General features: G+C 58.1%; 46 protein-coding genes (1 of these 46 running past the window's edge). 22 read left to right on the top strand and 24 right to left on the bottom strand.

The window, feature by feature from the left end:
- The 6 genes from Q1Y74_RS00230 to Q1Y74_RS00205 all read right to left on the bottom strand — a co-directional run.
- A protein-coding gene (locus tag Q1Y74_RS00230; RefSeq protein ID WP_300811679.1) for a TonB-dependent receptor crosses the window boundary here: on the bottom strand, positions 1-2,891 show its 5' portion. 388 nt of this gene lie to the left of the window's left edge; 2,891 of the gene's 3,279 nt are visible here — the first part of the coding sequence; its start codon is at positions 2,889-2,891; its stop codon lies off the left edge, out of view.
- Between the two features lie 344 nt (positions 2,892-3,235).
- Entirely contained in the window at positions 3,236-4,432 is a 1,197-nt protein-coding gene (locus Q1Y74_RS00225) for an acetate kinase (RefSeq protein ID WP_300811678.1), read from the bottom strand.
- A 30-nt stretch (positions 4,433-4,462) separates the two neighbouring features.
- Positions 4,463-5,479: a phosphate acetyltransferase gene (pta, locus tag Q1Y74_RS00220; protein WP_300811677.1), complete on the bottom strand. Its 1,017-nt coding sequence runs from the start codon at positions 5,477-5,479 to the stop codon at positions 4,463-4,465.
- 414 nt (positions 5,480-5,893) lie between these two features.
- Positions 5,894-7,345, bottom strand: a complete 1,452-nt coding sequence (locus tag Q1Y74_RS00215; RefSeq protein ID WP_300811676.1) for a hypothetical protein — start codon at positions 7,343-7,345, stop codon at positions 5,894-5,896.
- A gap of 84 nt (positions 7,346-7,429) precedes the next feature.
- A complete protein-coding gene (locus Q1Y74_RS00210) occupies positions 7,430-8,224 on the bottom strand; it encodes a DUF4384 domain-containing protein (protein WP_300811675.1) in 795 nt (264 codons plus the stop codon).
- 265 nt (positions 8,225-8,489) lie between these two features.
- A complete protein-coding gene (locus Q1Y74_RS00205; RefSeq protein ID WP_300811674.1) occupies positions 8,490-9,173 on the bottom strand; it encodes a hypothetical protein in 684 nt (227 codons plus the stop codon).
- Between the two features lie 258 nt (positions 9,174-9,431).
- On the opposite strand from Q1Y74_RS00205, the gene Q1Y74_RS00200 reads away from it, so the two are divergent.
- The 4 genes from Q1Y74_RS00200 to Q1Y74_RS00185 all read left to right on the top strand — a co-directional run bounded on the left by Q1Y74_RS00200 (position 9,432) and on the right by Q1Y74_RS00185 (position 12,803).
- Complete coding sequence (locus Q1Y74_RS00200) at positions 9,432-9,800, top strand: CidA/LrgA family protein (RefSeq protein WP_300811673.1); 369 nt, start codon at positions 9,432-9,434, stop codon at positions 9,798-9,800.
- A complete protein-coding gene (locus tag Q1Y74_RS00195; protein ID WP_300811672.1) occupies positions 9,797-10,492 on the top strand; it encodes an LrgB family protein in 696 nt (231 codons plus the stop codon). Before Q1Y74_RS00200 ends, Q1Y74_RS00195 begins: the two co-directional genes overlap by 4 nt.
- A gap of 178 nt (positions 10,493-10,670) precedes the next feature.
- On the top strand, positions 10,671-11,588 hold the full coding sequence (locus Q1Y74_RS00190; protein WP_300811671.1) for a phosphatidylglycerol lysyltransferase domain-containing protein: 918 nt from the start codon (positions 10,671-10,673) through the stop codon (positions 11,586-11,588).
- Positions 11,589-11,780: 192 nt separating this feature from the next.
- Entirely contained in the window at positions 11,781-12,803 is a 1,023-nt protein-coding gene (locus Q1Y74_RS00185; protein ID WP_300811670.1) for a GNAT family N-acetyltransferase, read from the top strand.
- 13 nt (positions 12,804-12,816) lie between these two features.
- Here Q1Y74_RS00185 and cdaA read toward each other — a convergent pair whose 3' ends face one another.
- The 6 genes from cdaA to Q1Y74_RS00155 form a co-directional block, all read right to left on the bottom strand.
- Positions 12,817-13,584 carry a diadenylate cyclase CdaA gene (gene cdaA, locus Q1Y74_RS00180; protein ID WP_300811669.1) on the bottom strand — a complete coding sequence of 256 codons (768 nt, stop codon included), beginning with the start codon at positions 13,582-13,584 and terminating at the stop codon, positions 12,817-12,819.
- 188 nt (positions 13,585-13,772) lie between these two features.
- Complete coding sequence (gene folP, locus Q1Y74_RS00175) at positions 13,773-14,630, bottom strand: dihydropteroate synthase (RefSeq protein WP_300811668.1); 858 nt, start codon at positions 14,628-14,630, stop codon at positions 13,773-13,775.
- A gap of 222 nt (positions 14,631-14,852) precedes the next feature.
- Complete coding sequence (locus Q1Y74_RS00170; RefSeq protein ID WP_300811667.1) at positions 14,853-14,960, bottom strand: smalltalk protein; 108 nt, start codon at positions 14,958-14,960, stop codon at positions 14,853-14,855.
- Positions 14,961-15,030: 70 nt separating this feature from the next.
- On the bottom strand, positions 15,031-15,516 hold the full coding sequence (locus Q1Y74_RS00165; RefSeq protein WP_300811666.1) for an HU family DNA-binding protein: 486 nt from the start codon (positions 15,514-15,516) through the stop codon (positions 15,031-15,033).
- 604 nt (positions 15,517-16,120) lie between these two features.
- Entirely contained in the window at positions 16,121-17,008 is an 888-nt protein-coding gene (locus tag Q1Y74_RS00160; RefSeq protein ID WP_300811665.1) for a DUF4373 domain-containing protein, read from the bottom strand.
- Positions 17,009-17,144: 136 nt separating this feature from the next.
- Entirely contained in the window at positions 17,145-17,468 is a 324-nt protein-coding gene (locus Q1Y74_RS00155; RefSeq protein ID WP_300811664.1) for a hypothetical protein, read from the bottom strand.
- A gap of 485 nt (positions 17,469-17,953) precedes the next feature.
- Here Q1Y74_RS00155 and Q1Y74_RS00150 point away from each other — a divergent pair, with 485 nt between their 5' ends.
- Both Q1Y74_RS00150 and rd read left to right on the top strand, forming a co-directional pair.
- Positions 17,954-18,676 carry a helix-turn-helix domain-containing protein gene (locus Q1Y74_RS00150; RefSeq protein WP_300811663.1) on the top strand — a complete coding sequence of 241 codons (723 nt, stop codon included), beginning with the start codon at positions 17,954-17,956 and terminating at the stop codon, positions 18,674-18,676.
- A gap of 133 nt (positions 18,677-18,809) precedes the next feature.
- Positions 18,810-18,971 carry a rubredoxin gene (gene rd / locus Q1Y74_RS00145; protein WP_300811662.1) on the top strand — a complete coding sequence of 54 codons (162 nt, stop codon included), beginning with the start codon at positions 18,810-18,812 and terminating at the stop codon, positions 18,969-18,971.
- On the opposite strand, the gene Q1Y74_RS00140 is transcribed toward rd, so the two are convergent.
- Entirely contained in the window at positions 18,968-20,665 is a 1,698-nt protein-coding gene (locus Q1Y74_RS00140) for a Na/Pi cotransporter family protein (RefSeq protein WP_300811661.1), read from the bottom strand. The genes rd and Q1Y74_RS00140 overlap by 4 nt on opposite strands.
- 84 nt (positions 20,666-20,749) lie before the next feature.
- Between Q1Y74_RS00140 and Q1Y74_RS00135 the strand changes: the two genes are divergently transcribed.
- From Q1Y74_RS00135 to Q1Y74_RS00115, 5 genes are all read left to right on the top strand, one after another.
- Positions 20,750-22,423, top strand: a complete 1,674-nt coding sequence (locus Q1Y74_RS00135) for a nucleoside kinase (protein WP_300811660.1) — start codon at positions 20,750-20,752, stop codon at positions 22,421-22,423.
- Positions 22,424-22,725: 302 nt separating this feature from the next.
- Complete coding sequence (locus Q1Y74_RS00130) at positions 22,726-24,234, top strand: HAMP domain-containing sensor histidine kinase (RefSeq protein WP_300811659.1); 1,509 nt, start codon at positions 22,726-22,728, stop codon at positions 24,232-24,234.
- Positions 24,235-24,474: 240 nt separating this feature from the next.
- Positions 24,475-25,617, top strand: a complete 1,143-nt coding sequence (gene araJ, locus Q1Y74_RS00125; RefSeq protein ID WP_300811658.1) for an MFS transporter AraJ — start codon at positions 24,475-24,477, stop codon at positions 25,615-25,617.
- Positions 25,618-25,822: 205 nt separating this feature from the next.
- Positions 25,823-26,713, top strand: coding sequence for a hypothetical protein (locus tag Q1Y74_RS00120; protein ID WP_300811657.1), 891 nt, complete (start codon positions 25,823-25,825; stop codon positions 26,711-26,713).
- 292 nt (positions 26,714-27,005) lie between these two features.
- Positions 27,006-27,620: a hypothetical protein gene (locus tag Q1Y74_RS00115; RefSeq protein ID WP_300811656.1), complete on the top strand. Its 615-nt coding sequence runs from the start codon at positions 27,006-27,008 to the stop codon at positions 27,618-27,620.
- Positions 27,621-28,367: 747 nt separating this feature from the next.
- On the opposite strand, the gene Q1Y74_RS00110 is transcribed toward Q1Y74_RS00115, so the two are convergent.
- From Q1Y74_RS00110 to Q1Y74_RS00100, 3 genes are all read right to left on the bottom strand, one after another.
- Positions 28,368-29,537, bottom strand: coding sequence for a DUF418 domain-containing protein (locus tag Q1Y74_RS00110; protein ID WP_300811697.1), 1,170 nt, complete (start codon positions 29,535-29,537; stop codon positions 28,368-28,370).
- 117 nt (positions 29,538-29,654) lie between these two features.
- Positions 29,655-30,533: an outer membrane beta-barrel protein gene (locus tag Q1Y74_RS00105; protein ID WP_300811655.1), complete on the bottom strand. Its 879-nt coding sequence runs from the start codon at positions 30,531-30,533 to the stop codon at positions 29,655-29,657.
- 89 nt (positions 30,534-30,622) lie between these two features.
- The gene (locus Q1Y74_RS00100; protein ID WP_300811654.1) at positions 30,623-31,996 is read right to left on the bottom strand and encodes an aminopeptidase P family protein; all 1,374 of its coding nucleotides are present in this window, start codon (positions 31,994-31,996) and stop codon (positions 30,623-30,625) included.
- A 185-nt stretch (positions 31,997-32,181) separates the two neighbouring features.
- Between Q1Y74_RS00100 and rpoN the strand changes: the two genes are divergently transcribed.
- The 5 genes from rpoN (at position 32,182) to Q1Y74_RS00075 (ending at position 37,358) form a co-directional block, all read left to right on the top strand.
- Complete coding sequence (rpoN, locus tag Q1Y74_RS00095; RefSeq protein WP_300811653.1) at positions 32,182-33,669, top strand: RNA polymerase factor sigma-54; 1,488 nt, start codon at positions 32,182-32,184, stop codon at positions 33,667-33,669.
- A gap of 34 nt (positions 33,670-33,703) precedes the next feature.
- Complete coding sequence (locus tag Q1Y74_RS00090) at positions 33,704-34,369, top strand: hypothetical protein (protein WP_300811652.1); 666 nt, start codon at positions 33,704-33,706, stop codon at positions 34,367-34,369.
- A gap of 65 nt (positions 34,370-34,434) precedes the next feature.
- Positions 34,435-34,815, top strand: coding sequence for a glycine cleavage system protein GcvH (gene gcvH, locus Q1Y74_RS00085; RefSeq protein WP_300811651.1), 381 nt, complete (start codon positions 34,435-34,437; stop codon positions 34,813-34,815).
- A gap of 107 nt (positions 34,816-34,922) precedes the next feature.
- Positions 34,923-35,432: a 5-(carboxyamino)imidazole ribonucleotide mutase gene (gene purE / locus Q1Y74_RS00080; RefSeq protein ID WP_300811650.1), complete on the top strand. Its 510-nt coding sequence runs from the start codon at positions 34,923-34,925 to the stop codon at positions 35,430-35,432.
- 84 nt (positions 35,433-35,516) lie between these two features.
- Positions 35,517-37,358 carry a 4-hydroxy-3-methylbut-2-en-1-yl diphosphate synthase gene (locus Q1Y74_RS00075; RefSeq protein WP_300811649.1) on the top strand — a complete coding sequence of 614 codons (1,842 nt, stop codon included), beginning with the start codon at positions 35,517-35,519 and terminating at the stop codon, positions 37,356-37,358.
- 124 nt (positions 37,359-37,482) lie between these two features.
- Here Q1Y74_RS00075 and Q1Y74_RS00070 read toward each other — a convergent pair whose 3' ends face one another.
- Positions 37,483-38,979, bottom strand: a complete 1,497-nt coding sequence (locus tag Q1Y74_RS00070) for a DUF5723 family protein (RefSeq protein ID WP_300811648.1) — start codon at positions 38,977-38,979, stop codon at positions 37,483-37,485.
- A 627-nt stretch (positions 38,980-39,606) separates the two neighbouring features.
- Here Q1Y74_RS00070 and Q1Y74_RS00065 point away from each other — a divergent pair.
- The 5 genes from Q1Y74_RS00065 (at position 39,607) to Q1Y74_RS00045 (ending at position 45,833) form a co-directional block, all read left to right on the top strand.
- Positions 39,607-41,490, top strand: a complete 1,884-nt coding sequence (locus Q1Y74_RS00065; protein ID WP_300811647.1) for a fimbrillin family protein — start codon at positions 39,607-39,609, stop codon at positions 41,488-41,490.
- A 186-nt stretch (positions 41,491-41,676) separates the two neighbouring features.
- Positions 41,677-42,630 carry a methylenetetrahydrofolate reductase [NAD(P)H] gene (gene metF, locus Q1Y74_RS00060; protein WP_300811646.1) on the top strand — a complete coding sequence of 318 codons (954 nt, stop codon included), beginning with the start codon at positions 41,677-41,679 and terminating at the stop codon, positions 42,628-42,630.
- Between the two features lie 36 nt (positions 42,631-42,666).
- Positions 42,667-43,794, top strand: a complete 1,128-nt coding sequence (locus Q1Y74_RS00055; protein ID WP_300811645.1) for a DNA polymerase III subunit delta' — start codon at positions 42,667-42,669, stop codon at positions 43,792-43,794.
- A 79-nt stretch (positions 43,795-43,873) separates the two neighbouring features.
- Positions 43,874-45,361, top strand: a complete 1,488-nt coding sequence (ricT, locus tag Q1Y74_RS00050; RefSeq protein WP_300811644.1) for a regulatory iron-sulfur-containing complex subunit RicT — start codon at positions 43,874-43,876, stop codon at positions 45,359-45,361.
- Positions 45,339-45,833, top strand: coding sequence for a gliding motility lipoprotein GldH (locus Q1Y74_RS00045; RefSeq protein WP_300811643.1), 495 nt, complete (start codon positions 45,339-45,341; stop codon positions 45,831-45,833). Before ricT ends, Q1Y74_RS00045 begins: the two co-directional genes overlap by 23 nt.
- Here the strand turns inward: Q1Y74_RS00045 and rodA are convergent, their stop codons facing one another.
- The 6 genes from rodA to purH form a co-directional block, all read right to left on the bottom strand.
- On the bottom strand, positions 45,834-47,294 hold the full coding sequence (rodA, locus tag Q1Y74_RS00040) for a rod shape-determining protein RodA (RefSeq protein ID WP_300811642.1): 1,461 nt from the start codon (positions 47,292-47,294) through the stop codon (positions 45,834-45,836). It abuts the gene before it with no gap.
- A complete protein-coding gene (mrdA, locus tag Q1Y74_RS00035; RefSeq protein ID WP_300811641.1) occupies positions 47,275-49,143 on the bottom strand; it encodes a penicillin-binding protein 2 in 1,869 nt (622 codons plus the stop codon). Before mrdA ends, rodA begins: the two co-directional genes overlap by 20 nt.
- Positions 49,144-49,157: 14 nt before the next feature.
- A complete protein-coding gene (mreD, locus tag Q1Y74_RS00030) occupies positions 49,158-49,664 on the bottom strand; it encodes a rod shape-determining protein MreD (RefSeq protein WP_300811640.1) in 507 nt (168 codons plus the stop codon).
- A gap of 28 nt (positions 49,665-49,692) precedes the next feature.
- A complete protein-coding gene (gene mreC / locus Q1Y74_RS00025) occupies positions 49,693-50,535 on the bottom strand; it encodes a rod shape-determining protein MreC (protein ID WP_300811639.1) in 843 nt (280 codons plus the stop codon).
- Between the two features lie 82 nt (positions 50,536-50,617).
- Positions 50,618-51,640, bottom strand: a complete 1,023-nt coding sequence (locus tag Q1Y74_RS00020) for a rod shape-determining protein (RefSeq protein ID WP_300811638.1) — start codon at positions 51,638-51,640, stop codon at positions 50,618-50,620.
- Between the two features lie 140 nt (positions 51,641-51,780).
- Entirely contained in the window at positions 51,781-53,307 is a 1,527-nt protein-coding gene (gene purH, locus Q1Y74_RS00015; RefSeq protein WP_300811637.1) for a bifunctional phosphoribosylaminoimidazolecarboxamide formyltransferase/IMP cyclohydrolase, read from the bottom strand.
- A gap of 713 nt (positions 53,308-54,020) precedes the next feature.
- On the opposite strand from purH, the gene Q1Y74_RS00010 reads away from it, so the two are divergent.
- On the top strand, positions 54,021-56,705 hold the full coding sequence (locus Q1Y74_RS00010; protein WP_300811636.1) for an AAA family ATPase: 2,685 nt from the start codon (positions 54,021-54,023) through the stop codon (positions 56,703-56,705).
- 677 nt (positions 56,706-57,382) lie between these two features.
- Here the strand turns inward: Q1Y74_RS00010 and Q1Y74_RS00005 are convergent.
- On the bottom strand, positions 57,383-57,671 hold a 289-nt coding region (locus tag Q1Y74_RS00005), incomplete at its 5' end, for a M13-type metalloendopeptidase (protein WP_300811635.1).

Below are 57,671 nucleotides of genomic sequence, written 5' to 3'. Positions count from 1 at the left end.
CCCATGTCGACCTCGCTGTCCGTCGCAGGGCGGTAGAAGTCGAAGGTATGCAGCTGGCCGCCGCTGTAAGGTTGCTGGTAGAAGCCCCAGTACAGGTAGCTCTGCGGGTAGAAGTCGCGCTTGCCGATGCCCTGCAGGAAGACGGCCACGTCGATTCCGTTCCATTCGGCACTCAGGTTCAGGCCGAAGCGGAAGCGGGGTGACGAGTTGCCGATGACGCTCAGGTCGCCCGGGTCGTCGACCGTCACAGAGCCTTTGGTGATGCGGTGGTCGCCGTCCAGGTCTTTGTATTTGGGCCAGCCCTCCACAATCTCAAGGGCGCCCCAGGGGATGATTTCGGTCTCGTCCAGGGCAGCGATTTCGTCCTTGCTGCGGAAGAGGCCGTCGCTCTGCAAGCCCCAGATTTCGCCTATTTCCTGTCCTTCGTAATACTGCGTCAGGTTGCGGGTGGGATTGTCGAACTTGGTAATCCACGTGCGGCTGTCCGACAGGATGAAGCGGGCCGCCCAGTCCAGCGGTTTTCCGGCCAGGCGGAACTCGTCCTGATAGCCGATGCTCAGCTCCCAGCCGCGTGTCTTCAGGTTGGCGGCGTTCTCCTGCGGCTCTTCCTTGCCCAGCACGCCGGGCAGCTCGCGGCCCATGGTAAGCATGCCCTGGGTGTCGCGGCGGTAGAGGTCGAACGAAGCCGTCAGCCTGTTGTCCAGGAAGCCCAGGTCGATGCCGCCATTGACGGTGCGCACTTCCTCCCAGGTGTAGGCCGACGAAACCAGGTCGGGCGAGGTGACCGTCTGTTGCAGCTCGCCGTCGATGATGTAACTGCCCAGCTGCGAACTCATATAGGGGATGTAGCCGTATTCGCTCACCAGCTGATTGCCCAACGAGCCGTAGGAGGCGCGCAGCTTGAGCTGGGAGAAGACGTCGCGCAGCCCGTCGAAGAACGACTCGCTGTCCACCCTCCAGGCCACCGAGCCCGAGGGGAAGAAGCCGAAGCGCTTGTTACTGGGGAAACGCGACGTACCGTCGTAGCGGCCGTTCAGCTCGAAGATGTAGCGGTTGTCGTACGAATAGTTGGCACGGAAGAAGCAGCCACGGATGGCCCAGTCGCGATAGGTCTGGCCGACGTATTGGGTGCCGGAAGCCAGCCCGATGGAAGGCAGGGCGGTGGAGATGATGTCGTAGCGCTCGGAGTGGAAGTTGTCGGAGCGGCTGTACTCCTGGTTGAAGCCCAGGATGGCGGTCACCTGATGGCGGTCGCGGAACAGCTTGCTGAAGGTGCCATACACCTCGAACACCGTGTACAGGTCGTCAGTGCTTTCCTTCCAGGCACGGCTCTCGCCCTGCTCGCGGATGTCGTCCGGGCCGTAGCCTATCTGATAGGGCGTCTTGTACCAGTCGTACTCCTGGTGCCCCTTCATGAAGGTGAAGTTGGCGTTGATGACCAGCATGCGCTTCCAGAAGTTCAGCTCGCCCGAGAAAGTGCTCTGAAGGCGTCCGTAGGTATCCTTCTCCTGGCCGCCGTCCACCAGCTGCGCCAAAGCCGTACCCAGCTCGCCGCTGGCCCAGGAGCCGTCGGGGTTGCGGTCCATGTCGTGCGGTTCGAGGTCGAAGAACACGCCCATGTCATAATAGCTCGGCTTCTTGCGCTCGGTCACCACGTAAGAGGTGTTGTTCGACAGGGTCAGCCACTCCCACACGTCATAGCTCACCTTGCTGCGCATGCTGTAACGGCGGTACTTGTCGTTGTCCACAATGCCCGAGAAGATGCCGTTCTCGTCGTCGTAGCCGCCCGACAGATAGAAGCGCGTCTTCTCCGTACGGCCCGACACCGAGACCTGATGCGTCTGGGTGAAGGTGTTGCGGTTCAGGAAGTAGTCGGTCCAGTCGCGGTTGCCCATGTACTCCCACTGGGTCTCGTCCAGCGGGTTCAGGCGCACCGAGGGGGTGCCGTCGGGGTTGTCCGAACGCTGGCGCGCCCATTCGAGGCGCTCGTCGCTGGTGACGTGTCCCGAGCTCCAGGGAGTGTTGAGCACGGCAATGTTCTTCAGCTTCAGGTAAATGTAGGGGTCGGAAGTCTTCTCGGTCAGCGTCGAGGGCCGCTTCCAGGCGAAGTTGCCGTTGTAATCGACCTGTATGCGGTCGCTGCTGCCCTGCTTGGTGGTAATCAGGATGACACCGAAAGCGGCACGCGCGCCGTAGATGGCGGCCGAGGAGGCGTCCTTCAGGACCGAGAGGCTCTCGATGTCCTCGGGCAAGAGGCGGTTCATCTCCTCCACGTCGGCCGACACGCCGTCAATCAGAATCAGCGGGCTGCCGCCGTTGATGGAGGCCTCGCCACGGATGTTGATGTTGGCCGACTTGCCCGGCTCGCCGCTGGTGAAGTCGATGTTCAGGTTGGGAATCATGCCCTGCAGGCCCCGCGACAGGTCGGCTATGGGGCGCTTCTCCAGTTCCTTGGCGCCTATCTGGTCTACCGAACCGGACAGGTTCACCTTCTTCTGGATGCCGTAGCCCACGACGACGACCTCGTCCAGCGCGGCGGCGTCTTCTTCGAGCACCACCTTCAGACTCTTCTGCCCGGCCACGGACACCACCTTGGTGGCAAAGCCCACGAAGCTGACTTCCAGCGAAGCCTCGGACGAGACGGACAAGGAAAACTCGCCGTCAAGGTTGGTCACCGTGCCGTTGCCCGTGGCACGCTCGCGCACCGTGGCGCCCGGAAGGGGCTCGCCCGTGGCGTCGGCCACACGGCCGCTCACCAATATTTTTACACGGACCTGGTCCACCGCTGCCGACGGATGCCCGCCGCTTGCAGCCACTGCCGGCAGACAGCAGACAAACAGTCCCGCGGCGGCAAGGCATAACATACATCTCTCTAATAATTTCCGTTTCATAATCGTTGTTTTAATTCGGCGGCAAAATAAGGAACTGGCTGTTACGGCAGCATTACACACGCTTCACAAACCATTTGCAGACACACTGCATTTCGATTACACGGAAACCGGAGCCACGCCCCCGCTGCGGAGGACGACGGCGGAACGGCGCGGACCATGCAAGCACGGTGCGCGGACCATGCAGGCTCGGTGCGCGGACCATGCAGGCACGGCGCCCGCACCATGCAGGCACGGCCCGCACCGCTTCAGGCGGGGCGGAAGGCACCGCACCGACAAAAAAAGGCGAAGGACGCCCTGCACGTGCAGGAACGCCCTTCGCCCTCAATATCGTATCCGGCGGACGGTTACTGGTTCAGAATGTCCATGGTGTCCGAGGCAATCATCAGCTCCTCGTCGGTGGGGATGACTACGACCTTCACCGGGGAGTCGTCGGTGGAGATGACCTTCTCCTCGCCGCGCACCTTGTTCTTCTCGGGGTCGAGCTTCACGCCCATGAACTCCAGTCCGGCACAGGCACCCCAGCGGGCCGTGGCCTGGTTCTCGCCCACACCGCCGGTGAAGACGATGATGTCCACGCCACCCAGTGCGGCGGCGTATGCGCCGATGTATTTCTTGATGCGGTAGAAGTACATGTTCTCGGCCAGGCGCGCCTTGGGGTCGCCGGCTGCGACGGCGTTCTCCAGGTCGCGCATGTCGCTCGACTTGCCGAAGATGCCCATCACGCCGCTCTTCTTGTTGAGCAGGTTGGAGATGCCCTGTGCGTCGAGACCCTCCTTCTCCATGATGAAGCTGACGGCGCCGGCGTCGATGTCGCCGCTGCGTGTGCCCATCATGAGGCCCTCAAGCGGGGTGAGGCCCATGCTGGTGTCCACACACTTGCCGTCCTTGATGGCAGTGATGGAGCCGCCGTTGCCGATGTGGCAGGTGATGATGCGCTGTCCTTCGGGTTTCACGCCCAGGAACTCGCATACACGCTGCGAAACGTAGCGGTGGGAAGTTCCGTGGAAGCCGTAGCGGCGCACGCCGTACTTCTCGTACAGCTCGTAGGGGACGGCGTACATGTAGGCGTAGTCGGGCATGGTCTGGTGGAAGGCGGTGTCGAACACGCCAATCTGCGGCACGTTGGGCAGGATGGCTTCGATGGCATGCACGCCTTTCAGGTTGGCGGGGTTGTGCAGGGGTGCCAGGTCGTTGCAGGCCGTGAAGGCGTCGAGCACCTCCTTGGTGAGCAGTACCGACTTGCTGAACTTCTCGCCTCCGTGTACCATGCGGTGGCCTACGGCGTTGATTTCGTCGAGCGACTTGATGGCTCCGTACTCGGGGCTGGTCAGCGTGTTGAGGATGAACTCCACGCCTACGGTGTGTTCGGGGATGTTTTTCTCCAGAATCTTCTTTTCGCCGCTGGGCAAGGTCAGCTTGAGGAACGAACCAGGCAGGCCGATTTTCTCGATGCCGCCCTGAGCGATGACCGACTTGCTGTCCATGTCGAACAGCTTATACTTGATGGAAGAACTTCCGCAGTTCAATACTAAGATTTTCATGACTATTCAGATTTGGGGGTTATTCTTTGTTTATTTCTGTTCTTTGGCGGCGATGGCCTGGTTGGCGGTGATGGCAATCATGCGGTAGACGTCCTCAATGGAGCATCCGCGGGAGAGGTCGTTCACCGGGCGTGCGATACCCTGGAGAATGGGGCCTACGGCGTCGGCGTGTCCCAGACGCTGAACCAGCTTGTAGGAAATGTTGCCCACTTCGAGGCTGGGCACTACGAGCACGTTGGCATGTCCGGCGATGGACGAACCCGGAGCTTTGCTGGCGCCTACCTTGGGAACCAGTGCGGCGTCGGCCTGCAGTTCGCCGTCGATGGCGATGTCCGGTGCCATTTCCTTGGCAATCTTCAGGGCTTCAACCACCTTGTCCACCACTTCGTGCTTGGCGGAGCCTTTGGTTGAGAAGCTCAGCAGGGCCACCTTGGGGTCGAGTCCGGCCACGGCACTGGCGGTGCGGGCGGTGCAGACGGCAATCTGGGCCAGCTGGGCTGCATCGGGCACGGGAGTCACGGCCACGTCGCCCATCACCAGGATGCCGTTCTTGCCGTACTCGGGCGCATGGGTGAGCAGCAGCATGGCGCCTGAGACGCAGGTGATGCCCGGAGCGGTCTTGATAATCTGCAAAGCGGGACGCAGCACGTCGCCGGTGGTGTTGCGTGCGCCGGCCAGCTGTCCGTCGGCATCGCCGTTCTTGATAATCAGACAGCCCAGGTAGAGCGGGTCGAGCACCAGCTTGCGGGCCTCTTCGATAGTCATACCTTTCTTCTTGCGCAGCTCGCAGAGCAGTTGTGCGTATTCCTCCATCTTCGGATGGTTCTGGGGGTCGATAATCGTAGCTTTACCGATGTTACCCAAGCCCCATTCCTTGGCACAAGCCTCGATTTCGGCAGGATTTCCGAGAAGAATCAAATCGGCTACACCGTCTGTCAGGATTTGATTGGCAGCTTTCAGAGTACGCTCTTCCGTACCTTCGGGAAGAACGATGCGTTGGCGGTTCGCTTTGGCGCGCTCAACAATTTCATTGATTAAACTTTGCATGATATTTTAAGTTGTGTATATGGATTACGGCAGAATGTGTTTATTCACGCCGCAAAAGTACACAATTTTGCTATATCTACATTGCAATTCGTCCTCCTTTTTAAGGGGCTCCTCTTCAAATATTGTAATATTTAACATTGGGGAATGGGACAATGGGGGAATGCGGGAATGTGCAAATGGCCTTGCGGTGCGGAAACATGGGCCACAGATGGCACAGATGGAAACAGATGGGCACAGACTTTCATTTTTCTGTCTGCGTGAATCTGCGACAATCTGCGTTTCAACAACCATGACCATTCAAAAAAAAACAATCTGTGCAACCCGTGGCTGAACAAATCGTCGCCACAGATTACACAGATTGAACCACGCATGGATAATGCCGCCACGCCGTAAGGCCGTCAGCTCATTGGCACGTTACCGAATAATCTCCGGCGACACATTCTTGTACTGGTCCATGCAAGCGCCGATGGGGGCACCGATGTAGGTGGGGTCGCAGATGAGATACTTGCGGCCGTCGTCCAGCACCACATAGTCGCCCGCGATGTCCTCGGTGAAGCAGACTGCCGAGGCGATGTGGTTGGGATAATCGAGCAGGATGGCGTCCAGGCCCAGCAGTTCCTTGACCAGCGTGGAGTAGAGCATGGCGCGGTCCTCGCAGTCGCAGAAGGGGTAGTAGAAAGTCTCGTCGGGGAAGTTGGGCTTTTCGTAGCCGAACTGCTCGCCGTCGGTCTTGTAGTCGAAGGCCGTCTGCACGAAGTGGAGCAGCAGGTTGGCGGCGTCCTTCTGCGACTTGCCGGCCACGGCTGCGCGCAGGGCGGGATAGATGGACTCGGCCAGTTCCTCGCTCATGGGGGTCTTGTAGTGGGTGATGACGTCGCACTGCGGATAGTCGTGGTAGAAGTCAATCAGGTTTTTGTTCACCACGGCCTGCACCTTCAGCTGGCCGTTGGCAGAGACCAGTTCGCGCGTATAGTCCTGCATGTCAAACCCGGGCATGCCGCTGATGTCGAGGCTCACCAGGTTGCGGGCGTCGGCAAAGTTCTTGCGGTAGGTGTAGATGCCCATCGAGCCGTTGGGGGCAGGCTCGAAGACGTAGTAACGGTCGCCGTCCATCGTCAGGTAAGGAGTGGCATAGATGGTGGAGTTGGTGGCCACAAGCAGCTTCAGGCGGTCGTCAATCTTGGCCAGCCGTGCCTTGTAGCCCGACTTGTTCAGCAGGAACATCTGCAGGAAGGCCACTTCGTCGGGGCGTCCCTGTCCGTAAAGCTCAATGCCCAGCTGCTTGATGAAGAGCAGGTAGGCCCAGTCGCTCAGCCGCTTCTCCTGCTTGATGGTGAGGCAGTCCTTCAGCAACTGTTCGTAGTCCTTGTTGCAGACGTCCTTCCAGGCGTCGGCCACGTCAGACTCCTTGTTGCCCTCGAGCGAGAGCATGTCCACCGCATCCGAAGCGACCTCGAACGTGGTGCCGTAGAACAGGACGGGTATCCGTCTGACGGGCTTGCCGGTGGGCTTCACTTCGGGCACCTCAACCTTGACGGGCACAAAAGGCCTGGCTTCGGGCACCTTCACCTTGCCGGGCTTGACGGCCACGGGCGGCAGGGCCGGCTTGGTCTTGTCGAACTCTACGGGCTGGGGCGGTTCGGGCCGTACAGGAGCAGGGATGGGCGCAAAGGCATCGTACTTCTTCCATGCCTCGCGCAGGAAGGTCTCGAAGTCGGCATCGGCCTTGTTCTTGAACTCGTCAAATTCCTGCAACTGCTGTTTCTTGAACTCTTCAAACTCCTTCTCAATGTCTTGCGCATGCACGGGCGCTGCCAGGCCCACGGCCAAGGCACAAGCCCCTATCAGGTGTTTCGTGATTTTCATAATGGCCTCCTGTTCTCCGCCCACTGCCGGCACAAGGCGCCGCAGGGAACGGCTATCGGGTTGAATCGGATTGACAAAACAGATTTATTTGATAAGCACCATGTCGTAAAAGGCGCAACGCTTGTCGCTGGGGATGGAATAGACCCACTTCAGCACGTTCTGGTAGGTCACCTCCTCGGTATAGGGGATGTTCTCCTTGGTGGCTACCATCATCATGTTGATTTTCTCGCTTTCGGCGCCGCGCTTCTCCATGCGGTAGTCCACGGCGTTGCTGAAGGGGATGTTATACTCCTTTTCGGCGGCAAGCAGGTTGTTTCCCTCGTAGTCGTTGGGATAGAGCAGCGCCCCGCCCGTGCTGTCGAACCAGAAGAACTTCAGGTAGGAGTCCGTTCCGTGTACCTTCAGCTTGCAGGTGAAGACGTCGCCTTCCTTATATAAGGTGGAAATGCCCTTCACCTCGATGGCATACTCCTTGTCCACCACCTGTTCCTTCTGTACGAGGGCATCGATGGTGACCACCTTGTACAGGCTGCGCGAGTCCACGTCCCAGATTTCCTCCACTTTCTTGTTCGTGACATTCACCATGCCGCCGATGGCCAGCACGTTCATCTGCGAATAGGCCTCGGTGAACTCCGTCCCGCTCTCCTGGGATATTTGTCCGAATACGGACCAGACATTCTCCATGACTCCCGCCTTGCGCAGCGCCTCTTTCTTGGCCTCCATGAAGGCACGCTCCTCGGCCTCCTTCAGGGTCGTGTTGTCGTTCACCTGCCAACGTCCCTGCGCGCCCTTCACTTTCACCTCTTTCTGGGCGTACAGGGGAGAGGCGGCCAGACACGTCATCAAAAATATCCAGCCTATCAGTTTACTCCAATTCATCCGGTAAAAAATTTTAGTTCCGCAAGCGGCATTCCACAACAGGAAAAGGGGGAAACAGCAGTGCCGCAAGAGCGACATGCGCCCGCGTCACCTGTTCCCCGCAGCCTTGCCTGCCGCAAACGGGCTTGCGAAAAATTAAAAAAACAACAAATCTAAGTTTACAAACAAGTAAGAATAGGCCGAGAGGTGTGCCGCGACCCGGAATCCCGTTCCGCCTTTGTACGGACTGCCGTCCGTCACGGCACACACCCCGGCAGAGCCGTCATCAATAGCCCAGCTTGTCCAGTTCCTTGGCCAGCTCTTCAGACTTGGCGGCCAGTTCCTTGCGGATGGCACCGATGGCAGCTTCGTTGGCGGCCTGTGCGCTGTAGCCCAGTGTCACCATGACTTCCACGTTCTTGTTTTCCAGCGTTCTGTACACTTCCACCAGGGGAATGGTGCGGCCCAGCGTGGCAGAAATCACGCTCTTGCTGGATGCCACCACGCTGGAGAGGCTGGCAGCCTCTTCCTGGCCCATGTCGTCGTTGGCCACCTTGGCCTCAATCAGCTGCGAAACCTTGGTCTGAATCTGTCCGGCCAGGTCAATCTTGGCAGCGTTCGTAGCCTGCAGGGCAGCCGAAGACTGGTTGCCGCCCACGGCTCTGGAAGAAGCGATGTACCAGTAGGGATTACCGTCGGTAGTCAGCTCGGCCTGCTTTTCCCAGGCGTTCTCCAGCTGCTTGTCCAGCGGCAGCTTGCCCACGGGAGTTCTGAAACCTTCCTTGGCCAGTTTCTTGGCTTCCTTGCGGGCAGCCTTGATGGCTTTTTTCTGAATCTCCTTATCGAGGACCTTTTCCTGTTTCTTCAAATCCTTGTACTCATCACCCGTCGCTTTTTCTTGTGCACAGACGTTCGTGGCAAACAGCATGCAGAATGCTGCAAACATACTGACTAACAATTCCTTTTTCATATCTTTCCAATTTTAAAGGTTAGTATACCATAAATAGTTTTATATGTGTACGTGCCGCAAATGTATACAATTATTTCCAATATCCTCCCTGCGCACCTCTTTTTTTTTAGAAAACACGCCGATTGGTCCTTTTTCCCCAGCCGGCAAAGAGGAGCGGCGGGCTTTCATTTTTTGGCACGCACCGCAACAACCTATGTGGAGAATGACTAACTTTGCGGCCGTTTTTCAACAACCACTTCAACATTTAAATATAGCGTTATGATCCGTCAATGTGCCATCCTCTTCGGATGCCTGGCCTTGGGCGAGCTGATAGTCTGGCTGACCGGCATCAAGCTGCCGTCCAGCATCATCGGGATGCTGCTGCTCACCCTCTTCCTGAAACTGGGTTGGATAAAGCTGCAATGGGTGCAGGGCATGTCCGACTTTCTGGTTGCCAATCTGGGATTCTTCTTCGTGCCGCCCGGCGTGGCGCTGATGCTCTACTTCGACGTCATCGCCGCCGAGTTCTGGCCCATCGTGGTGGCCACGCTGGTCAGCACCGCCCTGGTGCTGGTCGCTACAGGCTGGGTACACCAGCTGCTGCACCGTTATTTCCATCGTCGTCCCCTAACCCGCAAAGAGAAATGAACTTCCTTGAGAACAACTTTTTCCTGCTGGCCGTCACCTTCGGCGTGTTCTTCCTGTCCAAGATGCTCCAGAAGAAGACCGGCATCATGCTGCTCAACCCCATTCTGATAACCATCGCCGTGCTCATCGTCTTCCTGAAGATGGCGCACATCGAATACTCCACCTACAACGAGGCGGGCCACCTCATCGAGTTCTGGCTGAAGCCCGCCGTCGTGGCCCTGGGCGTGCCCCTCTACCTGCAGCTGGAGACCATCAAGAAGCAGATTCTGCCCATCGTGCTCTCCCAGCTGGCCGGGTGCGTGGTGGGCGTGGTGTCCGTGGTGCTCATTGCCAAGCTGATGGGCGCCTCCAACGAGATTATCTACTCGCTGGCGCCCAAGTCCGTCACCACCCCCATCGCCATGGAGGTGGCCAAGTCGCTGGGCGGCATCCCCTCGCTGACGGCGGCCGTCGTGGTGTGCGTGGGCCTGCTGGGCGGCATCCTGGGCTTCCGCATGATGCGGCTGACGGGCGTGCAGAGCCCCATGGCGCAGGGCCTCTCGATGGGAGCCGCCGCACACGCCGTGGGCACCTCGGCCGCGATGGACGTCAGCCGCAAGTATGGCGCCTTCGCCAGCCTGGCCCTGACGCTGAACGGCATCTTCACCGCCCTGTTCACCCCGACGCTGCTGCGGCTGCTGGGGCTGCTGTGAATTCAGAGTTCTGATTTTCCTTACGGGCGGCGTAGATGGACCACAGATGACGCAGATTCGGACGGATGACCGCAGATTTTTTATTTCTTTCTGTGCGGATTTGCGTCATCTGTGGTCCATTGTCCCCCCTCCGCAGGGCAACTCAAAAACTTAAAAACTAACAAACTTAAAAACTCAAATGATCCCTTTCAAAGACATCACCCTCGAGGACAAAGCCCTCATCACCTCGTACACCCTCGGCAGTCCGCGCCGCAACTGCGACCTCTCCTTCTCCAACCTGTGCAGCTGGCGTTTCCTCTACAACACGCAGTTTGCCGTGATGGACGGCTTCCTGCTGCTGAAGTTCTGGGCCGCGGGCGAGCTGGTCTACATGATGCCCATCGGCCGGGGCGACCTGCGCCACGTGCTCGACGCCCTCATCGACGACGCCCACCGCGAGGGCCAGCCCTTCTGCCTGCTGGGCATCTGCGAGGGCATGTGCCAGGAGCTGGAGGAACTGATGCCCGGACGTTTCCAGTTCACCGCCGACCGCGACTACGCCGACTACCTGTACCTGCGCACCGAACTGGCCACGCTGGCGGGCAAGAAGCTGCAGCCCAAGCGCAACCACGTGAACAAGTTCAAGCGCACCTACCCCGACTACGAGTACGCCCCCATCACGCCCGACCGCATCGGCGAATGCCTGACGCTGGAGGCTGAGTGGTGCCGCGCCAACAACTGCGACCAGCACGAAGGCACCGGCAACGAACGGCGCGCCCTGGTTTACGCTCTGGAGCATTTCGACGAACTGGGACTGACGGGCGGCATCCTGCACGCCGGGGGACGCATCGTGGCCTTCACCTTCGGGATGCCCATCAACGGCGACACCTTCGGCGTACACGTGGAGAAGGCCGACACCCGCATCGAGGGCGCCTACGCCATGATTAACTACGAGTTTGCCAACCACGTCCCCCCGCAGTACGTCTACCTGAACCGCGAGGAAGACCTGGGCATCGAGGGCCTGCGCCGTGCCAAGCTCTCCTACCAGCCCGCCATCCTGCTGGAGAAGTTCACGGCCTGCCTGCGCGAGGAGCCGGTGGAGCCAATCAAGTGGTAAGTCGTTGATTTCCGATTTCAGATTGTCTTGCGGCATTGGAGAATGGCACACAGATGACGCAGATACGACAGATAACCGCAAATCATTATTTTTTCTCTGCATAAATCCGCGACAATCTGCGTTTCATAACCATAAAAACTCCGTGAAACTCCGTGTCCGCTGTGGTGAAAACCTGTAAACTAAATAACTAAAATGAAAGACCAAGTAAAAAAGCTCTGGCGCCTGTGCTTCAACGACAGCGAAGAATTTACGGAACTCTACTTCCGCCTGCGCTACACGGACGACATCAACGCAGCCATCTGGAGCGGCGACGAACTCATTGCCGCCCTGCAGATGATTCCCTATCCCCTGACCTTCTGCGGACAGACGGTCAGGACGGCCTACATCTCGGGCGCCTGCACCCACCCCGACTTCCGCAACCGCGGGGTGATGGGCGAACTGCTGGCCGAGAGTTTTGCCCGCATGCACCGCAACCGGGTATCCTTCGCCACCCTGATACCCGCCGAACCGTGGCTCTTCGGCTACTACGCCCGCACGGGCTTCGCGCCCGTCTTCGGCCTGTGCCGACAGACGTTTGTCCCCACCTCCTGCCCCGCCCTGCCCCCGGACACCTGCGTGGAGACCGCGGACGGCTTCAGCGAGGAAGCCTCCACCTATTTATATAGAAAGCAGCAGGAACGCCCCTGCTGCGTGCTCCACACGGCAGACGACCTGAAGGTGGTGGAAGCCGACCTGCAACTCTCCGGCGGAAAGGTCTTTGCACTGAAGGCCGACGGCAGGACGGCGGCGCTGGCCGTGGCCTACCCCGAGGCCGGCGAACGCTGGACCGTAGGCGAGGTGGTGGCCGACAGCCCGCAGGCGCAGGCCGACCTGCTCGACAGCCTCTGCCACACGGTGCAGGCCTCCGAACTGACCCTGCTGCTTCCTCCCTCCGAAGGAGACGGGAGCGAAGTACGCCCCCTGGGCATGGCCCGCATTGTCGACGTGCGCGACGTGCTCCACCTCTACGCCGCCGCCCACCCCGAAGCCGAGCTCAACCTGGAAGTGACCGACAACCAGCTGGCCGCCAACAACGGCTACTACTACCTGAACAACGGCAAGTGCATGGAGAGCGACCGGCGCCTGCCCGGCAGACACCTGTCGCTCTCCATCGGCGAACTGACGCAGCTGCTGCTTGAGCCCGCCCGCCCGTACATGAGCCTGATGCTGAACTGAGGCCCCTCGCCGGCTACCCTTCCTGCGTCAGCAGGCTTTCCAGCTCCTCGGCCGTGAGCCGCAGGTGGAACTGGCCCTTGTAGGCCACGGAAATGGCGCCCGTCTCTTCGGAGACGATGATGGCGTGCGCGTCGGACACCTGCGAGATGCCCATCGCCGCCCGGTGGCGCAGGCCCAGCTCCTTGGGGATGTCCAGGTTGTGGGACACGGGCAGGATGCAGCCCGCCGCCTCGATGCGCTTCTTGCTGATGACCATGGCCCCGTCGTGCAGGGGGCTGTTCTTGAAGAAGATGTTCTCTATGAGCCGCTGGTTGATGTTGGCGTCTATCACCTCGCCCGTGCGCACCACGTCGTCCAGCGGCATGTCGTGCTCCATCACAATCAGCGCCCCCACCTTCTGCTTGCCCATGCTGATGCACGCCATCACGATGGGCATGATATCCTCGTGCTGGAGGCCCTTCTTCTTGTCGCCGCCCGTGAAGAAGCGCACCAGCGCGCTGGCGTGCTGGTGCGAGCCCAGCGTGAGCAGGAAGCGGCGTATCTCCTCCTGGAACAGGATGATGAGCGCCAGCACGCCCACACTGACCAGCTTGTCGAAGATGGAGCCCAGCAGTTTCATCTCCAACACCTGCGAGACGATGACCCAAATCAGGATGAACACCAGGATGCCCGTGAACACGTTGATGGACCCCGACGCCTTCATCAGCTTGTACGTATAGTAGAGCAGGAAGGCCACCAACAGTATGTCTATAAAGTCTTTTAAACCAAATTCCAGAAACACGGCGATTTAAGTTTTTGAGTTTGTTAGTTTTTAAGTTTTTGAGTTGCCCTGCGGAGGGGGGGGGGGGGACGATGGACCACAGATGACACAGACCATACAGATTTACACAGATTATTTATTTTCTGCGTCCATCTGCGTTAATCCGCGTTCCATCAACCATTTATCATTAACCATTAACCATTAACCATTTACCATTTACCATTCATCTGCACCTCCCGCACAATCCTCACCGTCTCCACCGCCTCCTTCACGTCGTGTACGCGCAGGATGTCCGCCCCCTTCATCAGGCAGAGCGTGTCCAGCACGGTGGTGCCGTTGAGCGACTCCTGCGGCGTGATGCCCAGCAGGCGGAAAATCATCGACTTGCGCGACACGCCCGCCAGCAGGGGCAGCCCGAAGACACGGAACTCCTCCAGGTGGGCCAGCAGCCGGTAGTTGTGCTCCAGCGTCTTGCCGAACCCGAAGCCGGGGTCCAGGATGATGTCCTTCACACCCAGGTCGCGCAGCTGCTGCACCTTGCGCGCGAAGTAGAGGAACACCTCCCTGAGCAGGTTGTCGTAGCGGGGCTCCTGCTGCATGTTCTGCGGCGTGCCCTGCATGTGCATCATCACGTAGGGCACGTTTAGCTGCGCCACGGTGCGGAACATGTCCGCGTCCATCTCGCCCGTCGAGATGTCGTTGACGACGGCCACGCCGTACTCCTCGACGCACATCCGCGCCACGTCCGCCCGGAACGTGTCTACGGACAGCACCGCGTCGGGCACCGTGCGGCGCACCACCTCCAGCCCCCGGCGCAGGCGTTCCATTTCCTCCTGCACCGGCACGTCCGCCGCGCCGGGACGCGACGAGTAGGCGCCCACGTCTATCATCGCTCCGCCCTCGGCCACAATCTGCTCCGCGCGGCGCGCTATCGCCTCCTCGGTCTGCACGCGGCTCCCGGCGTAGAAGGAGTCCGGCGTCAGGTTCAGGATGCCCATCACCCGCGGCGTGGAGAGGTCCATCAGGCTTCCGCCCACATTGATGTATCTGTTTTTCAGCTCGTTCATAAACAGTCATTGTTCGTTTCAACCATTGCCTGCAAAAGTAGGAAAAAATTCTCAAGCATCGCTCACTCACCCGCCGAGTTTTTCTGATTTCAGGTTGCCGTGCGGCACGGGTACGGGGTTTGTGCAGGCCGCCGGCACATTCCCGCATGAGCACACGAATCCCACATTGGCCCATGAAAAAAAGGGGCCCGCTGCCGGTGCCCCTTTCCCCTGTGCCCGCCCCTATGCGAGGGGCGGCATGGCATTTCCTCCGATGATGCCCGCAATGGCCGAGGCCACTGCGATGATTACCTTCAGGATAATGTCCCAGGTCGATTTTCTGGTTGCCATCTTTGAACCTCCTTTCGTGTTTTCAGGTTGTGTAGTTGTGTTGTGTGTGTGCACGTGTCCGTGCGATGCGTCATCCTATCGGATTGTCATCCTCGTCCTCCGAGCCGCCTCCCGGGGTCTGTCCGCCGCCGGCCGAGGGCGTATTGCCGCCCTTCCAGGGCACGCAGCGCACGCCCGTCAGCAGCGAGCGGGTGGCCACGGTGCCGTCCTGGTTGCGCTTGGACGAAGGCGTGAAGTGTACGCGCAGGGCCGCCTGTGTGGGCGTCACCTCGTCGGCCGTGGCCGCGCCCTTGCCGCGCGAGCGCATGGCGAGGCGGAAGGAGCCCAGGCCGTCCAGCACCACGATTTCCGAAGCCTGCAGGTGGGTGGTCATCACCGTCACCAGGTTGTCGATGGTGTTCTTCACGTCGCCCGTGGTGAGCGAGGAGTAGGCCGCCACTTCGCGGGCCAGTTGGTCGGTGTCCACGTTGCCCGTATAGACGGCGCGCGGGTGGAACAGTCGCTGCCCTTCTTCAGTGGGCAGTACGGATTGGATGGTTTTGTAAATCAGTGCCATAATGCTTAAAGTTTTCAGATTGTTAATAATTCGTGTTCGTCGTTTGTGTCTTAAGCTTAATCACATGACAAAGATACGGCGGGAAAGGCATCCGGCCAAACGTTTTCAGCAAAAGCGTTCAACAGGTTGTTTTCAGGTTGAAAATTAGCGGGTGGTGGCCGGATGGACCACAGATGACACAGAGGGAACAGATTGGCACAGATTATTTTTTTCTGTGTGAATCTGTGTGAATCTGTGTTTGATGGATGGACCACAGATGACACAGACCATACAGATTGGCACAGATTATTTTTTTCTGCGTGAATCTGTGTGAATCTGTGTTTGATGGATGGACCACAGATGACACAGACCATACAGATTGGCACAGATTATTATTTTTCTGTGTAAATCTGTGTGAATCTGTGTTTGATGGATGGACCACAGATGACACAGAGGGAACAGATTGGCACAGATTATTTTTTTCTGCGTGAATCTGTGTGAATCTGTGTTTTTACGCTCCATCGCAGATTATTGTTTTTCTGCGTGAATCTGCGTTAATCCGCGTTTCATCCCCTACTAACCACTCACCGCTAACCGCTAACCACTAACCACTCACCACTCACCGCTAACATAGGCTCAGCAGATACCGCCCCGGCTGTCGGATTTTGCCGTGGCTGGTGCGCAACGGCTCGAAGCCCTTCCACACCGGATGGCCGATGACGCCGAAGTTGCTCTTCAGCACGATGGCATACTGCTCGGCGGGCGGCACGCGGTAGAGGCGCAGGTTGGCCAGCAGCCCGCTCAGGTTGCGTTTCAGCCCGTCGGCAGGGGGCCGCATGCCGGCCACGTCCGCCTCCGTCCAGTCGCTGATGCGGCGGGGCTTCCCGCCCGTCTCCGGAGCGCCGTGAGCCTCTCCTCCCTCCCCGGCCCGGCAGCTTTCCCCCTCCGCGGCCTCCGTGGCCGCGCCTTCAGCGCCCCCGTTGTCGGGGGAGCCTTCTGTGAGGGGGTATGCTGTGCTATGCTGTGCTGTGCTATGCTTTGTGTCCTCGGAGGGCAGTTTTCCGCCGTTTTCGGGCTTATCTGTTACAGTTTTGCCCTTTTCCGCTCCCTTTTGCAGGTCTTCGTCGGTGAGCAGCAGATAGCGGCTGTCCACCTCGCAGGCCGTCCGCCGCCGGGTGGCGAAGAGGAACTGGCGCTGGATGTCGGCCGAGGTCAGCACCCGATATTCGGCATACAGGCGGGGGTCGAAGAGGCCGTAGTCCACGGCCAGGGCAATGATGCGCTTCACGTCGTCGGCCTCCTTGTTGTAGAGCAGGTCGGCCAGGTCGTCGTAGAAGAGGTCGTCTGCCCGCAGGAAGTAGCCCTCGCCCGCATAGATGGCGCAATAGGTCTGGAGAAGTACGGCAACCGCAGCGTCGCCCTCACGTTTCATGATGCGGCGCACCAGGCGGTTCTGCATAAAATCGATGCTCATGGGGAAATAGTCGAGCCCCTGTTTCTTGATTCTGGACATAGCTGATGGAATAATGAGGTAAGGTGATAGAGTGATAGCGAAGCCGCGCGGCGCGACAGGTTTTCGGGGCGCGCACGAAGCGGGCCGCGGCCGCCGGAGCCGGCGGGGCACCGCAAGCGCCGCGGCCCGAGGGTGTTCAGCCGCCGGCCCGGAGGTCGGCCTCCTTCTCGCGGGCACGCTTGTGCAGGTAGCGCTCGCGCACCCGCCCCAGCGCCTGGAGGATGAGCCCCAGCCGCACCTGGCGGTCGGCCACCAGCGGGATGGACACCCGCCGCTCCGCCCCCGCCTTGGGGCGCACCTTCTTGCGCGCGCAGCGGTTGGTCTCGCGGCGGCAGTCCTTGCAATAGGCGTCAGGCCGCTGCGTGCGGCTGTTGACGTAGAAACTCTCGACGGGCAGCACCCGCCCGCAATGCCCGCAACGGTGCAGGCCGTCTTTCCTGAATGCGTCTGTTGTTTTCATAGGCATGAATAAGTTTTCCTGGGTTTGTGAGTCTTCCAATCGCAGGCCGGTTCCGCAACCCCGAATCCCCGCCAGGCAGCCCGGCCCCCGCCCGCCCGCGTCCATGCAGGCACCGCGGGCAGACCATGCAGGCACCGCAGGCAGACCATGCAAGCACCGTGCACGGACCATGCAGGCTTCGTCCGCAGGGGCCGGACGCTCCGGACGGGAACCGCCCGAGGGCAGGGAAAACCGCCTTCCGCCCCCTCCGGCCCGAAAAAAGCCGCCGAAGGTTTGCGATTTTAAAACAATACAGTTAATTTTGTCACCACAAATATATAAACGATTTTCATAAATAAAACATCAAATCGGAAATTTCTGTTTGGAAAACTTTTCAACCCGCTGCAAATGAGCAGGAAGCAGCCGCCCGAGGGCGATAAACAAAATTCCGCCCCGCTGCACGGGCCGAACCGTAGCCGGCAGAAAGCCGTCCAAAAACCATGCGTATGGATAAAAGAGACGAACAGCCATTCAACGTGGCAGACATTGTGAAGCGGGCCAAGCTGGCCCTGAACCTGAAGAAGGACAGCGACTTGGCCGGACACCTGGGCGTGTCGCGCTCTACGCTGAGCAACTGGATGGCGCGCAACAGCATCGACTTCGCCCTGCTGCTGGACCGCCTCCGCGAGGTGGACTACAACTGGCTGCTGACGGGCAAGGGCGTGCCCCGGCGCAGCCACAGCTACTGCGACAGCGAGCTGGCCTGCGGCGAGGTGGAACTGCTGCACAACCCCAAGACGCCCGAGGCCCTGGACGACCGCAGCGTGACCCTCTACGACGTCACCGCCGCCGCCAACCTGCGCACCATGCTCGAAGACCGCCCGCAGTATGCCCTGGGCAAGATTCTCATCCCCAACATCCCCCGCTGCGACGGCGCCATCTACGTCAGCGGCGACTCCATGTACCCCATCCTCAAGTCGGGCGACATCGTGGGCTTCAAGACCATCCACTCGTTCAGCAGCATCATCTACGGCGAGATGTACCTGGTCTCCTTCAACCGCGGGGGCGACGAATACCTCACCGTGAAGTACGTCAACCGCGCCGACGACCCCGACTGCCTGAAACTGACCAGCTACAACACCCACCACGAGCCCATGGACATCCCCGTGGCCTCCATCAGCTACATGGGCATCGTGAAGTTCTCCATCCGGAAGAACATGATGATGTAGCGGGGGCGGACGGACGCGCCCACGCGGCGGGGCGGGGCCCGGCAGAGGCCCCTTCCGGGCACAGGCTCCGGGCCGTCCGAACAAAAGGCGGGCGGCAGCTGTTTATATCTGAAACATTAAAAAGAGAATACAGATGGAAAAGTACATTTGCACCGTATGCGACTACGTATACAACCCCGAGACGGGTGACACCGAAAACGGAATCGAGCCGGGAACTCCTTTCGAGGAGCTGCCGGCCGACTGGTGCTGTCCGCTGTGCGGAGTAGGGAAAGAAGAATTTGAGAAGGCGTCTTAGGACGCCTTCTTTTCTTTCATGTCGCTGCTGGCTTCCACCACGTTCACCACGTAGTCGCCCAGCTTCTCGCACTCGGCGATGATGTCCATGTAGTAGACGCCCATCTGGTAGTCGTACTCCTTGTTGTTGACATCGAGTATATTTTGATTCTTCAACTGGTTGCGGTAGTTGTTTATCTCGTTCTCAATGTTGAACGACTTGTTCACGTCGTTGCTCTGGTGGACAGGATGCTCAATGACGACTATCATCTGTGCCAGGGCCTCTTCCGTCAGCTTCATCATGAAGTGGATGTGCTCGTACTGCTTCTCGGTGAAGTCCTGGTTGGTCTGCCGCTTGCGGTTGATGGTGCGGGCCAGGTTGTAGCAGCTGTCGCCGATGCTCTCTATCTCGGTCACTTCGCGCAGCATGGCCCGTATCTGCAACTTACTCTCGGAGCTCAGGCGTCCTTCGGAAACCTGGTTCAGGTAGTTGGCAATCTCCAGCTCCATGCTGTCGCTGATGTTCTCGTACTTCTCGATGCGGCTGAACAGCTTGGTGAAGTCGTCGTCCTTCTCGGTGTGCAGCAGGTCGCGCACCATGCCGAACATGCGGTGCGTGCGCTCGGCAAACAGATGGATTTCCTTGCTGGCCTGCAGGATGGAGAGTTCGGACGTGGAAAGCATGCCGCCCGTGATGTAGCGCAGGCGATATTCCTCGTCCTGTTCCTTCGAGGGGATGATGGCACAGACGGTGCGCTCAATGAACTTGACGAACCAAATCAGTATCAATACGTTGCAGATGTTGAACGCCGTGTGGAAGGCCGAGAGCTTGAAGGAGACGGCCACGGCCGGGTCGGTGCTGCCCATTACGTTCTCCACAAACCAGGAGACGGCTTCGGTGAAGGGCACAAACAGGAAGAGCACCCAGATGACGCCGAAGACGTTGAACGCCAGGTGGGCCAGGGCCGCCCTCCGCGCCTGCGTATTGCCGGTGAGGGCCGCCAGGTTGGCCGTGATGGTGGTTCCGATGTTCTCGCCCAGCACCAGCGCCGCGCCCAGCTCGAAGCTGATCCAGCCGTTGGCACACATAATCAGGGTGATGGCCATGGTGGCCGCCGAAGCCTGCACAATCATGGTGAGCACCGTGCCGATGAGCACGAACAGCAGGATGGAGCCGAAGCCCAAATCCGTATAGTTCTGGACGAAAGCCAGCATGTCGGGGTTCTGGCTGAGGTCGGGGGCGTTGTTCTTCAGGTAGGACAAGCCCATGAAGAGGAAGGAGAAACCGAAGATGAACTCACCCACGGACTTGCGGGTGCTCTTCTGCGAGAAGAGGAGCGGGATGCCGAAGGCCAGCAGGGGCAGGGCAAAGGCCGCGATGTCGACCTTGAAACCCAAGGCGGAAATAATCCATGCCGTGACAGTGGTACCGATGTTGGCGCCCATAATGACCCCAATGGATTGGGACAAGGTCAGAAGGCCCGCGTTTACAAAGCTCACCACCATTACGGTAGTTGCGGAAGAAGATTGCACCAATGCTGTAATCAGCACACCCGTCAGCACACCGGTCACCCGGTTGGTCGTCATTGCAGTCAAAATTTTCCGTAGTCTGTCTCCGGCAAATTTTTGAAGCCCCTCGCTCATAATCTTCATTCCGTACAGGAACAGAGCCAACGAGCCGAGCAGCTTTAAAAAATCATAAAAAGAATATTCCATCTTTAATTTATTAATGGGTTCCGTTGTTCCTTGTGTTATTTCACCCTATATTTAACGGTAGATTCCATTAAAACCGAAGGCGTTATGAAACACATGTTACAAATTTGTTGCAAAAATAATAATATTTATAAAGAATTCACCATTGGAAGCTCACTTTTGGAGATTTATAACGGATTAAATCTGGATTTCCCCTACCAGGTGGTGAGCGCCAAAGTGAACAACCGCTCCGAAGGACTGAACTTCCGGGTGTACAATAACAAGGACGTGGAGTTCCTGGACATACGCGACCCGTCCGGAATGCGGACTTACGTGCGCTCGCTCTGCTTCGTGCTCTACAAGGCCGTCAGCGAGCTCTTCCCCCAGGGCAAGCTCTTCGTGGAGCATCCCGTCTCGCGGGGCTACTTCTGCAACCTGCGCATCGGGCGCCCCATCGAGCTGGACGACGTGACGGCCATCAAGCGGCGGATGCAGGAAATCATCGCCGAAGACATCCCCTACCACCGCATCGAATGCCACACCACCGAGGCCGTGCGCATCTTCAGCGAGCGGGGCATGTACGACAAGGTGAAGCTGCTGGAGTCGTCGGGCTCGCTCTATACCTATTATTATACGCTGGGCGATACGGCAGACTACTACTACGGCAATCTGCTGCCCAGTACGGGCTTCATCAAGCTGTTCGACCTGGTGAAGTACTACGACGGACTGCTGCTGCGCATCCCCAACAAGGAGAACCCCGAAGTGCTGGAGGACGTGGTGAAGCAGGAGAAGATGCTGGACGTCTTCAAGGAGCACCTGCGCTGGAACCACATCATGGGCCTGAGCAACGTGGGCGACTTCAACCTGGCCTGCCAGAGCGGACACGCCACCGACCTCATCAACGTGGCCGAAGCCCTGCAGGAGAAGAAGATTGCCCAGATTGCCGACGAAATATTCCGCCGCTGCCAGGAGAGCGGCAAGGCGAAGCTGGTACTCATCTCCGGCCCCTCGTCGTCCGGAAAGACCACCTTCAGCAAGCGCCTCAGCGTGCAGCTGATGACCAACGGACTGCGCCCCTACCCCATCTCGCTGGACGACTACTTCGTCAACCGCGAGGACACGCCCCGCGACGCCAGCGGCAACTACGATTACGAGTCGCTCTACGCCCTCGACCTCGACCTGTTCAACCGCCAGCTGCAAGCCCTCCTCAAGGGTGAGGAGGTGGAGCTGCCCCGCTTCAACTTCACCACCGGCAGGCAGGAGTTCCGGGGCGACAAGCTGCGCATCGACGAGCACACCATCCTCATCCTGGAAGGCATACACGCCCTGAACCCCGAACTGACCAAGCAGATACCCGCCGAGAACAAGTACAAGATTTACGTCTCGGCCCTGACCACCATCTCGCTGGACGACCACAACTGGATTCCCACCACCGACAACCGCCTGCTGCGCCGCATCATCCGCGACTTCAACTACCGCGGCTATTCGGCCCAGGAGACCATCTCGCGCTGGCCCAGCGTGCGCGCGGGCGAGGACAAGTGGATTTTCCCCTACCAGGAGAACGCCGACGTCATGTTCAACTCGGCCCTGCTCTTCGAGTTCGCCGTCCTGCGCTGCCACGCCGAGCCCATCCTGAACAGCGTGCCCCGCAACTGTCCCGAATATGCCGAGGCCTACCGCCTGCTGAAGTTCCTCAAGTACTTCACCTCCGTGCAGGACAAGGAGATTCCGCCCACCTCGCTGCTGCGCGAATTCCTGGGCGGAAGCAGCTTCAAATACTGACGCCCGAACCGCCTCCGCCGCCAGAAGCGCTCCGCCGCATGCCCGGGCGGCATCCGAAGCCACGGAGCCGGAAGGTTGTACGAGAAAAAAGAGAGGCAAATCCTCGAAAAGTCTTTCTTTTCTCGTACAACCTACCGTAATTTATTCTACTTTTGTAAGCCATTAACGATTTTAATTAACTTCCGCAGGCTCCGCGCAGGAGCGGGAGGAAGCCGGACACAAACGCGCAGGAATGACCCGCCGTGCCGCTTCCGACCCCCGGCAGACGACGGCCCCGCGGAGACAAAACGGACAATAGACTTATGAGAAAAGCATTTACTATCATCTTGCTGGCCGCCCTGTGCTGCTGCGCCGTCGGGGCCACCGCGCAGGAGCGGGCAGACGAACTGATGAAGCAGGCGCAGGAAAGCCTGGCACAGAAGGAATACATCAAGGCACGCTACCTCTTCCTGCAGGCCTACAACGCTTTTGCCGCCAAAGACCAGTACGCGAAGGCCGTGGAGTGCGGCATCAATGCCAGCGGCCTCTACCACCGCGAGAACTACTACCAGGAAGCCTTCGAGGTGCTCAGAAGAATCGACTCGTTTGTGGGCACCGGCGAAAGCAAGAGCGGAAAGCCCATGCCCGCGCTGCGCTACCCCGTCACCAAGGAGCGCCTGCGCATGTACATCAAGCTGAAAAACCCCGCACGCGCCAAGGAACAGCTGGCCCGCCTCGAAGAGACCGCGCAGGCCGCACGCACCGACTCGCTGGCCAATGACCTGCTCTACACACAGGCCGACTACTACTACACCTTCGGGATGAACGCCCAGGGCGACGACGCCATCAACCGCCTGATAGGAAAGTACAAGGAGCAGAAGAACTACGCCAAGGTGGACGAGTGCTACAAGACCCTGATAGACATTGCCCGCAAGGCCAACAACGCCCCGCTCGTGGCACGCACCTACGACAAGTACATCCTCTGGTCAGACTCCGTGAAGGCGCTCACCGCCCAGGACGAGCTGAACGTGCTGAAACAGAAGTACGACGAAAGCCTGGCCACCATCCAGGAGAAGGACGACTCGCTGAGCGGCCGCCAGTACATCATCATCGGGCTCTGCGTCCTGGCCGCCATCCTGGCCGCCGCGCTCATCCTGGGCGCCATCGTCCTGATGCGCTTCATCCTGCTCACCCGCAAGCAGAAGAAGGCCATCGACATTGCCAACGAGCACAACGAGCTGAAGACGCAGTTCATCCGCAACATCTCCGCCCAGATGGAACCCACCCTGAACACCCTCGACCAGAAGCAGCCCGGCGTCAAGGCCCTGCACCTCTTCTCGGAACACATCCAGGAGCTGTCCGAGCTGGAAAGCACGCTGGCCGAGCCCTACGAAATGGAGGAGAAGAACATCAACACCTTCTGCGAAGGCGTCATGGAGCAAATCAAGGGACTGGTGAAACCCGAAGTGGCCCTCACCGTCAACGCGCCCAAGCTGAACGTCAAAATCTGCCCCGAGCAGCTGGAAGCCGTCCTGCTCCACCTGCTCCGCAACGCCGCCAAGTACACGCCCGCCGGAGGCAAAATCTGGCTGGACTTCAAGAAGCGCGGCGCCCACACCCACCAGTTCATCGTCAGCGACACGGGCTGCGGCATCCCCGAGGAGGCGCGCGAGAACATCTTCAAGCCCTTCACCGAGGTGAAAGACCTGACGCAGGGCGACGGACTGGGCCTGCCCATCTGCTCGCTCAAGGCCACCAAGATGAACGGCTCGCTGACGCTGGACGCCGGCTACACCAAAGGCGCGCGCTTCGTGCTGGAACTGCACGCCTGACGCACAAGAAAGAATACCGCGACACCTGCGGCGGCATCCTCCGGACGGGGCACAGACAGCCCCGTGCGGAGGATGCCTGCATGGTGAGCGGACCGTGCAGGCATGGCAGACGGACCATGCAGGCACGGCGCGCGGACCATGCAAGCACGGTCCGGACGCTGACAGCCGGCCTCTGAGGCACCCCCGCCGGCGGGGCGCAGGAGCCGGACCGGAAACCACCGCAAAACAACCGCATCACGTATGAAGAAGAGTCTTATCGCACTGGCATTCGGCACCCTGGCCCTGGGCATCGCCGAATTTACAATGATGGGCATCCTGCCCTATGTGGCCGCCGACCTGGGCATCAGCCTCGCCGCGGCAGGGCATTTCATCTCGGCCTACGCCCTGGGCGTCTGTTTCGGAGCACCCGTCCTGATACTGGCGCGGAAGTGTCCGCTCAAGAAGATACTGCTGGCACTGGTGGCGCTCATCATTGCCGGCAACCTCTGCGCCGCCGCGGCGCCCAGCTACTGGGTTCTGCTGGCCGGGCGCTTCATCTCGGGCCTGCCCCACGGGGCCTACTTCGGCGTGGCCTCCATCGTGGCCGGAAAGCTGGCCGACGAGGGGAAGGGGGCCGAGGCCGTCTCCATCATGATAGCGGGCATGACCGTTGCCAACCTCTTCGGCGTGCCGCTGGGCACGTCGCTCAGCCACCTGCTGTCGTGGCGCGTCACGTTCCTGCTGGTGGCGTGCTGGGGCGTCATCGTGCTCTACTACATCTGGCGGTGGATACCCGCCGTGCCCGGCCTGAAGGACACGGGCTTCAAGGGCCAGTTCCGCTTCCTCAAGAAGCCCGCCCCCTGGCTCATACTGGGCGCCACCGCCCTGGGCAACGGCGGCGTGTTCTGCTGGTACAGCTACATCAACCCGCTGCTTACCCAAGTGTCCGGCTTCAGCGACGAGAGCATCACCGCCCTCATGGTGCTGGCCGGCTTCGGCATGGTGGTGGGCAACCTGGTGAGCGGCCGCATGTCCGACCGCTACACGCCCGGGCGCGTGGGCACCGTGGTGCAGGGCCTCATCTGCCTGCTGCTGCTGGCCATCTTCTTCCTTTCGCCCCACCGCTGGTGCTCGGCCACGCTGATGGCGCTCTGCACGGCCGCCCTCTTCGCCGTGTCCAGCCCCGAGCAGGTGCTCATCATCCGCGTCTCGCCCGGCGGCGAGCTGCTGGGCGGCGCCTGCGTGCAGATAGCCTTCAACCTGGGCAACGCCATCGGCGCCTCCATCGGCGGCCTGGCCCTGACGGAAGGCCTGCGCTATCCGGCCCTGCTGGGCGCCCCCCTGGCCTTTGCCGGCTTCCTGCTCTTCCTGCTGTTCTACAAGCGGTACCAGGCGCGCTACTGAGGCGCGCCGCCCGCTCCGCCCCCCCGAAAACATTCTACCGGACAAGAGCAAATAGCGACCAGTCAGACATGATTGCAGCGGCATCAGTAGAACCGGAGGGAAACGCCCTCCCTCCGGGAAGAAAATAGTTTATAACTTTGCTACGCCAAAAAAGGCCCGCCGGCCGGCGGGAACCCGTAAACAACAACCCTAAAACTTATAGAACATGAAACAAATGTACGGAATCGGCGTAATGTTATATGCCTTAATGTTATGCCTCGGTTTATCAAGCTGCTCGTCCGACGATGAAGACGGCGCAGGCAGCATCAGCATGTCGCAGCTGGTAGGCAGCGAGTGGAAACGCTCCTATTCATGGATGGATATGGACAACGGAGCCTGGGAAGAAGGAGAAGGAATACTGACATTCACCTCCTCCAGCCAGGCCGAAGAAGAAGTGAAGTACCACGGAGAGGACTGGAAATACAATTACGACCTGGACTGCGAAGAATACAAGCCCTACTCCGGCACCAGCTTCAGTTTTTACACCTACCAGGTGAGCGACGGGCGAATCATCCTGAGGGATGAGGAATTCGGCAACACCATCACTGCCACGCTGTCAGGAAACAAGCTGATTGGCGGAGACGACTACCAATGGACACTGGTGAAGGCCGGCAGCGGCGACGAAGGCAGCGGCGACAGCGAGAACAGCTATTCATGGGCCAACATGCAGGGCGTGTGGATGGAAGAGCTTTACGACGCATACGCAGCCGAAATCGATGTCTACAAGTCGCAGAATGCCAACAGCGAGGTGTACCTGAACAATGCCTACAACGGTAACTTCAGGGTATTCGGCATCCAGTTCAACGCAAGCGGCAGCAGGAAGGAACTCGACGTACAGATGAAGGCCTTCCACAACGACAACGCGCTGGTGCTGGAAACCATCTACACGTCAGACGGCAAGACCCTCTACTGGACCGACGTCGAGGGCGGCAGTTACCGCGGCAGCTACCTCATCCGCGGCAACGAGATATACTACAACGGCAACGTGGTCTACAACATTCTCAATCCCAACATAATTACAGACCAAGCCAATAACGTCTACGTAAAAGTGAAATAAACGAAGGAAGCGTCCGTCCATATCGGCGGGAAACGAAGGCTCCCGCCGTATCAAACATCAACAGCTATCCTACCAATCAGTCATTAATGCCAATCAGGAGTTAAGAAGTTAAAGAAGTTACCACTCCGCTTCGCTCCGTTCAGGAGTTAAGCCAAATGCCTTACTAAATGCTATCCGAATACAAGGAGCGTATATCAAATCTTCGCGGAGCATTCGGCTTAACTTCTTAACTCCCAGTGAAGCGATAACTCCTTTAACTCCTGATTCGCATCATTAATAATCTACTATGAATATGAAAGCTTTACATTGCATCTTATTGGCTGTTATCTGCAGTTTCAGCCACATCAACATCCAGGCCCAAGATTTGGGAAGAATCCTCGGCTCGATAGGCGAAGGGTTGACCATCAATGCAGTCCTCAAGAATCCGAACCTCCAGTCGGCAGACATGAAAAACTTTTTCGCGTTTATCCAGGCCGGAAACAGCTGCTATAACGCAGGAAAATTCGGCGATGCTGTCTCGCATTATACAGAAGCAAAGAACATAGTCTACAGAACCAACGACAACATATTGAAAAAGGTGTACTACAACTATGGCATTAAAGACCAACTGCAAGAATTGTACAGCAATGCCTATACACAGTACAAGCTGCAAAATCCCGGACAACCCCAGGAAACTTTCACCACAGCCTCCCCTTCCTATGGAGGTACATACAGCAACTCCAACACCAACAGCAACTCGTCTGTGCAAACCAAAACGGTATGCAGGCTTTGTGGAGGCACAGGACTCAAAATAAAAGAGCATTACAGCGCCGGCCAGCACAAATGGTGTACCATCTGTAACAAGGAGGTGGGTACCGGGCACCAGCATGTGACATGCGACTTATGTCACGGAACCGGTTATTATTGATTTCAGGACAACACGACGGACAAACGGCACAATCACAGACCGTAACTAATCCAGGAACAAGGAGCCGTCTTTTTCTCTCAGGCACGGATTTGTACGGAAGGTCGAGGGGGCTCAAAATGAAGAAGTACTTGCATTCTGTCATTCTGAGCAAAGCGAAGAATTTCCAGAAACGGATGTTTGTGTATCCGGATCCTTCACAGCGTCCAGGATTACATTACATGATGATTTTATTTTTCGTTCTTCCGAGATGTGGAGTGATAAGTTTTCAACTCAAATCCTGAAATAAATTTCCCCGTTGGCAGTTAAACCGATATGCTGAGAATTGTGCCGGATTTACTTGCAGAGGTTAGCCGGGCCGCCTTCCCGGATGGTATATTTTCTTTACAGTTTTAGATAGCTGCCATTTCTGCCGCTTTTTCTCTCTGAAAGCCGGGTTTAAACCCTACGGGGCCTATGTTTGAAACATAAGGGTGGTATGTTTCAAACATAGCCCCCTTATGTTTGAAACATTCCCTATGCGACCTCAGCCGTCATAAAAAAACTCCTGGTGAAAGAGTAAAGCACGGGAGGTAATTTTACTTTACATACAGCTTTCTTCTATCCGATAAAATCGAATGAACCTGACATCACTCGAAATGTCGGATGAACCTTATTTTTTCATTTTGAGACAGCCTCAACCTTCCGTACAAATCCGTGCCTGAAAACGTTTGGCCGATGCGGCACATGCCCCAGACAGGAGCCTCCCCCTCACTTCAGCCACGTGGCCCGCTTCCACAGATACTCCATCGGGCCGTGGCTGTGGCGCTTCATCCACCAGCGGCAGAAGGCCAGCTGGACAGCGAAAATCAGCACACCCACCAACACGCTGGCCGTGATGCCCAAGTGGCTGTGAAGGCCGAAGCCCCAGTTGTAGAACAGCATGGAGCCGATGATGCTCTGCGTGATGTAGTTGGTCAGGCTCATGCGGCCGTAGGGGATGATGCGCGAAAACAGGCCGCACAGATTGGTGCGGTAATAGGCGTTCAGCACAGCCGAGACGAGCAGCAGCATGAAGGCGAACTTATAGAGCGAGGAGACCACCAGCAGCAGCGGCGTGCGTACCGAGGCGCTCGTCACGAACTCGGGCAGCATGTTGCCCAGCCCGTACAGGGGGAAGAAGGCCACCAGCGAGCCGCACAGCACCTTGTTCCAGAACTTCAGGTTCTCCCTCAGGAAAAGTCCCCGGCGGCCTACCAGATAGCCGAAGATGAAGAGGGCCGCCGTCTGGAACACCCGTCCGTTGTCCCACGCCCAGGCCAGGCTGGCCAGCTGCCCTTCCCACAGGTTCACCTTCAGCGTCTGCCAGAAGGTGCCGTGGCTCTGCACCTCGAAGGTGGCGGCCCACAAGTCGCCCGTGGGAAGCACGGGGGTGACAAACGAGGGGTCCAGCCAGGCACGGACAGCATAATAGACAGGCAGGGGCTGCACCAGCAGCACGCAGGCCAGCAAGAAGAGCGTCCTGTCCTTCAGGCGGCACACCAGCGGCAGGATGAAGCCCACCAACGAATAGAGCACCAGTACCTCGGCGGTGAAGAACGAGGCGTTCAGATTGCCAATGAGGAAGAGCAGCACCAGCCGCCAGCAGAAGCGCAGGCGGAAGTCGCGCCCGCGCAGGCGCTGGTTGTCATACTGGATGAAGTAGCTGAAGCCGAAGAGCAGGGCAAAGACGGCATAGGCCTTGCCGCCGAAGAGGAAGAAAAGGCCGTCCCATACGGCACGGTCGGTAAAGTTGAGCCACACGCTCTGCCCCGTCGTGTCGGGGAAGGAGTAGAAATTGAAATGCTCGATAGCGTGCAGCAGGATGATGCCCATCACCGCCAGTCCGCGCAGCACGTCGGCCACGTCCACGCGCGCATGTTTTCCAAGTTGTTGTTCCATCATTAGATATACGTCTGTCCGATACTTGTTTTCCGTGTGCAAAGGCAGCCTTTCCCGCGGTTCATCCCACGCCCGGAAGCGTTCCCGGGCAGGGCTCAGGCACGGCCTGCGCCCTCATCAGAAGTAATAGCCGATGGTGAGGTCCGCAAAGAGGTTGCGGCATCCGTCCATCATCCCGCCGTCGTTGACGGGCATCAGGCCCAGCTGTCCGTTGACGCCGATGTAGAAGTGCCGGATGATGCCTCCCACACCGTACTGTATGCCGGCATCGAATTTCTTGTAGAGAGTTTCGCCGTCAGCGTCCGCGCTGAAAAGGTCGCTCTTTTCCTTGCCGTTCACCTTGTACTTGCCGCCCATGCCGAAGCCCACGTACGGGCCTGCGCTGACCACCATCTTGTTGCCATTATTGCTCCAGATTTTGAGGTCAAGGGTAAGGGGAATGGTGAGGTAGAGCGGAGTGGTCTCGTAGGTGAACACCCGGCTGTAGTCCGGCCGTCCCGACTCGTCGATGCCGCCTTCCACTTCCCATTTGCCGGTCTTTTGCGTGATGAGGACAGCAGGCGTGAGGGAGAGATAATGGGAAAGGGCGAAGCTGACACCCGCTCCGGCCGTGAACCCCAAGGCGGGGTCTGTCGAATTGTTCTCGTCACTCTGCGGACGCGAGGCCCCGATGCCCACTCTGATGAAGGGCGTCACGACGCGTTCCTCCCGCTTCAGCTGCACGCTCACCTCGTCGGTGTCCTTGATGCTCACCGTACGGGGCTGCATGCCGAGGGAGCTCACCCGTATCTTCGTGACGTCATCGGGCAGGCCGGTCAGCACGAAACGTCCGTCCACATCGGTCAGCGTCTCTATGGTGGTACCCTTGACAGAAACGGAGGCGCCTACCACAGGCTGCCCGTCGGAGTGGTAAACGACAATTCCCTTCACATCTTTAGCCTGCGCCAGGGTACAGGCGCAGCACAGGGCCATTAAGGCCACAATCAAGTTTTTCATGTTCTATTACTTTTGTAAGTTCTTGCTATGAATCAATCATAAACCGGGCGGGACAGGAAGACAGCGGTCTCCGCCCCGCCGGCCGGGCCTCAGCGCAGGGCCTCCACCTCGTCGGGCGTCAGGGGTATCTTCTTGCCCAGACGGCGGACGCCGGTGTCGGTGATGAGGTAGTCTTCCTCGTTGCGGATGCCGCCGAAGTGGCGGTATTCCTCCACCTTGTCATAGTTGATGAAGTCGGCGAACTTCTGCTGTCCGCGCCACAGGTCGATGAGTTCGGGGATGAAGTAGATGCCCGGCTCCACGGTGTGCACGAAGCCCGGCTGCAGGGGGATGGCCAGGCGCTGGCTCTTGCGGCCGAACTGGGTGCTCTTGGGCTGGCCGTCGTAGCCTACCCACTGTTCGCCCAGGTTCTCCATGTCGTGCACGTCGAGGCCCATCATGTGGCCCAGTCCGTGCGGATAGAACAGGGCGTGGGCGCCTTCGCGCACGGCGTCCTCGGCGTTGCCCTTCATCAGGCCCAGCTCCTTCAGCCCTTCCACCATGACACGGGCCGAGAGGTCGTAGACGTCCATGTAGGGGATGCCGGGGCGCAGGGCCTTGACGCTCTCCAGGTGCATGGCGTTCTGCACTTCGTAGACGGCGCGCTGGCGGGGGGTGAAAGTCTTGTCGGCGGGAATGGTGGACGACATGTCGCCGCAATAGCCCGACGGCAGTTCGGCGCCGGCGTCGATGAGGAAGAGGTCGCCCGGCTTGATTTTGTTACCGTGGTAGTGGTTGTGGAGGGTCTGTCCGTTGATGGTGGCGATGGTGGCGAAGGAGAGTTCGCAATTGTGGCTTTCGGCCACGTGGTTCATTTCGGCCACGACCTCATACTCGTACATGCCCGGACGGATGAAGCGGGTGGCGGCGATGTGCATGTCGGCTGTCACGTCGCAGGCTTTCTCTATTTCGGCAATTTCTTCAGCAGTCTTGTAGTTGCGTTGCGCCACGACGGCACGGATAAAGGACACGGAGCCTTCCTGCCGGGCGGGAGGAATGCCCAGCCAGTCCATCAGCTTCAGCTTGTGCTCGGCGCGGTAGGGAGGCAGGTAGTGGATGGTCTGTCCGCTCAACACGGCCTTGTGCAGGTAGTTGACGATTTCCTCGGAGGGCTGCGTCTCGGCAATGCCCACCAGCGAGGCTTTCTCGTGCAGGGTGGGCTGGGTGCCCATCCAGACAATGTGGTCGATGGTCAGCTCGTCGCCGAAGATGATTTCCTTGTCCTCGTCAATGTCAATGATGGCAGAAAGTCCGGCGAAGGACAGGCCGAAGTAATAAAGAAAGGTGGAATCCTGGCGGTAACGGAAGGTGTTGTCTTCGTAATTCAGTCCCTGCTCGTCGTTACCCAAAAACAATAACACTCCTGAGCCTACTTTTTTCTTCAGCAAGGCCCTGCGCTGCACATAGGTTTCTTTAGCAAACATGGCGTTTCTTTATTTTAAGATTAACCGGATGCCGCACGTGCGGAACCCGAACGATTGATGTGCTACAAATATACGCACAAAAATGCAACCCGCCGCCTGCTTTCTTGTTAAATATCATCAGCGAAGGTTTCGCATTCCCGAACTATTCACTATTTTTGTGCCGTAATCAATCCAAGAAAAGAAATATGGCACAAGGCTCCCGACAGATACAGACCCAGGCGCAGCAACAGATTCAGACCCTGTCGCCGCAACAGATTCTGACCGTAAAGCTGCTGGAACTGCCTGCGGTGGAACTGGAAGACCGCGTACGGGCCGAACTGCTGGAGAATCCCGCGCTGGAGGAAGGCAAGGAGGAAAGCCCCAACGACGACTATGCCGACGTGCGCGAAGAGGAGCCCCAGTCGGAAGACGGAGGAGACACAAGCTATGACTCGCTGAGCGACTACCTCAACGAGGACGACATCCCCGACTACAAGCTGCAGGAGAACAACCGCAGCAAGGGAGAACAGGCCGAGGAAATCCCGTTCTCGGACTCCACCTCCTTCTACGAGACGCTGAAGGAACAGCTGGGCGAACGGGTGCTGGACGAGCACCGGCGCGAACTGGCCGAGTACCTGATAGGCTCGCTGGACGATGACGGTCTGCTGCGCAAGCCGCTGGACAGCATCAGCGACGAACTGGCCATCTACTCCGGCATAGAGGCTTCGCCCGAAGAGCTGGAAGAGGCCTTGAAAGTCATCCAGGATTTTGACCCCGCCGGGCTGGGCGCACGCGACCTGCGGGAATGCCTGCTCATCCAAATCAGGCGCAAGAAGGCGCAGGCCGACAAGAACAACCCCCTGCTGGACGTGGAGGAACGCATCCTGGACGAATGCTACGACGACTTTACCCGCAAGCACTGGGACAAGATAGAACAGAAACTGGAGCTGGACGAAAAGACCTGCCAGCTGGCCATCAAGGAAATCTGCAAGCTCAACCCCCGGCCGGGAGCCTCGCTGGGCGAAGCCATCGGCAAGAACATGCAGCAGATTGTGCCCGACTTCATCGTGGAGACCTACGACGACGGCACCATCAGCCTCACCCTGAACAACCGCAACGTGCCCGAACTGCGCATGAGCCGCGACTTCACCGAAATGCTGGAGGAGCACACCAAGAACCGCGCCAACCAGTCGAAGGAGTCGAAAGAGGCCATGATGTTCCTCAAGCAGAAGATAGACGCCGCACAGGGCTTCATAGACGCCGTGAAGCAGCGGCAGAACACGCTGACCGTCACCATGCAGGCCATCATAGACCTGCAACGGCCCTTCTTCCTCGAAGGAGACGAGTCGCTGCTGCGCCCCATGATTCTGAAGGACGTGGCCGAACGGACGGGGCTGGACATCTCTACCGTGTCGCGCGTGAGCAACAGCAAGTACGTGCAGACCAACTACGGCATCTATCCGCTGAAGTTCTTCTTCAACGACGGATACACCACCGAGGACGGCGAGGAGATGTCCGTGCGCGAGATACGCAAGTTCCTGAAGGAGTGCATCGACAACGAAGACAAGAAAAAACCCTATACGGACGACGAACTCACCGAGATGCTGAACGAAAAAGGCTACCCCATAGCACGGCGCACGGTGGCCAAGTACCGCCAGCAGATGAACATCCCCGTGGCCCGACTGAGAAAGTAGTATCGAGAGAACCGATTATAAACCGCAACTAAAAATGGTGACAGAACATATCATTGCCGACAAGAACCTCATCAGGACCGCCAGGGTGGTTTCGGCCATATTCACACCCTTCTCCATCCCCTTCCTGGCCTTTCTGATTCTGTTCATCTTCTCCTATCTGCGCATCATGCCGTTGCAGTACAAGCTCATCGTGCTGGGAGTGGTCTACTGCTTCACCATCCTGATGCCCACACTGACCATCTTCATCTTCCGCAAGATAAACGGCTTCAGCCCGCAGGACCTGACGGAACGGAAACACCGCTTCGTGCCCTTCATCCTGACCATCACCTCCTACGTGTTCTGCCTGCTCATGATGCACCGCCTGAACATACCCTGGTACATGACGGGCATCATCCTGGCCTCGCTCATCATGATGGTCATCTGCATCGTGGTGAACCTGCGCTGGAAACTCAGCGAACACATGGCCGGCTCGGGCGCCATCATAGGCGGATTGGTAGCCTTCAGTGCCCTCTTCGGATACAATCCACTGAACTGGCTCTGCCTCTTCATCATCATTGCCGGCGTGCTGGGCACGGCCCGCATCATCCTGCAGCACCACACACTGGGCGAGGTGATAGGCGGCTTCGTGGTGGGGCTGGTCTGTTCGCTGCTGGTGCTTCACCCCGTGAGCAACATTTTGTTCCGTATCTTCCTGTTTTAGGACGAAAGTGAAAAGAGAACATTATTATAAAAACGACAATATTAACCTGTTAAAACTAATCAATCATGAATTTTCCGACTAACGTAAAGTACACCAAAGAACATGAATGGATTCGCCTGGAAGGCGACGTGGCCTATGTAGGCATCACCGACTATGCTCAGGAACAGCTGGGCGACATCGTGTTTGTTGACATCCAGACCGAAGGCGAGACGCTGGACGCCGGCGAGGCATTCGGAACCATCGAAGTCGTAAAGACCATCTCCGACCTGTTCATGCCCGTGGGCGGCGAAGTGCTGGAGCAGAACCAGGCACTGGCCGACCAGCCCGAACTTGTCAACCAGGACCCTTACGGCGAAGGATGGCTCATCAAAATCAAGCCCGCCGTCGAAGCCAACTTCGACGAACTGCTGGACGCCGAAGCCTACCAGGCACTGGTGAACGAATAAAACAAGCAGTGGTTAGCGGTCAGTGATTAGTGGTCAGTATCTTTATGCGCAGCCCACTAATCACTAACCACTGACCGCTAACCGCTAATCACTAACCACTAACTATCATGACTCCAACTGTAAGCATCATCATGGGCAGCACGTCCGACCTCCCCGTCATGGAGAAGGCCGCCCAACTCCTCAACGACATGCACGTGCCATTTGAAATGAACGCCCTCTCGGCCCACCGCACCCCCGAGGCCGTGGAAGAGTTCGCCAAGAACGCCCGCAAACGCGGCATCAAGGTCATCATTGCCGCTGCCGGCATGGCTGCCGCCCTGCCCGGCGTCATTGCCGCCAACACCACCCTGCCCGTCATCGGCGTGCCCATCAAGGGTGCCGTGCTCGACGGCATGGACGCCCTCTACTCCATCATCCAGATGCCTCCCGGCATCCCCGTAGCCACAGTGGCCATAGACGGCGCCATGAACGCAGCCATCCTGGCCGTGCAGATTCTGGCCCTGGAAGACACCGCCCTGGCGCAAGCCTTCGCCACCTACAAGGAAGGCCTGAAGAAGAAAATCACCAAGGCCAACGAGGACCTGAAAGACGTGAGATACGAATACAAGACCAACTAAAAATGAAGAATGAAGAATTAGGAATGAAGAACCGGCACGCGCATCCCCCATTCTTAGTTCTTCATTCTTAATTCTTCATTCATCATGGATTTATTCAACTATTCCCGCAGGGAAACCACCGAAGTCAACATAGGAGCCACCCCCCTGGGCGGCAGCAACCCCATCCGCATACAGAGCATGACCAACACCGCCACACAGGACACCGACGCCTGCGTGGCACAGGCCAAACGCATCGTGGACGCGGGAGGCGAATACGTCCGCCTCACCACGCAGGGCGTCAAGGAGGCCGAGAACCTGAAGAACATCAATGCCGCCCTGCGCCGCGACGGCTACATGGTGCCGCTGGTGGCCGACGTGCACTTCAACCCGCGTGTGGCCGACGTGGCCGCGCTCTACGCCGAGAAGGTGCGCATCAACCCGGGCAACTACGTGGACGCCGCCCGCACCTTCAAGCACCTGGAATATACCGACGAGGAGTATGCACAGGAATTGCAGAAGATTCGTGCCCGCTTCGTGCCCTTCCTCCACATCTGCAAGGAGAACCACACGGCCATCCGCATCGGCGTGAACCACGGCTCGCTGTCAGACCGCATCATGTCGCGCTACGGCGACACGCCCGAAGGCATGGTGGAGTCGTGCATGGAGTTCCTGCGCATCTGCGTGGACGAAGGATTCAAGGACGTGGTCATCTCCATCAAGGCCTCCAACACGGTGGTGATGGTACGCACCGTCCGCCTGCTGGCCGCCGTCATGGAGAAGGAGGGCATGCACTTCCCGCTCCACCTGGGCGTCACCGAGGCGGGCGACGGCGAAGACGGACGCATCAAGTCGGCGCTGGGCATCGGAGCCCTGCTGGCCGACGGACTGGGCGACACCATCCGCGTCTCGCTGAGCGAAGCCCCCGAGGCCGAGATACCCGTGGCCCGCAAGCTGGCAGACTACATCGCCCTGCGCGAAGGCCATCCCTACATTCCCGGAGCCGCCGCCCCGCAGTTCGACTACCTGGCCCCCTCGCGCCGTCCGACCCGCGCCGTGCACAACATAGGCGGCAGCAACCTGCCCGTGGTACTCGCCGCACGCCTGGACGGCAGCACGGACTTCGACCCGCAGTTCACGCCCGACTATGTATATACGGGCCGACGCCTGCCCGACAACCGCCCCGCCGGCCTGCCGCTCATTGTGGATGCCGACGTGTGGGAAGGACAGAAGGACACCTGGCCGGTATTCAAGGGTGACCAGCTGCCGTTCATGGCTGGCTGCACGGCTTCGCTGAAGTTCCTGTTCATTACGTATATGGGACTGAACGAGGAGGCCATCGCCTGCCTGAAGTATCATCCCGAGGTGGTGCTCATCGCGCAGAGCAACCATCCCAACCGTCTGGGCGAGTTCCGCGCCCTGGCCCACCAGCTGACGAACGAAGGGCTGGAGAACCCCGTCATCTTCTTCCAGCACTATGCCGAACACGAGGCGGAGGACTTCCAGATAAAGTCTGCCGCAGACATGGGCGCCCTCATCTTCGAAGGCCTGTGCGACGGGCTCTTCCTCTTCAACCAGGGAGACATCGACGCCCGCACCCTCGACGCCACTGCCTTCAACATCCTGCAGGCCGGACGCCTGCGCACCAGCAAGACGGAATACATCTCCTGCCCCGGCTGCGGACGCACGCTCTACGACCTGGAGAGCACCATTGCCCGCATCAAAGCCGCCACCAGCCATCTGAAGGGCCTGAAAATTGGCATCATGGGCTGCATCGTGAACGGCCCCGGCGAGATGGCCGACGCCGACTACGGCTACGTGGGCGCCGGACGCGGACGCATCAGCCTCTACAAGCGGAAGGAATGCATCGAGAAGAACATCCCCGAAGCGGAAGCCGTGGAGAAGCTGATTGAACTCATCAAGGCCAACGGCGACTGGCAGGAGGCCTAATCCTCCCGCCGCGCCACGCGCGGAGCGGCCTGCCCGTACAGAAACACTCAGGCACGGACGAAGCGGAGACACTGTGTGTCCGTCCGCATCGCCCGTGCCTGACGTTTTATCCGACACAGCGGCCTCAATCAGCCTGGCAGGCCTTCACCTTCTTCTTGCCCAGCGGGATGGAAATGCCCAGATAGGCGTTGACGTTCTTGGTGTTCTCTCCGAGGAACATGTAGTCCGTGCCCACAAAGAGGGGACCCAGCTTCACGGCAAGGCCGAAGGTCTTTCCGGCGCCCTGGAGCACCGAGTAGCTGAGGGCCGCGTTCAGATAGCTCTTCGGACGGAAGTTGGCCGAGAAGGTCAGTTCGTTCAGCGTCTTCGGCTGTACGAAGCGGGCCGTATAGAGCGCGCCCACCGTCAGCCAGTCGCCCAGAACGGTATATTCGGCACCCAGAGCCAGCGTGGAAGTCAGCGCGGTAGTGCGTGCCTTGGCACCTCCCTCGTCCACCTTCATGTGGAGCAGGTCACTGTTCAAGACCTCGCTGCTGCCCACGATGTCGGCAAAGCGCTGTACCTCGGCCAGTCTTTCATCGTAAGACATCGACTGGTCGAAGTTGAAGGACAAATCGTCTGAAGTCTGCGCGGTGGCCACCGTAGTACTGCCCTTGCCCCAGCGGATGAAGCCCAGGTCGAGCAGAGAGGCCGAAACCGTCAGTCGCTCGAGCAGTTTGTAAGAGGCACCCAGGTCAATGGCGGCACCGTAACCGGCCACACCGGCCTTTCCGCCGTCGAAGTCTATCTCGTCAATATAGCCGTTTTCGTTTTCATTCAGTTCCAGTCCCTTGAACGAGCTTTCCAAGGAAGCAGCCACCTCGATGCGTCCCGAACCGTTGATGCTGTTGGCCAGCTGGGCGGCATATTCAGGGTTGTTGGCCACTTCGTTCCAGTTCAGGCTGCTCGGGTCGGGTATTCCGCTCAAGTTGGTGTTGACGGCCATCCGGCTCACCTCCAGCTTCATGTTTCCCACGCCCAGCAAGCCCTTGACACGGCCGCCCACCATCAGCCGGCTGTTGATGTTGCGGGCAAATCCCACACCGATTTCCACATAGGAGTTGATGTTCAGGCTCTCTTCGCCCACATTGCGGTTGTAGTTGCTCCAGTCTATTGTGTTTACATCCATACCGTTCATTTCGTTCAGCAATTCAAACATGCTTCTGGGGATGGAGGCGCCGATGTCGTTGCGCAGCCCCACGTTGAATGACCAGAAATTTTGACCCTTGTACCAGCCGGCCGAAAGGATGTCCGTACTGATGTTCACGTTCAGACGGTTGGAAGCGTCCAGGCGGTTGATGAAGTCCGAGCTCATGAAATAGTCGCTCTGGCTGCTGTTGTCTATGATGTCAATCACATCCTGAAGGCCGAACGAAGACGAGTTGACCGTGGCGTTGAACGAGCCGATGACGGGGAAATTGATGTAGCCGCGTTCAGGAGCCAGCGCCGGGTTCAGTTGCTGGCGGAAGTGGCTTCCGTCCAGAAAATAGGAAGTTCGAAGAAACTGGGCATGGCCCGAAACGGAAATCAAAAGGAACGATGCGACAGCCCACAGTCCTTTCAAGAAATTAGAATGTCTCATAACCTTGTTAGTTTATGTTGCTTATGGCTCCCTCTTTCAGCATAAAATACTTTGGCGCAGGAGCACTAAAAGGATTTCACCCCTCTTAACGCCTTTTCTCATATTTTGAACAAAAGTACAAAAAAGAGAGTAATTGATGCAAACAAAGCAAACAAATATTTAAACCTGCTAACACCAACCCCGTTTCTGCAAAGCCCAGGACGTCGCCGGTTTTGGGGTTGCAGGCAGAAAGACAGAAGTCTTTAATTTCGATTCCTCAGCAACAAAAAACGCACAAAAAAGACATTCAAATAACATTAATGATAGAAAATCATAAAAAAAACATCAAAAGAATAGCTTATTTCACATTTTAAGTATATATTTGCCGAAAAGACTATATTATGGAAAACAACAGAAAGACTTAGGACTCCTTGCAAAAGGACAATCCTAAATGTCCGCATCCGCAAGACTTCAAAACCAACCCATGCAAAGGAAAGCCCCCGCACAGCCTTGTCTTACAGGCTATCGAGGCACCTACCAACTGGCCGGCCTGGCAGACACCTCGGTTCCTTCCTAAAAAAAACGACACGACCGTATATGCGGAGTTTTCTGTGCCCTCACTATTTAATAACCTGTAATTCAAACAACATGAAACAAGCAGCAAGAATCTTCTATGCCATGGCTATTACCTGCATGGCAACAATGCCCTCATGTGTGAACGAAATTCGTGACAATGAAATAAGAGAAGGCAACATTCCCATCAACTTTTCCATCGAAATCAGCAAAAGTTCCTCCAGCACACGAGTGGAGAACAACGCTTTCGAAGCTGGAGACCAAGTAGGCCTGTTCGGCATTCTGACCGGTTCTTCCATCGAAAAGAACCGGTACATCGACAACCTGAAGCTGATGTGCAACGACAAGACAACTCTCTTGGCCGAAAGGGAAGTGTTCTATCCAGAAGGAAACGCCACGCTCGATTTCATTTCCTACTATCCTTACACGGAAGAAAGCATTGCAGAAGGAAGCACGGTTCTGCCTGTTGCGGTACAGGCCGACCAAAGGGACAACTCCCTGTCCGATTTCATGGTTGCCATCAAAAAGAATGTCGGCAGCAGCAACGAGCCCGTTGAGCTGACCTTCAAGCATAAGTTTTCCCGCCTCAGAATCGAAATGCTTCCGCAAGGGAAAGAAACGGCAGAGGACATGAAAAGCGACAATCCCAGAATTATTCTTACCGGCTTCAAGACACAGGCAGGCTATGACATGGCCGAAGACAAGTTCACGGACCTGAGCGACGAAAAAGACATCATCCTGTCCGGAGAGTGGAGCGTATCTGACAACAAACTGACCGGAATAGAAGCCATCGTCATCCCGCAAACCGTCAGCGGACAAACCATTGAAATAGAATGGAACGGGAAGATATACACTTCGCCCGTCCCGCTGAACAGTCTGACGAGCAGCAAGCAATACACCATCCAAATAGAGGCTACGGAGCTGACGGACAACACACTGGCAAGCATCAGCTGCGGCATAGAAGACTGGGAAAGCGCAAACGAAGAAGGAAACAACAGCTGCCAAAACGACCATCAGCTCAATGCCGTCCACATCTCAGCCCTTTCGTTCAAGAGTTCAAACATATACCGCGTATACCAGGGAGGGGACGCCGTGGCAGAGATTTGTCAAGAATATCTAAAATCCACCAACGGGTCAATCGACTCACGGGCCATCGTGGCCTATCCTGTAAAGAACGGAGAAACCATACTGACGAAAGGAACCGTATTGCAACTGCTGGATGAAACTTCGGACACCCACGGGGGCAAGTTATGCTGGGACACGGAAACCAATACACCGGACTACACGGCGGGAACTTCAGCCCCCATCAGTAAAATCTTCTTCGACCAGGAAGGAGAAATGGCCCTAACACAGCCCGAAAACCCGGCAAAGGTCAACGTAAGCAGCTATCTCCTCAGAGATTTGCGGAAAGGAATACTCCAGACATACTCCATCGTAAAAATAGGAACCCAATACTGGATGAGGGAAGAACTGAAGACAACCCTGTACAGAAACGGCGACGAACTGGCAGAACAAACCAAAATCGGAGAAGGAGCCGGCTATTTTCTCTCCGAAAACGGAAAGATGTACTTTTACAACGGCGAAGCCCTACTGGCCAACGAGCTGGCTCCCCAAGGATGGCGGATTCCGCGGACAAGCGACTGGAGCAGACTGGAAGAATACGTAGGCAATGCCGCAGCCTTGAAGAAAGGCAGCTGGAACAACTACGAAGAAGGATACGAGGTAGCGCCCGTAACCAACCTGAGCTACTTCTGCGCCTACCCCGTAGGAGTATGGCTCAGTACGCACATGTGCGTAAACGAAATGGTGGGATACTGGAGTACCGACGAAACAGGAAAACAGATTCCCGAAAAGACCAGCTTTATGCTTGGAGAATACGACACTATACAACAGTATCACACGCTGTCTGAAGGAAAAGACTATTATAAGGCACTGGCCATCCGCTGTCTGAAGGAATGAGATTACCGCCCTCCCGAAGCACACCGCCAGAATACGGCCGGGAAACGGAACGGGCCGATTCAGCAAGCATTTTGACAGGCTTCTCCCGAAAATTGCCTGCAAGGGTTCTATATCTCATTTCTTTTTCGTACATTTGTTTTCGTTGAGCAAAAACCGCTTTTTCCAAACAAAGACCACGAAAAAGAAATGAGAGTTATAGACCTAATACACAAGAGTGAAAAGACAGCTTTTTCTTTCGAAATACTGCCGCCCCTGAAAGGCACCGGCATCGAAAAGCTGTACCAGACCATAGACATCCTACGGGAATTTGAACCCAAATACATCAACATTACCACACACCGCAGCGAATACGTCTACCAGGACTTGGGCAACGGACTTTTCAAGCGCAGCCGTTTGCGCCGCCGCCCCGGAACCGTGGCCGTAGCTGCCGCCATACAGAACAAGTACGGCATCCCCATGGTGCCACACATCCTGTGCAGCGGATTCACCCGTGAAGAAACGGAATATGTGCTGCTGGACCTGCAGTTTCTGGGCATCACAGACCTGCTGGTGTTGCGGGGTGACAAAGCCAAGCACGAAAGCGTATTCGTCCCCGAAAACGGAGGCTACAGTCATGCAGTGGAACTGGAAGAGCAAATCAACAACTTCAACAAAGGAATTTTCGTGGACGGCTCTGAAATGAAAATTACCCAGACACCGTTCTCGTATGGTGTAGCCTGCTATCCCGAAAAACACGAGGAGGCCCCCAACATGGAAACCGACCTCTACTGGCTGAAACGGAAGGTGGAAACCGGCGCAGAGTACGCCGTGACACAACTCTTCTACGACAACCGGAAATACTTCGACTTTGTGAAACGGGCCAACGAAGCCGGCATCAACGTGCCCATCATCCCGGGCATCAAACCGTTCAAGAAGCTCTCGCAGCTGTCGATGATTCCCAAGACATTCAAGGTTGACCTGCCCGAAGAACTGACGCACGAGCTCCTGAAATGCCGGGACGACCACGAGGCCCAGCAGGTGGGCATTGAATGGTGCGTCAAGCAGTGCAAGGAACTGATAGCCAACGGAGTGCCAAGCCTGCATTTCTATTCGGTAGGAGCAGCGGACAGCATCCGTGAAGTGGCCCGCCAGATTTATTGATTATCAACATTCATCCACGTTAAACAGACCAGCCCCGTGTTCAGTTTCAAAGACATCATCGGACAAGCCACAGTAAAAGAACGGCTGACCCACGAAGTGTGCGAAGGGCGCATTCCCCATGCACAGCTCTTCTGCGGACCCGCCGGAGCAGGCAAACTGGCCCTTGCACTGGCCTATGCCCGCTACCTTTGCTGCCCCAACCGAAATGAAAAAGACGCCTGCGGCACATGTCCCTCGTGCGTGAAGTGGGACAAACTGATACACCCGGATGTACACTTTGCCTTTCCCATCGTAAAGAACGCCAAGACGAAAAAAGAAGTCTGCGACGACTACATTGCCGAATGGCGACGACTGCTGCTGGGAACGCCCTATTTCAACCTGAACCACTGGCTGGACGAGATGGGGAACGAGAACGGACAAGCCATCATCTACGCCCGTGAAAGCGATGAGATTACCCGCAAGCTCAGCCTGAAATCCAGCCAGGGAGGATATAAGATTGTCATCGTCTGGCTGCCCGAGAAAATGCATGAGACGTGCGCCAACAAGCTGCTGAAACTGCTGGAAGAGCCTCCACGGGAAACCGTATTCCTGCTCGTGTCGGAGAACCCGGATAAGATTCTGCCCACCATACTGAGCCGCACGCAGCGCATAAACATCCCCAAGATAGAGGAAACGGACATGGCGGAAGCCCTCAGCCAGAAATACGGCGTGCAGCCCAAGGACAGCGCAACCATTGCCCACCTGGCCAACGGCAATTTCGTAACGGCGCTGGAGACCATACACCTCAACGAAGAGAATGAGCTGTTCTTCAACTGGTTTGTCAGCCTGATGCGCTTGTCCTACCAGCGCAAGATACGGGAAATGAAACAATGGAGCGAACAGCTGGCAAGCATCGGACGCGAAAGACAGAAGAATTTCCTGGCCTACTGCCAGCGCATGATTCGCGAGAACTTTGTCTACAACCTCCATTGCAAACAGATGAACTACATGACGCTGCAGGAGCAGGAATTTGCCGTCCGCTTTGCCCCTTTTGTCAACGAACGGAACGTCATGGGCATCATGAACGAACTGAGCGAGGCACAGATTCACATCGAACAGAACGTCAACGCAAGGATGGTATTCTTCGACTTCGCGCTGAAAATGATTGTACTGCTGAAACAATGAGACGCAGATACGAACCCTCCGAGAAAAAACAAAAGACATAATACCCAATCATCTCACTATAAATAAAGAAACAATAACAATGACGGATTTCAAACTACATAACGGAAACGGGAGCCTCTGCCGCAGGAGCTGCGGCAGACAGGACAAACAGCTGAACACTTACGACTGGCTGGCAGACATCCCCGGAAACGCCGAAGAAAGCGAATATGTGGAAATACAGTTCAAGAATACCCGGAAAGGATATTACCGCAACAGCAACAAGATTCCGCTGGAAAAAGGAGACATCGTGGCAGTGGAGGCCGCACCCGGACACGACATCGGAGTGGTGACGCTGACCGGACGACTCGTCCCCCTGCAAATGCGGAAAGCCAACATACGGTCGGAAGCCGACATCAAGCGCATCTACCGCAAGGCAAAGCCGGTCGACATGGAGAAGTACAACGAGGCAAAGGCACGCGAACACAGCACCATGATCCGTGCCCGCCAGATTGCCCTTGACCTGAAGCTCGAAATGAAAATCGGCGACGTGGAATATCAGGGAGACGGCAACAAGGCCATCTTCTACTACATTGCCGACGAGCGGGTAGACTTCCGCCAACTCATCAAAGTGCTGGCCGAGGTATTCCGTGTACGCATCGAAATGAAGCAGATAGGCGCCCGCCAGGAAGCAGGACGCATTGGAGGCATCGGCCCGTGCGGCCGCGAGCTTTGCTGCGCCACGTGGATGACCTCCTTCGTTTCGGTATCCACCAGCGCCGCACGCTTTCAGGACATCTCGCTCAACCCGCAGAAACTGGCCGGACAGTGCGCCAAGCTGAAGTGCTGCCTCAACTACGAAGTGGACTGCTACGTGGAGGCACAGAAGCGCCTGCCTTCCAAGGAAATCGAGCTGGAGACCAAGGACGGCGTATTCTACTTCTTCAAGGCAGACATCCTGAGCAACCAGGTCACCTACTCAACGGACAAGACCATCCCCGCCAACCTGGTCACCATCAGCGGACGGCGTGCCTTCGAGATTATCGGCATGAACAAACGGGGCATCAAACCGGAAAGCCTGACTGAAGAAACCCAACATACGGAAAGCAAAAAGTCTGCCGACCTGCTGGAACAGGAAAGCGTGACCCGTTTCGACCGCAACCGCAAAGGCAAAGGCGACGGCGAGAACAAGGAAACCGGCGGCAACGGCCGAAGCAAGAAAAAGAAAAAAGCCAATGCCAACCGCCCGCAAGGAAACGGACAAAACGCGGCGCCTCAAGCCCAGGAGCAGCAGCCCAACAAGGAGCAAGGCAAAGAACAGCAGCCGAAACCCGCCAAGGAAGCGAACAAGCGCAAGCAGGAACCGCCCAAGCAGAACGGCGGTGAACAGCAACGTGCCCGACAGCCCAAACGGGAACAGCAGACCCAGAATGAGCAACAGCCCCGCCGGGCACAGCAGACCCAAGGCCAGGGCGAAGAAGCCGCCGGACAAGAACAGCGCAACGGACGGAAGAACAACCAGCGCAACAACCGCCCCAAACCCCAACCCGCCGAAAAACCGAACAACAATGAAAAGACGGCTCAGGAATAAGGCTTTCCTCCTCCCGAAAGGGGCGCTGCTGCTGTTTGTCGCATGCATCCTGACCGCATGCGACAAACACACCGTTTACCATGCCTTCCGGCCCTTGCCGCCCGAAGGATGGAAACAGGAAGACACCTTGTTCTACGACGTTGCCGTACCCGATTCGCAGACCTACTATAAACTATCCGTAGAAATTAGGCACAAGAGCGACTATCCCTACCAGAACCTGAACCTGACCATCGGGTGCGAAGGGCCCGAAAACAGCCAACTGCCCACAGACACCCTGCGTCTGACCTTGTCCGACGAAAAGGGGAAGTGGAAAGGAAAAGGCTGGGGAGGACTATATCTGGCAGACTTCCCTGCCGGAAGCATACGGATAGGAAGGCCCGGAAACTATCGCTTCAAAATCACCCATGCCTTTGCGGTCCCGTCGCTGTCCGGCATCAGCGATGTAGGAATCAGACTGGAGCCTACGGACTGACTACACCAGATACCTGCCACGGCCTGCGTCTATCCGCAGGAAAATGAACAGCAGGATGGTGAATCCCCACAACGAAGACCCCCCGTAGCTGAAGAACGGAAGCGGTATCCCGATGACCGGTGTCAGGCCCAACACCATACCGATATTGATGAACAGATGGAAAAGGAAGATGCTGAGCACCGAATAGCCGTACACCCGCCCGAATGCGGACGGCTGGCGCTCGGCCAAAGCAATCAGGCGGAGTATCAGGATAAGGAAAAGCAGCAGCACTGCCACCGAGCCCACGAAGCCCTCCTCTTCGCCCACGGTACAGAAGATAAAGTCCGTATCCTGCTCGGGCACATACTTCAGCTTGGTCTGCGTGCCGTTCAGGAAGCCTTTCCCCGTCAGGCCGCCGGAACCGATGGCAATCTTGGACTGGTTGACGTTATAGCCCGCACCGGCCAAGTCCTCCTCCATGCCCAGCACCACCTTGATACGTATCTGTTGATGGGGTTCCAGCACCTTGTTGAAGAAATAGTCGCTGGAATAGAGGAAAGCCACGGAACCAATGGCAAACAATGCCGTGAGCAGATAGGTCCACTGACGTTCGCGCAGGGCCAGAAAGAGCAGATAGACCACCGCAAGCACACACAGCACCCACTGCACCCACACCAGATTGAAAGGAACGAGGTATTCGGAAACGAGATAGGCCACCAGCAACACGCCCAGCGAACCGCCGATGATGTTCCTCACAGGCTCCCATTTCTTCTTGTACACCCACACCATGCCGCCCGCAAACAGCAGCACCATCAGCAGCACGGCAAACTCGCCCACCGGTGTCGGCGTGTCGGCAATGAACACCCCGTCGAAGCGGATGCCCACTACGAAATAGATGACGGCACACAGTCCCGCAAACAGGATGGAGCCGGGCATCCCTTCCCGATAAAGCACCAGAAAGAAGGCCAGATAGACCAACGCCGAACCCGTCTCGCGCTGCATGATAATCAGGAGCATGGGGAACAGTATCAGGAAAAGCATGATGAAGACGTTCCGCCAGCTGTGCATCGTGAAGGAATAGGCATTCATGAACTTGGCCAGCGCCAGCGCCGTGGCAAACTTGGCAAACTCGGCGGGCTGCAGGCTGACAGGCCCCAGAATGAGCCACGAACGGGAACCCTTCGTATCGGGGGCAATGAAGATGGTGACAATGAGCAGCACCAGCAACCCCGCATAGATGAGGTAGGCAAACGTGTCGTACACCGTATCGTCCAGCATCAGCAGGACAAACCCCAGCCCGAAGGAGCAGATAATCCAGACAAACTGCTTGCCCGCACGGGTGGAGAAGTCCAGAAAGTCGCGGTCCACGTAGTCATAGCTCGCACCGCACACACTGAACCATCCGAACACAATCAGCATCAGGTAGACCCCGATGGTCAGCCAGTCCAAAGACTTCCAAACACTATCTCTCCTTGTCATCATATACTATCACTCGGTTACTGAATTCTTCTGCCCGCACTTCGTTCTCGGGGGACAGCTTCCCGTGCAGGTACTGGTCCATCATCATGGCCCCGATAGGCACGCCGTAGGTGGCACCGAAGCCACCGTTCTCCACGTAGACGGCAATGGCAATCTTCGGATTGTCCATAGGCGCAAAGCCCATGAACACCGAGTGGTCCTTGCCGTGCGGGTTCTGCGCCGTACCCGTCTTGCCGCAGGCCTCCACACCGGGCAGGATGGTGCCCACCATGCGGCAGGTGGCACTGCCCGTGCTACCCGTCACGGCGGCACGCATTCCCTTCACCACTTCCTCGTAGTACACCCTGTCGATGGTGGGATAGCGCGGGGTACGGTAAATGCTGTCCAGTTCGTTGTCCTGTATCTCTTTCACAATGTGCGGCGTGATGAAGTAGCCCCGGTTGGCAATCGTCGCCCCCAGGTTGGCAATCTGCAACGGCGTAGCCAGGATTTCCCCCTGCCCGATGGAGATACTGATGACGGTCAGTCCGTTCCACGAACCGCGGTAAGCCCTGTCGTAGAACTTGGCATTGGGAATCAGGCCGCGCTGCTCGCCGGGCAGGTCCGTTCCCAACTGATAGCCGAATCCCTGCGAGACCATGTGGTCCTTCCACACCGTGATGGCGTTCTGCGGCGAGCCGTACTTCTTGTCGCCGAACATGCGGAACAGTCCCCAGCAGAAATACGAGTTGCACGATGTGGCAATGGCCGGAATCAGCGTCAGGGGCGAGGCATGCCCGTGACAGCCCAAGTGCAGGCTGCCGTAGTTGAAACCGTGGGAGCAGGGGAAAGCCGGATAATCCTCGTGGATGATTCCTTCCTGGAGGAAGGTGAGCGCCTGTGCCGTCTTGAAGGTAGACCCGGGCGGATACGTACCCATGATGGCGCGGTTCAGCAGCGGCTTGTTCTTGTCCCGTTGCAGTTCGCGGTGGTTCTTTCCGCGCTGGCGGCCAATCATCAGGTGAGGGTCGAACGTGGGCGAGGAAACCATGCACAGGATTTCGCCCGTTGCCGGCTCGATGGCCACGATGGCGCCGATTTTGTTCTTCATCAGCCGTTCGCCCAGCATCTGCAGGTCGATGTCGATGCCCAGGGTCAGGTTCTTGCCGGGCACCGAGGGGCGGTCCAGCTTGCCGTCCATGTAGTGCCCCTGGATGCGGCCGTGGGCGTCGCGCAGCAGCACCTCCACGCCCTTCTCGCCGCGCAGGTATTTCTCGTAGGACTTCTCGATGCCCTGCGTGCCGATGTAGTCGCCGCGGACGTAGTAGTTGTCCTTCTCAATGTCGCGTTTGGACACCTCGCCGATGTCGCCCAGCGCATGTCCCGCCGCATTGTAAGTGTACTGGCGGATGGTGCGGCGCTGGATGTAGAAGCCGGGAAACTTGAACAGCTTCTCCTGAAACACGCCGCACTCTTCGGCCGAGAGCTGCGTCATGAACGTCTGGTGGGTGTACTTGGAGTAGCCGGGGTTCAGGCGCCGGTTCCTCACGTCCGCCATGCGCTCGTTGAACTGCTCCAGGGTGATGTTCAACGCGTTGCAGAAGTCCAGCGTGTCCAGCTGTTCCACCTCGCGGGGCACAAACGTGATGTCGTAGGCCGGCTGGTTGAACACCAGCAGCTTGCCGTTGCGGTCGTAGATGGCACCGCGCGAGGGGTATTGCGTCTTGTTCAGGAAGGCGTTGCTGTCGGCGTTCCGCTTGTAGTCGTCCGTCAGCAGCTGCAGGTCGAACAGGCGTGCAATGTAAATCAGGACAATGACCACTGTCACCAATCCGATTACATATTTTCTCTTCTCCAGCTCATAGTTCTTCATCCGTCCGTCACCTCCTATTTCTTCTTCTTCCGAATGCCTTCCACAGCCATGACGCAGGCCACCGTCAGCAGCGTGCTTGTCACAATGCGCAACGCGAGGGCACCCAGATGGGCAAACGAAAAGAACTCCACGGTGAGCAGCAAGGCATGATGAACCAGCACACAGGCCACCAGATACTTCAGAAAGGAGCCGATGCCCATGACGCGCACGGCCGGCACGAAGCCTTCCACCATGTCGCGGGGAACGAACAGGCGCAGGAACGAGGGCCGCACAAAGGCCAGCAGCACGGTGGCCGCGGCATTCATGCCCGGCGTGTCTGAGAACACGTCCACGGCCAGGCCCAGGAAGAAGCCCCACAACATGAGCGCATTGCGGGGTGTATCCGACTCGAACTTCAGAATCAGATAGATATACAGGAACGGAGTGGCATATCCGGCTATGTGTACATTGTTCAGCACCAGTGCCTGCAGCAACACCAGCCCGACGAACCAACCCAATTTATGCAAATAGTTTATCAACATCCTTATCCTTCAATGGCTTTGTCATACCTCAGTTTTCTTCTTCCTTTTCAAGCATCTTCTGTTCGTCCTGTCCCGTACGGGCAATGACGCGCACGTCGCTCACCTTGCCAAAGTCCGTGGCCAGCTTGATTTTCAGCAGATAGGAAAGCCCGTCGTGAGAGTCGGACATGTCGTCCACCGTGCCCACCATGACCCCGGCCGGAAACACCGTGGAATATCCGCTTGTCACCACCGTGTCGCCCAGATTGAACTCGGCATGGCGGGGCAGGTCCTTCAGGTAGGCGAAGCGCGAGTCGCCCCCCTCCCACTTCAGGTAACCGAAGTAGTCGCTTCCTACAATCTTGCAACTGACGCTGCTCTTGCTGTTGAGCAGCGGGATGACCAGCGAATAATGGGCCGAAGTCTTGTAGACAATGCCCACCACCCCGTTGGCATCCACCACGCCCATGTCGGGACGGATGCCTGCGTCACGTCCCCGGTCCAGCGTAATGTAATTGTCGGCCATGTTCAGCGAATTCTTGATGACGCCCGCCTTCATCACCGTATAGTCTTCGGGCACCGTACGCTGCAGGCTGTAGAGCTGCACGGAGTCCATCCCCCGGTCGTGCAGGGTCTTTTCCAGCAGGGCCACCCGCTGCTCCAGCCACATGTTGCGGTCCAGTAGGTCCTCGTTCACGGCCTTCAGGTGGAAGTAGGAGCTGAGTCCTCCCGAAAGCTCATACACCTTGCCCGCCACGGCATTGGCCGAGGTGAAGAAGACACTCTGCTGGTAACGGTTGAAGCGGAAGAGCAAAACAAAACTGGCTACCTCCAGCAAAAGGAAGAGGAACCAGTAATTGTATTTGATGAGAAAGTTCAGCAGATTCCGCACGGCTTCAATAACAATTTAAAAAGGGAAACAATGGATAGTTGATAATGAGCCATTACCAATTATCCATTCACTAATTCACGATTTATCTCATCAGGAACGAGAAGCGGTCTACGTTCTTCAGCGCTACGCCCGTTCCCTTGGCTACCGCGTGGAGCGGGTCTTCGGCAATGTGGAACGGGATGTTTATCTTGTCTGTCAACCGTTTGTCCAGTCCGCGCAGCAGGGCGCCGCCGCCGGCCAGGTAGATGCCGTTGTGTACGATGTCGGCATAGAGTTCGGGCGGTGTGTTCTCCAGCGCGCTCAGGATGGCGGTCTCTATCTTCGAGATGGACTTCTCCAGGCAGTGGGCCACTTCCTGGTAGCACACGGGCACTTCCATGGGCAGGGCCGTGATGCGGTTGGGGCCGTGTACGATGTAGTCTTCGGGGGCATCCTCGCCCAGTTCGGTCAGGGCGGCTCCCACGCTGATTTTGATTCGTTCGGCCATGCGTTCGCTCACCTTGACGTTGTGCTGGCGGCTCATGTACTCCTGGATGTCGGCCGTCAGGTCGTCGCCCGCAATGCGGATGGAGTTGTTGGACACGATGCCTCCCAGCGAGATGACGGCAATCTCCGTCGAGCCGCCGCCTATGTCCACAATCATGTTGCCCTCGGGCGCCTCGACGTCAATGCCGATGCCGATGGCCGCAGCCATGGGCTCGAAGATGAGGTACACGTCGCGTCCGCCGGCATGTTCGGCCGAGTCGCGCACGGCACGCAGCTCCACCTCCGTACTGCCCGAAGGCACCCCGATGACCATGCGCAGTGAGGGCGAGAACAGGCGGTGGCGGTTGTTCACCATCTTGATGAGTCCGCGTATCATCTGCTCGCAGGCGTAGAAGTCGGCTATCACGCCGTCGCGCAGGGGGCGTATGGTGCGTATGTTGTCGTGGGTCTTTTCGTGCATCAGCTTTGCCTTTTCGCCCACGGCTATCATTTTGTCGGTCCTGCGGTCCAGAGCCACCACCGAAGGCTCGTCCACCACAATTTTGCCGTTTGTGGTGATGATGGTGTTGGCCGTGCCGAGGTCCATCGCTATTTCTTGTGTAAAAGAGAAAAATCCCATCTTTCTGTAATGGTTAATGATAAATGGTTAATGATTAATAGCAAACGGCAATGGCTAACGGTAAATGGTGGATGACCCTTGGCGGCCGGAAACAGGCCACCCGTCATTAACCATTTACCATTAACCATTAACCATCGTTTTTAGTGCTTGAAGTGACGGAAGCCGGTGGTCACCATCGCGATGCCGTGCTCGTTGCAGTAGTCAAAGCTCAGCTGGTCCTTGATGCTTCCGCCCGGCTGGATGACGGCTGTCACGCCTTCGTTGCCGGCAATCTCCACGCAGTCGGGGAAGGGGAAGAAGGCGTCGCTGGCCATGACGGCTCCGTGCAGGTCGAACCCGAAGTTCTTGGCCTTCTCGATGGCCTGCTTCAGGGCGTCTACGCGGCTGGTCTGACCCACGCCGCTGGCCAGCAGCTGCCTGCCCTTGGCCAGCACGATGGCGTTGGACTTGCTGTTCTTCACAATCTTGTTGGCAAACAGCATGTCTTCGATTTCCTGGGCGGTAGGAGCCTTGGTGGTGACCACCTTCAACTCCCCGGGCGTCTCTATCTTCAGGTCGCGGTCCTGTACCAGCACGCCGTTCAGCAGCGAGCGGAACTGCTTCTTGGGCAGCTCGACGGGCTTGCGCACCAGGATGATGCGGTTCTTCTTCTGGCCCAGTATCTCGAGGGCGTCCACGTCGTAGTCGGGGGCGATGATGACCTCGAAGAATATCTTGTTGATTTCCTCGGCCGTCTCCTTGTTGATGACGGCGTTGGTGACAAGCACTCCGCCGAAAGCCGATACGGGGTCGCCGGCCAGGGCGTCCTTCCAGGCCTCGAGCAGCGTGGGGCGCGTGGCCAGGCCGCAGGCGTTGTTGTGCTTCAGGATGGCGAAGGTGATGTCGTCGCCGAACTCGTTGATGAGGTCTACGGCCGCATTGATGTCCAGCAGGTTGTTGTAGGAGATTTCCTTGCCGTGAATCTGGTCGAACATGGCGTCCAGGTTGCCGTAGAAGTAGCCCTTCTGGTGCGGGTTCTCGCCGTAGCGCAGGGTCTTCTGGTTGCCGGCCGCGTAGCGGAAGGCGCTGCCCTCCTCGCCGTCGAAGTAGTTGAAGATGGCCGAGTCGTAGTGCGAAGAAACGGCGAAGGCCTCCTTGGCAAACCAGCGGCGCTCTTCGATGGAGGAGGTGGCGCCGTGCTCCATCAGCATGTCGCGGAAGGGCTGGTACTGTGCCTGCGAGGCGATGATGACCACGTCGTTGTAGTTCTTGGCAGCCGCACGGATGAGCGAGATGCCGCCTATGTCAATCTTCTCGATGACGGCAGCCTCGTCGGCGCCGCTGGCCACCGTGGCTTCGAACGGATACAGGTCGACGATAACGAGGTCTATTTCGGGTATTTCATATTTCTCAATCTGCTGCATGTCTTGTTCCAGACCGCGACGGCACAGAATGCCGCCGAACACTTTGGGATGCAGTGTCTTTACGCGACCACCCAGGATGGAGGGATAAGTGGTGAGGTCTTCCACTGCCTTGCAGGGATAGCCCAGGGATTCGATAAACTGGCGGGTTCCTCCGGTGGACAAGAACTCCACACCTTCTTCATGCAGCTTGGTGATGATTTCATCCAAACCTTCCTTGTGGTAAACAGATACCAGAGCTGTTTTGATTCTTTTAGTTTCAGACATGACTTATTTATTTTAATACGCGTATATAATTCCCATTCAGCGGGGCCGTTTCTGGAAAAACGGCAAAAATTCCTATAATGGCGCAAAGTTACAAATTTTGTTGTAAGGACATACAAACGCAGGCAATTAATTACGCATAATTAAACCGGACCTCCCCCCGGAGAATCCCGCCTGCGCCCCGTCCGGAGCGTGCAGGCATTGTCCGCGCTCCGTGCAGGCATCGTCCGCACACCGTGCAGGCATCGTCCGCGCACCGTGCAGGCATCGTCCGGACGGGACGCAAACCGCTGGCACACAGCCGCCTGCAAAGCCTGCCGCAGCGGCACGGAACCCCGACGGCCCGAAGGGGGACGTATAAAAAAATCAGGACAAAACGTGCACAGTTCCGGAAAAAACGCTATCTTTGCGGCAGAACCGTAAGATACGGACATCGGAACACATGTTCAATCATAGCTTAACATACCGTTTTTCAAAGCAACAGCATGTCGCCTTCCATGCGAGGCTTTAGGCAGCAGCCGGAAGCATTGCAGGAACCGTTGCGTCGTTGTGTTCTTTGAAAGACTGGACACCCGCCGGCAATTCATGCGGCCCGCGCGCTGCATGAAGCAAGGGGCCGGCATGCCCCTACCTTAACCGGACCTTGACTCCTTTCACTCCTCCGGATTCCGCATTTCCGGAACCCGATTCATTCACCCATCCAACATTTACAAGCCATGATTGAAAACAACAGCCAGAATCCTATTCAGGAACCAGAAGAAGATACGTTTGAACGACTGCTTGACGAGTTCATCCGTTCGCAAGAAGAAGAGACAGACGGAACCCCGACGGCCGACGCCGCCCCCGCCTGCCAGCCCTGCCGCCACGGCGGCCACACCTACCTCGTACCCGCAGCCAACGGCGCGGAACCCCTCCACTTCCACGGCTTCAGCCTCGGCTGGAACCGGCAGGAACTCGGCGGGCAGACGGCCGTCACGGACCGCAGGCTCTACCTCACCCGCACCGTCGGGTGCCCCGCCCTCCACCTGAGGCTGGACAGCATCCACTGCCAGGGAGAGGACCGCCCCTTCACCGGCGTCCGCGTCCTGCTCTACCGCGAGGGCGAGAGCGAACCCGTAGGCGACGTCACCGAAGAGGCCTACGACGCCATCCTGACCTTCCGCTTCGACCTGTCCGTCCTCCCGGGACGCTATTTCTTCCTCCTCGCCGACCTCGTGCCCGACGAGGAGCCGGAGCGCTACGAGCCGATGGGCGGCCACACGCGGCTGGACTTCAGCGTGGTGAAGCACGGCGAGCTGCTGCAGCACCCGGCCATACAGACCGTCATGGCCATGAGGGAGCCCATGCCCGCCGAAGACGGACCGGCCTGCACCTCGGGCGGCCTGCGCCTCGTAATCCCCCACCGCAAGGGCTTCGGGAGCGGCGACGAGTACCGCGCCACCTGCTACACCCGCCAGCTCATGCCCATGGGCAGCACGAGGCTTGCCGTGCCCGCGGCGGGGTGCGAGGGCCACGTGGAGGGAACGGTCCGCTCCGGCCTCATCTGGCTGGACGGATACTATACCGTGGTCCTCACCCACAACCGCCAGCCGTTCTATGCCTTCGGCTTCACGCTGCGCCAGGGCGTCGTCGTCAGCTGCGGCGGCTACACGCTGCAGCCCTACGAGGTGGAGTACCAGGCCGAGCTCCTCTCCTTCGTCGCCGGACATGCGTGGGAACGCATCCGGGAGCTGCCCGGCACCGGGCGCAGCAAGCGCCGCCTGCTGGAGCAGCGACGCCGCAACACGCTCAACCGCATGCGCGCCGCCAGCGGCATGGACCCCATCGGCTACAACGCCCACTACTGGGTGACGGGCCCCGACCTGTGCCAGCGCAAAGACCTGGCCTGGGACGTCACCAGCCTGCTGGAGGTGAACCAGCGGGGAGCCGCCGTACAGATTGACGCCCGCCAGCTGGTGGCCGGCAAGGCGGAGGAGGAGGTCTGCAGCGACCTCCTCTTGGAACTGGCCGACTGCGGAGAGAAGACCGTTGTCCTCACCGGGCTCGACGTGCTGGTCAACCACGCCTACGGGCGCATGATGCGCACCCTGCTCACCGGCAAGCTGCGCAACGGCGCCGAGGAGTGGTCGCTCATCCTCGTCGGAACGCCCGCGGAAACCAGCGCCCTGCAGGAAGCCGCGCCCGAACTGGCCGCCTTCTTCCCCGAAGAGAACCGCCTCGAGGTGGAGGGCGCCGCGCCCGACGAGGCCGTGTGGACCATCCAGCAGAGCCTGGCCCGCGAGAAGCTCGTCCTCTCCCACCCCGCCGAGGCACGGCTGGCCGCCTTCTTCTGCGGCACGCCCGCCGGCAGCCTGCCCGACGGATGGGACCGCCGGCGGGCCGACGACTTCGTACGCCGCGGCATCCTGCCGCGCTTCCAGCAGCGCATTCTGCAAGGCGGAAACGCACAGCCGGACCAGGAGCTGCTCACCACCGTCTGCGACGGGGACATCGACTTCACCGTCATCGACCGCACGCCGGAAGACGGCTTCGCGCAGTGCATGGCCGGGCTGGACGCCATGGTGGGGCTGGAGGCCATCAAGCGGAGCCTGGGCGACATCTTCCTGAAGTCGCGCTTCGACCGCCTGCGCAGCCGCCTGGGCCTCCCCGCCGAGGAGGACAACCGCCACCACATGCTCTTCTGCGGCAACCCGGGCACGGGCAAGACCACCGTGGCCGAGATGATGGGGCGCATCTTCCGCTCGCTGGGCATCCTGTCCAAGGGAGAGGTCGTCACGGCCGACCGCGGGAGCATCGTGGGCCGCTACATCGGCGAGACCGAGCAGAACATGCAGGCGCTGCTGGAGAAGGCGCGGGGCAACGTGCTCTTCATTGACGAAGCCTACACGCTCTGCACCGACACCGACGACCGCAAGGACTACGGCCACCGCGCCATCGAGTGCCTGCTGCCCGTGCTGGCCCGCAAGAACCCCGACATGGTGGTCATCATGGCCGGCTACGAGCAGGGCATGCAGCGCATGATGCAGGCCAACCAGGGACTGGAGGGACGCTTCCAGCACCGCCTCCACTTTGCCGACTACACGGCCGACGAGCTGATGCAGATGGCCCGCAACCTGCTGGAGCGCAAGGCCTACCGCCTCACGGCGGAAGCCGGACAGGCCCTGCGGCGCCTCGTCGAGGAGACGCTGCTGCACAAGGACGCCCGCTTCAGCAACGCCCGCTGGATGGAGCAGCTCATCGGGCAACGCCTGCTGCCCGCCATGGCCCGGCGCGTGCTTGCCCTGTCCGAAGCCGAGCGCCCCGAGCTCTACCGGAACATCGAAGCGGCCGATGTGGAGCAGGCCGCCCTGCCCGACGAAGCCGCCGAAACGCCCAGAAGGCGCATCGGCTTCCGCCCCTGACCTTCCTCCACGGGCGGAAAGCGCCCATGCTTCCCTCCGCACAGCGGCAACGCTCCCCTTGTCAGTATCTCAAAGGCTCCTTTGCCAGTGTCGCAAAGGAGCCTTTAGGAGTTCGTATACCGCCCGGTATAATTATTTATACCGTGCGGTATAATTACATATACCGAACGGTATAGTTTTTTATACCGTGCGGTATAGCAACTCCAAAGGGAGGCTTTGCCGATGTACGGAGGGAGCCTTTGCCACAGTACGGAGGGAGCCTTTCACCGTCTCCCGAATGCACCTCGTAATCTTACACGTTGTAGGGACGCACCCCGGTGCGTCCGCATGTACGCCGTGCGGTTCATGAACGATGGCAAACAGATAAACGAATTATCAACCTGTGGTTATCCGTCCAATCTGTGTCATCTGTGTGCCATTTGTTCGGTTTGCATGTGCGGGGCGGACGCACCGGGGTGCGTCCCTACAACGTGGATGTATACAGGGCGGGCCGACCCCGCCCCTACACGAAACGCGCACCGCGTTCCCAACGACACACACGATAAAAAAGGACGCACCGTGTGGTGCGTCCCTACATCGTAAACCACAAATAAATCTGTAGTTATCCGTCCAATCTGTGTTATCTGTGTGCCGTCGGCCCACACTCTTAAAAGCACGGGGGGGCTATGTCAACCATGTTACCAAATGGAGACGCGCTCGGCCTGCGGCACGAACATCGGGTCTTTCTCGGTCACGCCAAAGGCATCGTACCAGGCACCGATGTGCGGCAGTGCGCCGTTCACACGCCATTCGCCCAGCGAGTGCACGTCAATCTTGGTCATCTGCAGCACGTATTCGGGGCGGATGTTGTTGGCCCATACACCGGCATAGGCCAGGAAGAAGCGCTGTTCGGGCGTGAAGCCGTCCTTCACCTCGAGGGGCGCCTGTGCCGTGGCGTTCTTGAAGGCCTGGAAGGCCACTTGCAGG

Source organism: uncultured Bacteroides sp., assembly GCF_949298305.1.
GTDB lineage: Bacteria > Bacteroidota > Bacteroidia > Bacteroidales > Bacteroidaceae > Bacteroides.
This window is presented reverse-complemented; position numbering and strand designations above follow the sequence as displayed.

Coding starts and splice junctions, on each gene's coding strand:
- Q1Y74_RS00225 (WP_300811678.1), bottom strand. CDS start 4,432: ATGAAAATCTTAGTATTGAACTGCGGAAGTTCTTCCATCAAGTATAAG.
- pta (WP_300811677.1), bottom strand. CDS start 5,479: ATGCAAAGTTTAATCAATGAAATTGTTGAGCGCGCCAAAGCGAACCGC.
- Q1Y74_RS00215 (WP_300811676.1), bottom strand. CDS start 7,345: ATGAAAATCACGAAACACCTGATAGGGGCTTGTGCCTTGGCCGTGGGC.
- Q1Y74_RS00210 (WP_300811675.1), bottom strand. CDS start 8,224: ATGAATTGGAGTAAACTGATAGGCTGGATATTTTTGATGACGTGTCTG.
- Q1Y74_RS00205 (WP_300811674.1), bottom strand. CDS start 9,173: ATGAAAAAGGAATTGTTAGTCAGTATGTTTGCAGCATTCTGCATGCTG.
- Q1Y74_RS00200 (WP_300811673.1), top strand. CDS start 9,432: ATGATCCGTCAATGTGCCATCCTCTTCGGATGCCTGGCCTTGGGCGAG.
- Q1Y74_RS00195 (WP_300811672.1), top strand. CDS start 9,797: ATGAACTTCCTTGAGAACAACTTTTTCCTGCTGGCCGTCACCTTCGGC.
- Q1Y74_RS00190 (WP_300811671.1), top strand. CDS start 10,671: ATGATCCCTTTCAAAGACATCACCCTCGAGGACAAAGCCCTCATCACC.
- Q1Y74_RS00185 (WP_300811670.1), top strand. CDS start 11,781: ATGAAAGACCAAGTAAAAAAGCTCTGGCGCCTGTGCTTCAACGACAGC.
- folP (WP_300811668.1), bottom strand. CDS start 14,630: ATGAACGAGCTGAAAAACAGATACATCAATGTGGGCGGAAGCCTGATG.
- Q1Y74_RS00170 (WP_300811667.1), bottom strand. CDS start 14,960: ATGGCAACCAGAAAATCGACCTGGGACATTATCCTGAAGGTAATCATC.
- Q1Y74_RS00165 (WP_300811666.1), bottom strand. CDS start 15,516: ATGGCACTGATTTACAAAACCATCCAATCCGTACTGCCCACTGAAGAA.
- Q1Y74_RS00160 (WP_300811665.1), bottom strand. CDS start 17,008: ATGTCCAGAATCAAGAAACAGGGGCTCGACTATTTCCCCATGAGCATC.
- Q1Y74_RS00155 (WP_300811664.1), bottom strand. CDS start 17,468: ATGAAAACAACAGACGCATTCAGGAAAGACGGCCTGCACCGTTGCGGG.
- Q1Y74_RS00150 (WP_300811663.1), top strand. CDS start 17,954: ATGGATAAAAGAGACGAACAGCCATTCAACGTGGCAGACATTGTGAAG.
- rd (WP_300811662.1), top strand. CDS start 18,810: ATGGAAAAGTACATTTGCACCGTATGCGACTACGTATACAACCCCGAG.
- Q1Y74_RS00140 (WP_300811661.1), bottom strand. CDS start 20,665: ATGGAATATTCTTTTTATGATTTTTTAAAGCTGCTCGGCTCGTTGGCT.
- Q1Y74_RS00135 (WP_300811660.1), top strand. CDS start 20,750: ATGAAACACATGTTACAAATTTGTTGCAAAAATAATAATATTTATAAA.
- Q1Y74_RS00130 (WP_300811659.1), top strand. CDS start 22,726: ATGAGAAAAGCATTTACTATCATCTTGCTGGCCGCCCTGTGCTGCTGC.
- araJ (WP_300811658.1), top strand. CDS start 24,475: ATGAAGAAGAGTCTTATCGCACTGGCATTCGGCACCCTGGCCCTGGGC.
- Q1Y74_RS00120 (WP_300811657.1), top strand. CDS start 25,823: ATGAAACAAATGTACGGAATCGGCGTAATGTTATATGCCTTAATGTTA.
- Q1Y74_RS00115 (WP_300811656.1), top strand. CDS start 27,006: ATGAAAGCTTTACATTGCATCTTATTGGCTGTTATCTGCAGTTTCAGC.
- Q1Y74_RS00110 (WP_300811697.1), bottom strand. CDS start 29,537: ATGGAACAACAACTTGGAAAACATGCGCGCGTGGACGTGGCCGACGTG.
- Q1Y74_RS00105 (WP_300811655.1), bottom strand. CDS start 30,533: ATGAAAAACTTGATTGTGGCCTTAATGGCCCTGTGCTGCGCCTGTACC.
- Q1Y74_RS00100 (WP_300811654.1), bottom strand. CDS start 31,996: ATGTTTGCTAAAGAAACCTATGTGCAGCGCAGGGCCTTGCTGAAGAAA.
- rpoN (WP_300811653.1), top strand. CDS start 32,182: ATGGCACAAGGCTCCCGACAGATACAGACCCAGGCGCAGCAACAGATT.
- Q1Y74_RS00090 (WP_300811652.1), top strand. CDS start 33,704: ATGGTGACAGAACATATCATTGCCGACAAGAACCTCATCAGGACCGCC.
- gcvH (WP_300811651.1), top strand. CDS start 34,435: ATGAATTTTCCGACTAACGTAAAGTACACCAAAGAACATGAATGGATT.
- purE (WP_300811650.1), top strand. CDS start 34,923: ATGACTCCAACTGTAAGCATCATCATGGGCAGCACGTCCGACCTCCCC.
- Q1Y74_RS00075 (WP_300811649.1), top strand. CDS start 35,517: ATGGATTTATTCAACTATTCCCGCAGGGAAACCACCGAAGTCAACATA.
- Q1Y74_RS00070 (WP_300811648.1), bottom strand. CDS start 38,979: ATGAGACATTCTAATTTCTTGAAAGGACTGTGGGCTGTCGCATCGTTC.
- Q1Y74_RS00065 (WP_300811647.1), top strand. CDS start 39,607: ATGAAACAAGCAGCAAGAATCTTCTATGCCATGGCTATTACCTGCATG.
- metF (WP_300811646.1), top strand. CDS start 41,677: ATGAGAGTTATAGACCTAATACACAAGAGTGAAAAGACAGCTTTTTCT.
- ricT (WP_300811644.1), top strand. CDS start 43,874: ATGACGGATTTCAAACTACATAACGGAAACGGGAGCCTCTGCCGCAGG.
- Q1Y74_RS00045 (WP_300811643.1), top strand. CDS start 45,339: ATGAAAAGACGGCTCAGGAATAAGGCTTTCCTCCTCCCGAAAGGGGCG.
- rodA (WP_300811642.1), bottom strand. CDS start 47,294: ATGATGACAAGGAGAGATAGTGTTTGGAAGTCTTTGGACTGGCTGACC.
- mrdA (WP_300811641.1), bottom strand. CDS start 49,143: ATGAAGAACTATGAGCTGGAGAAGAGAAAATATGTAATCGGATTGGTG.
- mreD (WP_300811640.1), bottom strand. CDS start 49,664: ATGTTGATAAACTATTTGCATAAATTGGGTTGGTTCGTCGGGCTGGTG.
- Q1Y74_RS00020 (WP_300811638.1), bottom strand. CDS start 51,640: ATGGGATTTTTCTCTTTTACACAAGAAATAGCGATGGACCTCGGCACG.
- purH (WP_300811637.1), bottom strand. CDS start 53,307: ATGTCTGAAACTAAAAGAATCAAAACAGCTCTGGTATCTGTTTACCAC.
- Q1Y74_RS00010 (WP_300811636.1), top strand. CDS start 54,021: ATGATTGAAAACAACAGCCAGAATCCTATTCAGGAACCAGAAGAAGAT.